Below are 56,499 nucleotides of genomic sequence, written 5' to 3' on the forward strand. Positions count from 1 at the left end.
GGGCCCGGCTCACAAGGCTGGCCCGCAGCAGGCAGATCTTCTCTGGACGGCCAGGGCCGGTGTCACGCTGTGCATCTCTTCCTCCCGGGATTCGTCTCCCCTTGCACAATAGTTATACGAATATTTTAAGATCGTCGACGATTTTTATATGTTCGTAAGTTTATAACGGCACTCTTGGCGACGAACGGCGACCCACGCGGGACCGTCGAAGGTCTGACACTGACTGAAAACAAGGGAAAAAACGTCTCAGACGCCCCGGCCGGGCGGCGCGGACTGCCGGATGTCTGAAGGGCAGAGACGGCGCGGGGTCTGGTCGCGCGCACGGCTACCGAGGCCACGGCGCGCCGGGATCAGGACGTATGCAGGGTACGTGCGCCGACCGGCGTCAGCAGGGGGCGACCCGCGGGCCGCCCCGTGTCGTGTGTCAGGCGAACCGACCGCTGCGTTCGAGCACTTCGATCTCGTAGCCGTCGGGGTCGGTGACAAAGAAGAACCGCGCCACCAGAGCGCCGCCGGGCGCAAAGGCCACCAGCTTGCGGGGGCTGAGCCCCTCGCGCTCGAACCGTGCGTGCTCGGCCTCGAGATCGGCGACCGAGACGGCGAAATGGCCATAGCCGTCGCCGAGGTCATAGGCGGTGTCGCGGCCCTTGTTGACGGTCAGTTCCAGCTCGAAGCCGCTTTCGGCATTCGACAGGTAGACCAGAGTGAAATCGTCGAAATCCAGACGGTCAGCCACCTCAAGACCAAAGGCCTTGCGGTAGAACGCGACCGAGCGCGCCTCGTCGCGCACGCGGATCATGCTGTGGATGGCCTTGGCCATGAAGGTACCTCGCTCTTTGTGGTCGCGCGTCCCTTGCGCCGTCGCGCCGGTGGGGTCAACCACCGGATCGGCGGGAAACCGACAGACATAAAACCTTCAAATGACTTTGCTGCAGCTGCGCCCTATCTCCTCGGGCAAGAGACGTGCGGGCCGGCATCGCGCCCGACAGCAAAGGAGAGATCCGATGAAGATTGCAGTTCTTGGCGGCGACGGGTTTTGCGGCTGGCCGACCGCGCTTCACCTGTCAGACGCCGGCCACGAGGTTCACATCGTCGACAACCTGTCGCGCCGCTGGATCGACACCGAGCTTGGGGTGCAGTCGCTGACCCCGATGGACAGCATTCAGGAACGCTGCCGCATCTGGAAGCAGGAGACCGGCCGCGCGCTGCAGTTCCATCTGCTCGACCTCGCCAAGGAATATGACCGCCTGCGCCAGTGGCTGGCCGAGCACCGTCCCGACGCCATCGTGCATTTCGCCGAGCAGCGTGCAGCGCCCTATTCGATGAAATCCGACCGCCACAAGGTCTATACCGTCAACAACAACGTCAACGCGACGCACAACCTGCTGACCGCTCTGGTGGAAACCGGCATCGACGCGCATCTGGTGCACCTCGGCACCATGGGGGTCTACGGCTATTCCTCGGTCGGCGCGCCGATCCCAGAGGGCTATCTCGACGTCGAGATCGACACGCCCACGGGCAAGAAGGGCCAAGAGATCCTTTATCCCACCCGCCCCGGCTCGGTCTATCACATGACCAAGTCGCTCGATCAGATCCTGTTCCAGTTCTACGCCCAGAACGACGGGCTGCGGATCACCGACCTGCACCAGGGCATCGTCTGGGGCACCCATACCGACCAGACCCGCCGCCACGAACAGCTGATCAACCGGTTCGACTATGACGGCGATTACGGCACCGTGCTCAACCGCTTCCTGATCCAGGCCGCGATCGGCTATCCGCTGACCGTGCACGGCACCGGCGGGCAGACCCGCGCCTTCATCCACCTGCAGGACAGCGTGCGTTGCATCGAGCTGGCGCTCACGGATGCGCCAGAGGCCGGCGCGCGGGTCAAGATCTTCAACCAGATGACCGAGACCCACCGGGTGCGCGACCTGGCCGAGATGGTGGCCGGGCTGACCGGCGGCCGGGTCGCCTATCTGCCCAACCCGCGCAAGGAAGCGCCCGAGAACGACCTGCTGGTGAAAAACGAGCAATTCCTCGCCTTGGGGCTCGAGCCCACCACCCTGGCCGAAGGGCTGCTGGCCGAGGTGGTCGAGGTGGCGCAGAAATACGCCCACCGCATCGACCGCAGCCGGATCCCGGCGGTCAGCGCCTGGACCCGCGATCTCGGCAGCCGGGTCGAGACTGACCCCGAGGCCACCCGCCTGCATTCCGTGTCATGACCGCGCGGGCCTATGTGACGCTGGTCACCAACGCCGATTTCGCGCGCGGGGCGGCGGCGCTGTTGCGCTCGCTGGCGCTGACCGGCACCACCGCCGACCGGGTGGTGATGCACACCGGCGGCGTGCCTCGGTCGGCGCTGGCACCGCTCGAGGCGCGCGGGGCCAAGCTCTGCGAGGTCACCCTGCTGCCCACCTCGGACGGCTTCAACCAGCGTCACGCCCGCGGCGCGCTGCATGCGGCCGCACCCTTCACCAAGGGCGGCAAACCCGCCTTCCACACCCCGCTCGACAATTTCGCCAAGCTGCGGCTTTGGCAGTTGCCCTATGACCGGGTTGTGTTTCTCGACGCCGACACGCTGGTGCTGCGCAATATCGACCGGCTGTTCGACTACCCGGAGTTCTGCGCCGCGCCCAACGTTTACGAGAGCCTCGGCGATTTCCACCGGCTCAATTCCGGCGTCTTCACCGCGCGCCCCAATCCCGCCACCTTCGAGGCAATGCTGGCCCGGCTCGATGCGCCCGAGGCCTTCTGGCGGCGCACCGACCAGACCTTTCTGCAGGATTTCTTTCCCGACTGGCACGGGCTGCCGGTGACGATGAACATGCTGCAATATGTCTGGCTCACCCTGCCGGAGCTCTGGAGCTGGCCGGATATCCACGTGCTGCACTACCAGTATGAAAAACCCTGGCAGGCGCATGCCAAGGCCGACCGGCTGCGGGTGCTGATCGACCTTTGGCAGGCCTATGCCGGTGACTGGCCGGTGCCCGACGCCGCCAGCCTGCCCGCGCCGGCATGAAGATCGCCCTGACCGGATCCACCGGCCGCGTCGGCCGTTTCATCGCGCGGGAGATCATCGCGGCCGGCGACACCCTTCTGCCGCTCTCACGCCCCGGCTACAGGCTGGGTGACCGCCCCGATCTGACCGGCTGTGACGCGCTGGTGCATTGCGCCCTTGCGCATCTGCCCGGCCGTTACCGTGGCGGCGAGGGCGAAGACCCCGAGGGCTTTCGCCGCACCAATTTCGACGGCTCGATCGCGCTCTTCGAGGCTGCCCGGCAGGCCGGCGTCGCCCGGGTGATCTTTCTCAGCAGCCGCGCGGTCTATGGCGATTACCCGCCCGGCACCGCGCTGACCGAGCATCTGCCACCGCGCCCCGACACGCTTTATGGCGCAGTGAAATGGCAGGCGGAACAGGCACTTGCGGCGCTGGCCGCGCCCGGCTTCTGCCCCGCGTCGATCCGCGCCACCGGGATCTACGGGCCGGGATCGGGGCACAAATGGCAGACCCTGTTCGAGGCCTTCTCAAACGGCGCGGCCATTGCCCCGCGCCGCAGCACCGAACTGCACGGCCATGACCTCGCCCGCGCCGTCCGGCTGCTGCTGCAATGCCAAGAGACCGGCGCCTTCAACGCCTCAGACATCCTGCTCGACCGGCACGACCTTCTGGCCCGCGTCGCCCGCCTGACCGGCGTCACCCACCCGCTGCCGGCACGCTCAGCGGCTGCGATCAGCGCCATGACCAGCGACCGGCTGCGGGCGCTGGGCTGGCGGCCCGCGGGGATCGCCGGTCTCGAGGCAACATTGCCGAAGATGCTGGCACAGCGGGCGGACGCGGCGGGCAGATGACCGCCACCGCACCGGAAGTCGCTTGTACTCGGGCACAATCATCCTAAAAGAGTGGCCTTGGATTGCGCAGGGGACTTTACCATGAACATGCTCGCGACCTTCATTAAGCCGATGCACCCGGAAGGCCGCAAGTTCGTTGCGATCTTTGCCGCCATCACCCTCGGCCTGTTTCTGCTCACGCCCATCCTGGGCTGGATCGGCGTCGGCCTGACGGTCTGGTGCTACTACTTCTTCCGCGACCCCGAACGGGTGACGCCGGACCGCCCCGGTCTGGTGGTCAGCCCGGCCGACGGCATCGTCTCGCTGATCGAACCGGCGGTGCCGCCCAAGGAACTGGGGATGAGCGATCAGCCGCTCACCCGGGTCAGCGTCTTCATGAACGTCTTCAACTGCCACGTGAACCGCACCCCGGTCGCCGGCGAGATCACCGCCGTCGCCTATCGCCCCGGCAAGTTCTTCAACGCCTCGCTCGACAAGGCCAGCGAACACAACGAGCGCAACAGCCTCTGCGTCCGCCTGCCCGACGGCCGCGAGATCGCGGTGGTGCAGATCGCCGGGCTGGTGGCGCGACGGATCGTCTGCTTCGTGGCACCCGGCGCGCAGCTGCAGACCGGCGAGCGCTTCGGCCTGATCCGTTTCGGCTCGCGGGTCGATGTCTACCTGCCGCGCGGCGTCTCGCCGCTGGTCGATCTCGGCCAGACCATGGTGGCGGGCGAAACCGTGCTCGCGGTGCTGCCCGAGGTCGATAACGTCGCTCCCGAAGGCGGCCCGCAGGCGCAGCCATGAGCGCCCAGCGGAACAAGCCCGGCGCCGACATGCCGCTGTTGCAATTGTTGCCCAACATGCTGACCATCGCCGGCCTCTGCGCCGGCCTTTCGGCAATAAGGTTCGGGGTGGAGGGCAATTACGTGCTGGCGGTGCAGCTGATCCTGGCGGCGGGGGTGCTCGACGGTCTTGACGGGCGCATCGCGCGGCTCTTGGGCAGTGACAGCAAGATGGGGGCCGAGCTGGATTCGCTGGCCGACGTGGTCAACTTCGGCGTCGCCCCGCCCTTGGTGCTCTATTTCTGGGCGCTGCAGGACACTCGGCTGGGCTGGATCGCGGTGCTGGTCTTCGCGATCTGCTGCGTGCTGCGGCTGGCGCGGTTCAATGTCACCAGCAATGCCGACCGCGAAGCCGGGATCGGCGCGCCGAGCGCCTATTTCACCGGCGTCCCCTCGCCGGCCGCGGCGCTGTTGGTGCTGCTGCCGATGTCGGTTTCCTTTGCCTTTTCCGGGTCGGCGCTGCTGCCCGATATCCTGATTTCCGCCCATATGGTCATCATCGGCCTGCTGATGATCAGCCGCATTCCCACCTGGTCGTTCAAGACCGCCAAGGTGCCGCGCAAGAAGGCCAAGTATTTCCTGCTTGGCGGTGCCATCGCCGGAGCCGCGCTGCTGACCTATGCCTGGGTCATGCTGGTGGTGCTCTGCCTGGCCTATATCGCAACCATCGTCTGGTGCCTGGCCACCCGGCGGCCGCCCAAACGCAGCCCCGTCACCGAACATAAGAGGTAAATTTTGGATATCGAGTCGGTTCAGTCGTCCTACGCCCGCTGGGCACCGGTCTATGACACCACTTTCGGAGCCGTGACCCACGGCGGCAGGCGCCGCGCGGTCGACTACATCAACTCGCTGACCGGCTCGGTGCTCGAGGTTGGCGTCGGCACCGGCCTTTCGCTGCCGGGCTACGCACCGTCACTGGCGGTGACCGGCATCGATTTCAGCGACGACATGCTGTCCAAGGCCCGCGCCCGGGTCGAGCGCATGGGGCTGCGCCACGTCGCGGCACTGCGCCAGATGGACGCCCGCCAGCTCGACTTTCCCGATGACACCTTCGACACAGTGGCCGCGATGCACGTGCTCTCGGTGGTGCCCGAGCCCGAGCGGGTGATGGCCGAGATCGCCCGCGTGCTGAAACCCGGCGGCCGGGTGGTGATCACCAACCATTTCGTCCGCACCCAAGGGGTTCTGGCGCATATCGAGCGGATTGCGGCGCCCTTCGCCAACACCCTCGGCTGGCATTCCGATTTCAGGATCGAGACCGTGCTGCAAGAGCCCAACCTGGCGCTGGAAATGCAGAAACCGATCCCGCCACTGGGAATGATGACCTTTCTGGTGCTGACCAAGACCAAGCCCAGCTGACCCCCCGAAACGAGAGCGACCATGTCAGACCAGCCCCCGCCCGCCTTTACCGGCCCCGACCTCTGCGCGCTGGAGGCGGTGGAGGTGGTCGGGATGCTGCGCAGCGGCGAGGTCTCCTCGCGCGACCTTCTGGACGCGGTGTTTCGCCGGATCGAGACCACGGGACCGGCGATCAACGCCACAGTGACGCTCTGTCCGGAGCGCGCCTATGCGGCGGCCGAGGGGCTCGACCGCGCGAACGCCGCAGAGCCTGGCTGGCTCGGCGGTCTGCCGATCAGCATCAAGGACCTGACCCCGGTCAAGGGCGTGCGCACCACCTTCGGCACCCCGGGCCTGGCGGATTTCGTGCCAGACGAGAGCGACTCGCTGGTCGACCGGATCGAAGCGCGCAGCGGCGTGGTGGTGGGCAAGACCAACACGCCAGAGTTCGGGGCCGGCGGCAATACCTTCAATGCCGTCTTTGGCGCCACCCGCAACCCCTGGGATACGACGCTGAACGCCGGCGGCTCTTCCGGCGGGGCGGCGGCGTCGCTGGCGTCAGGCGAGGTCTGGCTCAGCCACGGCTCGGACCACGGCGGCTCGTTGCGGACGCCGGCGGCCTTTTGCGGCATCGTCGGGCTGCGCCCCAGCCCCGGCCTTTGCGGCGGCAGCCGCGACAACAGCTTCATGATCGAAGGCGTGCAGGGGCCGATGGCGCGCAGCGTGCGCGACTGCGCGTTGTTTCTCGATGCCATGTCGGGCTTCGATCCGCGGTCTCCGATCTCCTGGCCCGCGCCGGCCGCGCCCTATCAATCGGCGGTGGCACAGGCCGACGGACGGCTGCGCATCGCCTTCACCCCCGACCTGAACGGTCTCTCGCCGGTCGACCGCGAGGTCGAGGACCATCTCCGCCACGCCCTGACCCTGCTGGGACGCGGCGGTGCCACGGTCGGGGAGGCCTGCCGTGACCTGCCTGAGCTGGAACGCACCTACCTTGTGTTGCGCGGCCTCAACTGGGCCACGGTGACGCGGCGCATGCCCGAGGAGATCACCCGCCACTTCAAGCCGACGCTGGCCGAGAACGTCGCCTTCGGACGCGCGCTCAGCCTTGACGACCTGGCGCTGGCGAACCTCGACCGCTCGGTGATCTACAACAACATGGTGGCGCAGTTCGACCGGTTCGACGTGCTGGCCTGCCCCACCGTCGGCTGCCTGCCGCATCCGCAATCCGAGGAATGGGTGCGCGAGATCGGCGGACAGCGCCTGAGCCACTACATGGACTGGCTGCGCTTTGCCTTCCTTGCCACCGTCACCGGCCTGCCGGCGATCTCGGTGCCGGTGGGGCTGGGCCCGAGGGGCCTGCCGGTCGGTCTGCAGTTGATCGGCAAGCCGCGCGGCGAGGCGGCGCTGTTGGCCGCGGCGCGGGCGGTGGAGGTTGCGGTCGGCGGGCCGCTCGGTCCGATCGACCCAGTCGTGACGCATTGCTGAGACCCGCCCCGGCCCCCTGCCCGTCCCGCGGGGACCCGGAGATTCGCCGGACCCGCCGGTCCGGCCGCGCGGGCAGCAGGGTCGCACAACTGTCACGCGATCAGCGACGCACCGGACGCCTGTTGATAACTTTATCCAAGTTCATCAATGCTTTACCTGACAAACTCAAACCGGCGCATGAACTTCGCCGGCCCTCCACAGATCGGGTGCGGTGAAAAAAACTGTTGTCGGATGCATAGTTGCGTGTCATGAGTTCAATTGTCGCAAGATCGCGGAAATCGCGCGGTTGTGCGACGAAACACCAAAGACCCACCAAGAGGTCACGAGGGCAGCATGAACACCAAGGCAGATATTGCCAACCCCGGGTCTATCGCGGCGTCGATTGCGTCGAACGCCGTCCGTCTTTCGGACGCGCTGGACTATCATATGCGCAACAGCTTCCAGCCGGAAAGCCGGAAATCGCTGCGCAAGTTCCACCCGGCCGAGGTTTCGGAGCTGACCGGCATCAGCATGTCCAACCTGCGGACCCGGCACCAGGAAGGCGACTTCCCGGAGGTCGAGACCGACAGCCGTGGCCGCAGGCTCTATACCGCGCAGGAGATCGACCAGATCCGCCACGTGATGGCGCGCACCGGCCGCAATGGCGAGGCTTACCTGCCGGGCCGGCGCGAGGGCGACGCGCTTCAGGTCATCTCCATCGTCAACTTCAAGGGTGGCTCGAGCAAGACCACCACCGCCATCCACCTGGCCCAGCGCTATGCGCTGCGTGGCTACCGGGTGCTCGCGATCGACATGGACCCGCAGGCCAGCCTGACCACCATGTTCGGCTATCGCCCCGAGATCGAGTTCGCCGAGAGCGGTACCATCTATGACGCGCTGAAATACGAAGACCCGGTGGCCCTGAGCCAGGTGATCCGCAAGACCTATTTCCACAACCTTGATCTGGCACCCGCCGGGTTGCTGCTCTCGGAGTACGAGACCGAGACGGCCTATGCGCTGCAGCACAAGGTCGACCCGCCCTTTACCCAGCGTCTGGCGATTGCGCTCGACGAGGTCGAGCAGGATTACGACCTGGTGATCATCGATTGCCCGCCGCAGCTGGGGTTCACCACGATGACGGCGCTGCTGGCCTCGACGGGGATGCTGATCACCGTGGTGCCCAGCATGCTTGACGTCGCCTCGATGGCGCAGTTCCTCGAGATGGCCGGCGAGACCGTCCAGACGCTTGAGGATGCCACCGGCCCGATCGACTGGAACTTCCTGAAATTCCTCGTCGCCCGCTACGAGCCCACCGACGTGCCGCAATCGCAGATGGCGGGGTTCCTGCGGTCGATCCTGCTCGATCAGGTGCTGACCACGCCGATGCTGAAATCGACCGCGATTTCCGATGCCGGCATGACCCAGCAGACGATCTACGAGCTCGACCCCTCGCAGGTGGTCAGAAAGACGCTCGACCGCATTCTCGAAAGCGTCAATGGCGTCGCCAACGAGTTCGAAAAGACGATCCAGCAAGCCTGGGGACGGGAGGTTGACTGATGGCACGTAGGAACCTGTTTCAGCCCCCTCCCCCGCCGGACACGCCGGCCGCCGAGCCGAAATCGCGCTTTCCCAACACCGGGGCGATGAGCGGCGTGAAATCGACGCTCAAGGATCTGTCGAGCAATGCCGTCAGGGACATCCCGGTCGAGGCGATCGAGGTCGATGGCCCGAGGGACCGGCTGCAATTCACCGATGCCGATGTGGCCACGCTGGCGCAAAGCATCAAGGCGCACGGTCAGCAGGTGCCGATCATGGTCCGCCCGCTGCCAGAGCGGCCTGGCCAGTACCGTATCGTCTATGGCCGCCGCCGCTTGCTGGCCCTGCGGTCACTGGGGCTGCCGGCCAAGGCGCTGGTGCGCTCGCTGTCTGACGAAGAGGCAATCCTGGCGCAGGGGCAGGAAAATGCCCAGCGGCTCGATCCGAGCTTTATCGAGAAAGCGCTGTTTGCCGCCGAGCTGGTCGCGGCCGGGTACGACCAGCCGGTGATCCTCGATGCGCTGGCCGTCGACAAGCCGATGCTGTCGCGGATGACCAAAGTTGCGCGGACCATCCCGGTGCCGGTGATCGAGGCCATCGGCTCGGCGCATGGCATTGGCCGACGACGCTGGGAAGAGCTGGCCGACAGCGCCCGCAGCCATGACATCGATCTGGCCGCGGTCGTGGACCGGCTCGATCTGGACAAACTGCCGGGGTCCGACGAGCGGTTTGCCGCGCTCAGCGACAGGGTCGCCTCGGACCTCAAGGCCAAGGCCAGTGCGCCGGCCCCCTCCCCTGCCCGTCTGGTCCGGCATGAGGATGGCACCCGGCTGGCCGAGATCAAGGATACCCCGCGCGCACTGACCTTCAAACTGTCGAAGTCGGATGCGCCGGGGTTTGCACAGTGGATGCGTGACAACGCCGAAACTGAGCTGAAGCGCCTGTATGAGGCGTGGCAGTCAGAGACCCCCTCTGGCTGACGATAAAACGAGCAGAGCAACCAGAGCACACAGGAGCACGACAAGCAGCCAAAAAGAAAGAGCCCCCCAAGGTCACCCTCGGAGAGCCCAATCTGTTCTTTGCACCCTCAGATTTACCAGCTTCTCCGCCACAGTCAACAACAACCGATTCGGTTGAACGGTGATTTGCGGCCTTTTCTCTGAAACTCAGTGAAACCGGGGCTTTTCCCGACCGGTTGCCGTGGAAAAATCATGGCATTCATCCAAGCTTCCGCCCCGCACAGGGCGCGGACCGGAAACCTGTTGTCCGCGGACAACGCCCTGCCCGAGCGGCATGTCCTGATCGAGACCCTGCGCACCGCCGCGCCCAGGCTGGGGCTTGGCGCCCCGGTGCTGGCGACGCTCGATGCGATGCTCTCTTGCCTGCCGCCGAAGCGCAACCACCACACCGTCTTTGCCTCGAACGCCACCCTGACCTTTCGCCGCAACGGCATCTCGGATCGGACCATCCGGCGCCACGCGGCCGCGCTGCAAGAGGCCGGTCTGCTGGTGCGCCGCGACAGCCCCAACCGCAAACGCTTTACCCGGCACAATGGTGCCGAAGGCAAGGCACTGCGGTTCGGCTTCGACCTCACCCCGCTCTTCGACCGGCTGCAAGAGATCGCGCGTCATGCCGCCGAGGTGATGCAGGAACGCGAGAGCCTCGCCTATCTGCGCGCCAAGCTGCGGGCGGCGGTGCATACAGCGCTCTCGCAGGACCCCGGGAATGCAGAGGCCGAGACGGCCCGCCGCGCCCTGCGCCGGAAACTCACCCTGGCCGATTGCGAAACGCTGCTCGAGACGCTGGCGCCAGCGGACGTGGTGGCCGAAGCCGAGGACGATGAGAAAGACGTCACGGCGACTGTGACCGCCAGTGACGGCCAAATTGTCCGCCACCATCATAGGTCAAATAAAGAACTTATTGATAAGAAGGCCCCTGCGGCCGGACGCCCCCCCTCACCGACCAAGGCGCCAGAGGCGATCTCGGTGCGCCAACTTCTGGCCGCCTGCCCTGAAGCGGCCCAGTTTGCGCCGAGACAGGTCGAGACCCCCGGAGAGGTGGTCACCCACGCCCGCACCCTCGCGCCGATGATCGGTGTCACGGATGCATGCTACAAGGCCGCGGAGCACCGCCACGGTGTCTTTGGCGCTGCTGTTACCATTTGGGCGATGATGCAGTTCCACGACCGGATCGCCTCTGCCGGGGCCTATTTCCGTACGATTACCACCGGAGCCAAGAGCGGCGATTTTGATCCGGCCAGATTGGTGCGACGGTTGGCGCAGAGCCAGAATGTGCCAGCGTGATACCCAGATTGTCCGCGGACAATGACAGCGCATCGGCGGACGGACAGCAACGAAGCCCTGAGCCTTGTGAAAAAAACCCCGCATCGCGGCACATGGGGCGCACGCACTTTTCCGCACGACCGCGTTGTCCGCGGACAATCGCTTTCTCCGAAGACACCCGGGAACCTTTTCGACACTCCTGCGTTGGCCCGAAAACGCGCCCAATGGCGCAAGAGGCCGAGTGCCTCTCAGGGACAATGATGATCGACGAGGGCACCGCATGCAGGCTCAACACCTCCACTCAAGCGAAACCCGACCCACTCACCTGCAAGGCACTGATCCGTCCACGGCCCGCGATGTTTAAGCGCGCGGCGGTTCTTGCGTCACTAGCACTCGCCGGCTGCGCCGGACGGCAATCGGTGCTCGACCCGGCAGGGCGTGACGCACAGGTGTTGGCCGATCTGTTCTGGGTCATGTTTGCCGGCGCTGTGGTGCTGTGGCTGCTGCTCAACGGGCTGATCTATTACACCACCCGCGTCGCGCCACGCCCGCTCAGTCCACGCGCCGCCGAGGCGCTGATCATCGGCGGTGGCGTCGTCTTTCCGACGATCCTTCTGGCAGCCTTGCTGACCTATGCGCTTTGGGAAATGCCGCAGCAGCGCGCGCCGGGGCAGGGGCTCGAACTGCAGGTCACCGGACACCAGTTCTGGTGGCGGGTGGAATACTGGCCCGATGGCGCCGAGGTGCCGGTGGTCAGCGCCAACGAGATCCGCCTGCCCACCGGCAGCCGCAGCGAGATCGTGCTCAATGCCGAACGGGTGATCCATTCCTTCTGGATCCCGGCGCTGGGTGGCAAGACCGACATGATCCCCGGCCGCGAAACCCGGATGTCGCTGGAGCCTGTGCGCGCCGGAGAATACCGCGGACAATGCACCGAGTTCTGTGGCGAGAGCCATGCCTTCATGTCCTTCGGCGCGGTGACCATGGCGCCAGAGGAGTTCGACGCCTGGCTCGCGGCCGAGGCCGCGCCGGCGCGCGCGCCTGAGACCGAGGGCGAAAAGCGCGGCGCGGCGCTCTTTCTCTCGGAAGGCTGCGGCGGCTGTCACGCGGTTCGCGGCACCGAGGCCTCCGGCACGGTCGGACCGGACCTGACGCATCTGGCCGGGCGCACCACGCTGGCCGCCGGGCTGCTGCCGATGGAGCAGCCGGCGCTGGCGCGCTGGCTGGCCGATCCCGAGCACTTCAAACCCGGCGTCGAGATGCCGGCATATGGGCATCTGCCAGAGGAAGACCTGCAGGCGCTGGCGCAGTATCTGATGGGGCTGACATGAGCGGGCTGGACGAAAAGGGCAGGGTGCTCGACGAGGTGCCGCAGGGCACCTATCCGCCGACCGAGGAGATGCTCGACCGGCCAGTCAACCCAGGGTTGAGTGAACGCCGCGCCAATGAGCTGCGCAAGGCTTGGAAGACGCCCAAGGGCTGGCGCTACTGGTCGGCGGTCAACAACACCGAGGTCGGCGTCTGGTATTCGCTGACCGCGTTCTTATTCATGCTGTGCGCCGGGGTGCTGGCGCTCCTGATGCGCATCCAGCTGGCAGTGCCTGAGAACGATTTCCTCAGCCCGGACCGGTTCAACCAGTTTTTCACCATGCACGGCTCGGCAATGATGTTCCTCTTTGCCGTGCCGATGTTCGAGGCGATCTCGATCATCGTGCTGCCGGCCTTTCTCGGCGCCCGCGACATGCCGTTCCCGCGGCTCTCGGCCTATGGTTACTGGTCCTTCCTGATCGGCGGCATCTTCGTTTTGGGCTCGATCCTGTTCGACGCCTCGCCCAGCTCGGGCTGGTTCATGTATCCGCCGCTGGCGACCGAGCAGGAGGGCATCGGGCCCGACATCTGGCTCTTGGGGCTCAGTTTCATCGAGGTCGCCTCGATCGCGGCGGCGGTCGAGCTGATCGTCGGCACGGTGAAATGCCGGCCCCCCGGCATGCGGATCAACCTGATGCCGCTCTATGCCTGGTACGTGCTGGTGGTGGGCGCGATGATCCTCTTTGCCTTCCCGCCGCTGATCGCCGGCGATTTCCTGTTCGAGCTGCAACGTTCGATGGACTGGCCGTTCTTTGACCCCGATCGCGGCGGCGACCCGTTGCTCTGGCAGCACCTGTTCTGGATTTTCGGACATCCTGAGGTCTATATCGTCTTCCTGCCCTCGATCGCCATCGCCGCCATGGTGATCCCGACCGCCGCCCAACGGCCAATCCTGGGCTATTCCTGGATCGTGCTCTCGGCGGTGGGCGTGGGGTTTCTAAGCTTCGGGCTCTGGGTGCACCACATGTTCACCACCGGGCTGCCGGCGCTGTCGCTGGCGTTCTTCTCGGCCGCCTCCGAGGCGGTGGTGATCCCCACCGGGGTGCAGATCTTCGCCTTTGTCGCCACGCTGATGGCCGGCCGCGTCAAGCTGAGCCAGCCGGTGCTGTGGATTGCCGGCGCGCTGGCGATCTTTACCGCCGGCGGCCTGACCGGGGTGATGGTGGCGATCGCGCCCTTCGACTGGCAGGTGCATGACACCTATTTCATCGTCGCCCACCTGCATTACACCCTGTTCGGCGGCCTGGTCTTTCCGATCATCGGCGGGATCTATTACTTCTATCCCTTCATCACCAAGAAGAAGATGTCGGACCGGCTGAGCAAATGGGCCTTCTGGCTGACCTTCACCGGCTTCAACATCTGCTTTCTGCCGATGCATCTGACCGGGCTGCTGGGGATGCCGCGGCGGGTGGCAAGCTATCCGGCGGATGCCGGCTGGGACTGGCTCAACCTGCTGTCGACCTTCGGCAGTTTCATCATCGCCGCCGGCATCCTGACCTTTGCCTGGGATCTGATCCGCCCCAAGGGCAGCCAGCCGCTGACCGAGCGCAACCCCTGGGGCGGTGGCACGCTGGAATGGGCGCATGACGTGCCGGAAGAGGCCTGGGGCGTGCGCGCGGTGCCCTACATCACCTCGCGCTATCCGCTGTGGGAGCAGCCGAAGTTCCTCGAGCGGCTGGATGACGGGCGGTTCTACATTCCCGACACGCCGGAGGGCAAACGCGAGACCATCGTCACCTCGGCGGTCGATGCCGAGCCACAGGCGGTTGTGCCGATCACCGGGCCGGCCTGGGTCACGCTCTGGGCCGCCGGCTTCACCGGCGGCGCCTTCATCCTGCCGGTGTTCGAAGTTTACTGGCTGGCGGCGTTCTCGGGGGTCTGCGCGATAGGATGCGTGATCTATTGGCTCTGGACCTCGACGGCGCAGGTGCCGAAAGCGCCGATGCGCGATGCCGGCCTTGACCTGAAGCTGCCGGTCTATGTGACCGGACCACGGGCGCCGGGCTGGTGGGGGGTGTTCATCACCATGCTGGGCGATGCCACCGCCTTTGCCAGCCTGGTCTTCGGGGTGTTCTTTTTCTGGACCGCGCGGCCCGATTTTCCGCCACCGGGCGCGGCGCTGCCGAACGGCTGGCTCTCGGGGCTGGCGGGGATCGGGTTCCTCGCGGCCTGGGGCGCGACCCTGGCGGCGCGCGAGGTCAACCGGCGCCGGCGCCAGGGCCTGGCGCGCTGGCTGATCGGCGGCGCGGCACTGGCCACCTGCGGGGCGGTGGCGGCACTGGTGCTGGCGGTGGCGGAGCTTTCGCCAGAGACCCATGCCTTTCCGGCGGTGATGTGGGCGCTGGTGGTCTGGACCGGGGCGCATGGGGCCTTGGGCGTGATCATGCTGCTTTACTGTCTGGCCGGCAGTCTCTTTGGCAAGCTGACGCCGCGCCATGACGCCGATCTGCGCAACACCACGTTGTTTTGGCATTTCATGGTGCTCTCCGGCGGCATAACCGCGCTGCTATTGGGTGCGTTCCCGAGGCTGGTGTCATGAGACAGAAGACCCCCTTTCGCCACAGGTCGATCTGGCACATGGTGCTGGCCCCGGTGGTCTGGTCGTTCTACTTCCTCGCGGTCTATGCGTTCACCGCCGTCGACTGCGCCAAGACCGGCACGCTCGACACCGCGCGGCTGGCGATCCTCGTGCTGACGCCGCTGGCGCTGGCCGGGATCGGCTGGCTGACCTGGCGGGCCTGGCGGCAGTGGGATTACCTCAGCGACTACGACTATGTGCACGACAAGCCCACGGTCGAGCATCGCCGTGAATTCCTCGGCCATGCCGGCTTCCTGCTCGGGCTGGTCTCGGCGGTGGGCACGATCTTTGTCGCCCTGCCGGCGCTCTTCATCCGGAGCTGCCTGTGACCCGGGCCGCCGCCCTCGGCGCGGTGGCGCTTCTCGCCGCGCTCTACCTGCCGGCCTGGCCGGCGCTGATCGGGCCGTTTCCGGCGCATATGCTGCGCCACATGGGACTGGTCGCCGGCGTGGCGCCGCTGGTGGTGCTGGCCTGGCCGGGGCTGGCGCGGCGGGCGGGGCTGCCGGTGGTGCTTGGCGCCGGGCTGGAATTCGTGGTGGTCTGGGCCTGGCACCTGCCGCTGCTGCATATGACCGCCCAGACCGGCGCATTCGGCAAGGCGCTGGAGCAGGCGATGTTCCTCGGCGCCGGCTGGGCGGTCTGGGCCAGCGCGCTGAGCGCGCGCGAGCCGATGGCCGGGGCAGGGGGGTTGTTCCTGACCTCGGTGCACATGACCATGCTGGGCGCGCTGCTGGTTCTGGCGCCCGGCGATCTCTATGCCGAGATCTGCGGCCGGGCGCCTGACCTGAGCGGTCAGCAGCTGGGCGGCCTGCTGATGCTGGCGATCGGCACGCCGGTCTATCTGTTCGGCGGGCTGGCGCTGATGCGGCGGGGATTGCAGGGAGGGCTGACATGAAACTGCGCGATTTCGACATCCGCACCGCTGCTGTCTCCGTGGCAGTGCTGGCGGCCTTGGCGGGGGTCGGGGCGGTCTCGGTGGTGGGCTTGGGGCTCTACAACGTCTCGGCCCGTGACGGCCACTGGCCCGGGGTGAGCTGGGTGTTGCATTCCACCTTTCGCAACGCCGCCAGCCTGCGCGCGCCGCCGCAATCGCAGGTGCCAAAGGACCTCGACACGCCCGACCGCGTGGCGCTGGGGGCGGGGCATTTCACCAGCGGTTGTGCGCCGTGTCACGGCGCGCCGGGGCAGCCGCGCTCGGCAACGGTGCGGCAGATGGTACCGGCACCGCCGCCCCTGACCCATGTGGCCGAGAAATTCGAGGCCACCGAGCTGTTCTGGATTGTCCGCAACGGTATCAAGATGACCGGTATGCCCGCCTGGCCCGGCGATCGGCCCGACGAGGTCTGGTCAATGGTGGCGTTCCTGCGCGCACTGCCCGAGATGACGCCGGAGGCCTATGCGGCGCTGGCTGGAGAGGGCAGCTGCGCCAGCTGTCACGGACCGCGCGGGGTGAGCCGCAACCAGCATGTGCCGCGGCTCGATATCCTGTCAGAGGCCTATATCGCCCGCAGCCTCACCGCCTATCTTGAGGGCACCCGCGACAGCGGCGTCATGGCCGAGGCAGTGAGCGGTCTGGAGGCCTCGGCCGTGCCCGGGCTGGCGGCGGAGTTTGCGCAGGGGAGGCCCGACGGCACGGCAGAGCCGGGCCAAGGGGCTGAGGCCGGGCGCGCGCTGGCGGCTGGCGGGTCGCGCGGGGTGCCGGCGTGTCGCGCCTGTCACGGGCCCTGGCCCGAGCCCCTGAACCCGGCGTTTCCCTCGCTTGCGGGGCAGCAGGCGGCCTATCTGGCGCAGCAGTTGCGGCTCTGGCGCGAGGGCAATCGTGGCGGCGGACCGGCGGCCGAACTGATGTACAAATCGGCCCGGGAGTTGACGGATGCGGAGATCGAAGCCTTGGCCGCCTATTACGCCGGTCTCGCGCCGGCGGAGTTGAACGCGGTGTCTGACTAGGCGGTGGTGGGCAGGATCGGAGGCCGCTGTGCCCTCGTCTTACCAGAGGCATGCCCCCCCGGGAGCGGCGATTTGGCTAGCGTCTGGACGCTAACCAAAGCTTCTACGGGCTTTGCCGGCATGGAGTGGCATCCGCCGCCGAAAGAGCCCCGCGGCTCGGCGACGGCGCGGCTCGTGGCGTCCGCCAGACTACCCGTCGTCCGACCGCCGCATGAACATCACCGTCCCGATCCAGAGCACCACGCCGATGCCGATCAGCGCCGCGGCGATCAGGTATTGCACCGGGTCGCGCCCGGTCCAGGGCCCGACGAAGAAGGCGCAGGAGATCATCCCGACCCACGGCAGGCCCCAGGGGCTGCGGAAATGGTCGCTCTTGGCGTCCTCGTCCTCTTTCCGCCGCAACACCAGCACCGAGAGGTTCACCACGGTGAACACCGCCAGTAGGAGCAGCGCGGTGGTGCCGCCAAGCTCCGGCACCGCGCCGACAAACAGGATCAGCCCGGCCGCCAGCAGGCTGGTGAAGATGATCGCCACGTAGGGCACCTTGCGCTCGGAATGCACCTTGCTGAACAGCTTTGGCAGCACGCCCTCGTTGCCCATGCCGTAGAGCAGGCGGCTGGCCATCAGCATGTTGATGAGCGCCGAGTTGCCCACCGCCAGCATCGTCACCACGCCGAAGACCCCGGCCGGCAACCAGGGCGCGCCGATCTCGACCACCTTGAGCAGCGGGGTGGCGCCTTCGCCCAGTTCCTCGATCGGCACCAGCGCCACGGCAATGATCGACACCAGCACATACAGCACCGCGGCGATCGCGAGGCCTGTAAGCAGCACGAAGGGGAAAGTCTTGCGCGGGTTCTTGGCCTCTTCCGCCATGTTGACGGAGTCCTCAAAACCCACCATCGCAAAGAAGGCCAGCGTGGTGGCGGCGATCACCGGGCCAAACAGACCCTTGTCGCCCTCGCCCGAGGAGAAATCCAAGGCGCGCGAAAAATCCGCCTCCACACCGCTCAGGCCGCCGAAGGCCCAGACGCCGATCAGCACGATGAACAGCAGCCCGGTCAACTCGACACAGGTAAAGACCACGTTGAGCCAGACGCTCTCGCTGACACCGCGCAGGTTGACCAGCGCCATCAGTCCGACAAAGACCAGCCCGACCGCCGTCACCCCCATCCATTCCGGCGACCAGCCGACGGTCTTGAGGAAGTTCTCGCCAAAGGCGGCGCTGGCCGTTGCCGCCGAAGTGATCCCCGAGGACATGACGGCAAAGGCCACCAGGAAGGTGACGAAATGGATGCCGAACGCCTTCTCGGTATAGAGCGCGGCACCGGCGGCGCGGGGGTACTTGGTGACCAGCTCGAGGTAGGAGCAGGCGGTGACCGCAGCCAGCGAGAACGAGATCACGAAGGGCAGCCAGACCACGGTGCCGACCTCGGCCGCGACCTTGCCGGTCAGGGCATAGATGCCGGTGCCCAGCACATCGCCGACCACGAAAAGCAGCAGCAGTGCCGGGCCCATGACCCGCTTGAGCTCGGTCTTGTCCTCGCCCGGATCGGTGCTGTCAGAAACGGTGGTGTCCGTCACATTGGCCATGGTGGCTTCCTTTCTGCCGCGGAACTGCTGGCGCAACTGGATGTGCGTAACGACGCCTTCGGCGCAAAGCCGGACGAGAGCCGGCGCCCTCGCGGGTGCCGTTTCCTGTCTTGGTAAATGCCGGCGCGGTTTGCCGCGCCTCGGGGTTCGGTCTGGGCCGGCACGACTGGCCGGAAGAGGGGCCTTGACCCGGAAAAGCCTTTGCCGGTCAACGCCGCCTGCGCGGGTTTGGTTCCCCTCGCCTTGAGCGCGCCTATGCCGGCGTGTCATCCGTATGCACTCTGCGGCGTCCTGACCCTGGCTGCAGGCTGCCGGGGACGAGGCGAAGGCTATTGCCAATCGCATCAAAATTCCCTTGTTCGTGACGCGAATAAGCCCCACATTCTCCTCATGACAGAGATCTGGTCCTCGCCGGTCTGGCCGCGGTTCGATCACGACCCGCGGCAGACCGAACCCTTGCTGGCCCGCGCCGAGCGGGCGATCGGCGAACTGACCGGTCTGGCCGAGGGGCTGGCGCCGCCGGATCGCTCGGACCTGGCGCTTAGGCGGATCGTGCAGGAGGCGCTGGCCAGTTTCGGGATCGAGGGGGTGCGTCTGCCCGAGGCCGAGATCGAGGCCTCTGTGGTGGCCTCGCTGCGCCATCGCCGTGTCGCCACCCCAGCGCGGCGCTCGGATGCCATCGCGGCGTTGATGGAGGATGCCATGGCCGGGCAGGGCGCGCTCACCGCCGAGCGGCTGTTCGACTGGCACCGGCTGCTGTTTCACGGCATGGAGATCGAGGACCTCGGTCGCTGGCGGCGCTTCGACATCGAGATCGTGCGCTCCGCCGTGGCGGGCGCCGGGGCCGACAACGTGCTGTTTCGCGCCCCGCCGCCCGAGCGTGTGGCCACCGAGATGGCCCGCCTGCTCGACTGGCTCTCGACGGAAGAGAGCCTGCCGGTGCCGGTGCGCGCCGCAATCGCGCATCTGTGGTTCGAGACCATCCACCCGTTTTCCGACGGCAACGGACGCATTGGCCGGGCGCTGGTGGATTTCATCTTTGCCCGCAGCACGCCGCTGCCCTTTCCGCTGTCGCGCCAGATCGAGCGCGACAAGGCCGGCTACTATCAGGCGCTGCAGGACGGGCGCCGCGCCGGCAGCAGCCATGTGGATGCCACCGGTTTCGTCACCTGGTTCCTGCAGACGCTGGAGCGCGGTGCAGGCGAGGCGCGGTCAGAGGCGCTGTTCCTCGTGCGCCGCAACCGCTATCTCGGCCGCCACGACGCGGCGCTGGGGCCGCGCGGGCGCAAGGTGCTCGAGGCACTGTTCGCGCAGGGGCCCGAGCGGGTGGCCGAGGGGCTCTCGGCGCGCAGCTACGCCCGGATCGCCAGGGTCTCGGGTGCCACCGCCACCCGCGACCTGACCGCGCTGGCCCGGGCCGGAGCGCTGCGCAAGAGCGCGGCGGGCGGTCGGTCGACCCGCTATGAAATCGTGATCTGACCGCGAAGGGCGGGCAGGGGCCGGCTCGACATTGCCGGGAAAACCTGATCAATGCAGGCGATCTGCGCCACGATCCCCGGAGGACCCGCCCATGCCCAGTGCCAGAAACGCCGTGCCCGATGCGGCCGGCGCGCGGTTTCTCGATATCGCACTGCGGCGATCGGTGGTGCTGCGCGCCGCGCGGGTGTCGTTGGTGGTGGGGGTCGTCCTCGGGTTGCTCAACCACGGCGATGCACTGCTTGCCGGCACGATGACGATGACCCATTTCGCCAAGATCTGCCTGACCTTTCTGGTGCCCTATTCGGTCTCGACCTATTCCTCGGTGCTGGCAATCCGCGAGCGCTCTGCCGCCTGAGCCGTCGCCGGGCCGGCCCGCGCGTCCCGCGCTACCCGCCGGGCTTGCGGAAAAGCCGGGTTTGTTCGAACAGCCGGTCGAGCCGGTCATAGCGCGCCTTGGTCTCCGGCCAGGCCTCTTCCTGGACGGCGGCGATCAGCGCCTCGAGCAGCATCAGGGTCGAGACGTTGCTGTCCCAGGCCGAGGGGATCTCGACCCAGCAGTTGAAGCTGTGGCTGGCGATCTCGGCCACCGGGCTGGCCCATTGGTCGGTCAGCAACACCACCTCGACGCCCCGCTCGCGCGCCAGTTCCGCCAGCCGCAACAGGCTCGACTCGTAGCGCCGGATGTCGAACATCAACAGCGTGTCGCCGGCCTCCATGTCCAAAAGGTAATGCGGCCATGTGGCGGAGGAGGAGGTCAGGTGAATGACCTTCGGCCGTACCGCCTGCAGATGGGTAAAGGCGTAATCGGCCAGCGCATGGGTGATCCGCCCGCCGACGATGAACAGGGTGCGGTCGGGGCGGGCCAAGAGCTGCGCGGCGGCGTCGAAAGCCTCTGACGGCACGTTGCCGAAGGTGGTCTGGATGTTCTGTGTCACCGCCTTGGCAAAGCGGTTGAGCAGATGCGAGTCCGGGGCCTCGGAGGCCCAATTGGCGCGCCGTTCAGTCGGCCCCGAGACCTTGGCCTGCAACTCGCGCAAGAGCGCCTTATGAAACTGCGGGTAGCCCTTGAAGCCGAGCTTCTGCACCATCCGCGCGATCGTCGGCGTCGAGACCCCGGCTTGCGCCGCGACGATGGTGATCGAGGCCAGTCCGGCGGCCGGGTAGTTCTCGAGCAGGGAATTGGCGAACTTGCGCTCGGATTGCGTCAGCTCGCTGTACTGCTCGCGGATCAACTCCCGGACGGTGGCTGTGGGCTGGCTCACGACGGGCCCCTTCCTTGCATCGCGTTGCGCAGGTCTTTGGCAGGTGCCTGTCAATCAAACAATCTGCCGCGCGGCTTGTGAAGAAATATTGACACATCACTGGCTCATGTGGAAAGTTTTTTTCAGAACAGGGGGACATCGATGTCTGACGGCCGGCAGGACAGCTGTGACGCGACGGTCTGCGTGACCAATGCCGCCGGGGCAGGGGGCGTGGTGCTGCTCTGCGAACATGCGGCCTCGGCGATCCCGGCGCGCTACGGCGACCTCGGGCTGCGGGCTGAGTGGCGCGAGAGTCATGCCGCCTGGGATCCGGGCGCGCTGGCGCTGTCGCATCATCTCTCGCAGGCGCTGGACGCGCCGCTGGTTTCTGGCTGCGTGTCGCGGCTGGTCTATGACATCAACCGCCCGCCAGAGGCCGCCGCCGCCATGCCGGTGCGCTCAGAACTGGTCGAGATCCCCGGCAACGCCAACCTGACCGAGGCGCAGCGCGAAGAGCGGATCGCCAGCGTCTATCGCCCGTTCTGCGAGGCGGTGGCGGCGCTGCTTGACGCCCGCGCCCGCGCCATCGTGACGGTGCACAGTTTCACCCCGGTCTTTTTTGGCAAGGCCCGCCCGACCGAGATCGGCATCCTGCACGACGCCGACGCGCGGCTGGCCGAGGCGATGCTGGCGCATGCGCCCACCCACCGCCGGGTCGACCGCAACATGCCCTATGGCCCCGAGGACGGCGTTACCCACTCGCTGCGGCTGCACGCGCTGCCGCGCAAACTGCCGAACGTCATGCTCGAGGTGCGCAACGACCTGCTGACCACGCCCGAGGACATTGCCACTCTGGCCGAGGAGCTGCTGGCGATGCTGCGCCCGGCGCTGGCGGCGGTGCCTGTGGAGGTGTCGCATGCCTAGGGGGATCACCGCTTTCGTGCATGGCGTCGACGCGATGAACCGCTTTATCGGGCGGATCGCGATGTATCTGATCTTCGTGCTGATCGGGGTGCTGCTCTGGTCGTCGGTCTCGAAAGTGGCGTTCCTGCCGTCGCTCTGGACGCTGGAAACCGCGCAATTCATCATGGTGGGCTATTACATCCTCGGCGGACCTTATTCGATCCAGCTCGGCTCGAACGTGCGGATGGACCTGTTCTACGGCAGCTGGTCTGTGAGGACGAAGGCCTGGGTCGATGCCGTGACCGTGCTGTTCCTGATGTTCTACCTCGGCGTGCTGCTCTATGGCGCATTGGGCTCACTGGCCTATGCGATGGGCTATTTCGGCATGGCGCCGCTGGAGTATTTCGCCGAGTTCATTGCGGCGCTCTTCACCGGCGGCTTTGCGGCGGCGGGCGAGATGCTGGGCTATCTCGAACGCTCCTCGACCGCCTGGCGGCCGTTTCTCTGGCCGGTCAAGCTGCTGCTCGCCGTGGGCATCTTCCTGATGCTTCTGCAGACCCTGGCCGAGTTCTTCCGCGACATCGGCCGCATCCGCGGGGTGGAGATCTGATGTCGCATGAGATGATCGCCATCCTGATGTTCTCCGGCATGATGCTGATGCTGCTGACCGGCCAGCGGGTGTTCGGCGCCATCGGATTTATCGGCGCCGCCGCCGGCCTCATGCTCTGGGGCACCGGCGGGGTGGATGTGCCCTTCGCGGCGGCAATGAAGCTGATGAAATGGTATCCGCTGCTGACCCTGCCGATGTTCATCTTCATGGGCTACGTGCTGTCCGAGTCCAAGATTGCCGACGATCTTTACAAGATGTTCCATGTCTGGATGGGACCTGTGCGCGGCGGGCTGGCCATCGGCACCATCGGGCTGATGGTGCTGATCTCGGCGATGAACGGGCTCAGCGTGGCCGGCATGGCCATCGGCGCGACGATTGCCCTGCCCGAGCTGCTCCGGCGCGGCTATGACAAGATCATGGTGACCGGGGTGGTGCAGGCCGGGTCTTCGCTGGGCATCCTCGTGCCGCCCTCGGTGGTGCTGGTGCTCTATGCGATGATCGCGCGGCAGCCGGTGGGGCAGCTTTGGCTCGCGGGGGTGGTGCCAGGGCTGATGATGGCCACGATGTTCGTCATCTACATCTATGTCCGCTGCCGCATCCAGCCCGAGCTCGGCCCGCCGCTACCCGAAGCCGAGCGCAATGTCAGCCGCGCCGAGAAGCTGCGGCTGCTGCGCGCCGGCATCCTGCCGCTGGTGATCTTCGCGGTGATGATGGTGCCTTTCGTCAAGGGCTGGACCTCGCTGGTGGAAAGCTCGGCGATCGGTGCCATGGCGGCCTTTGTCGCGGCGGTGCTGAAGCGGCGGATGACGCGCGAGGTCTTTGAGACGTCGGTGCGCCAGACGCTGGCGATCTCCTGCATGTTCATGTGGATCATCCTCGCCGCGCTGGGCTTTGGCGCGATCTTCGACGGGCTGGGCGCGGTGCGGGCGATTGAATCGCTGTTCACCGAGCAGCTCGGCCTCTCTCCCTGGATGATCCTGATCCTGATGCAGCTGTCGTTCATCGTCATGGGCACCTTCCTCGATGACACCGCGATGCTGGTGATCGTGGCGCCGCTCTACGTGCCACTGGTCGGCGCGCTGGGGTTCGATCTGATCTGGTACGGGGTGCTTTACACGATCACCACGCAGATTGCCTACATGACACCGCCGTTTGGCTATAACCTGTTTCTCATGCGCGCCATGGCGCCGCCCGAGATCGGATTGCGCGACATCTATCGCTCGATCATCCCCTTCGCCCTGGTGATGGTGCTGGCGCTGTCGCTGGTGATGATCTTCCCGCAGATCGCACTCTGGCTGCCAGACCTCGTGTACGGAAAATGACCTGATGTATCGACAATAACCTCACAGAAGCCCCGGACAGGGGACGGATTTCAACAAGGAGACATGATATGACCACGTCCAGAAGAAAGTTCTTGCAGACTGCCGGTGTCGGTGTTGCCGCCGCCCCCCTGGCCGCGCCCGCGCTGGCGCAATCCACCATCACCTGGCGGATGCAGACCTATGCCGGCGCCGCGCTGGCCGAACATGTGGTGAAACCGGCGATCGACAATTTCAACGCCATCGCCGGCGACCGGATGCAGATCGAGCTCTATTATGCCGATCAGCTGGTGCCCACCGGCGAGCTGTTCCGCGCGATGCAGCGCGGCACCATCGACGCGGTGCAGTCGGATGACGATTCCATGGCCTCGCCCACCGAGGTCACGGTCTTCGGCGGCTACTTCCCCTTCGCCTCGCGCTACTCGCTGGACGTGCCGGTACTGTTCAACCAGTACGGTCTGAACGAGATCTGGGCCGAGGAATACGCCAAGGTCGGGGTCAAGCACATCTCGGCCGGCGCCTGGGACCCCTGCCATTTCGCCACCAAGGACCCGATCAATTCGCTGGCCGACCTGCAGGGCAAGCGGATCTTCACCTTCCCCACCGCCGGCCGCTTCCTGAGCCAGTTCGGCGTGGTGCCGGTGACCCTGCCGTGGGAGGATATCGAGGTCGCGGTGCAGACCGGCGAGCTCGATGGCATCGCCTGGTCGGGCATCACCGAGGATTACACCGTCGGCTGGGCGGATGTGACCAACTACTTCCTGACCAACAATATCTCCGGCGCCTGGATCGGGCATTTCTTTGCCAACATGGGCCGCTACGAGGAACTGCCCGAAGACCTCAAGCTGCTGCTCGCGACCTGCATGGAGCAGTCGCACTACTACCGCCAGTGGTGGTACTGGGGTGGCGAGGCCTCGCTGCGGGTCCATGGCGAAAAGATGCAGCTGACCACCATCCCGGACGCGGAATGGGACCAGGTCGAAGCCGCCGCGCAGACCTTCTGGGAAGAAATCGCAGCGGAGAGCGAGACCAAGGCCAAGGTTGTCGAGATCTTCAAGCGCTACAACGCCGACATGGCCAAGGCCGGCCGGCCCTACCGCTACACCAGCTGAGCCGCGAAGCTGCGACGCAGTCCCGGGCCTGACCCGGGACCTCCACGTCAGCCAAGAGGCCCCGGGTCAAGCCCGGGGCTGCGACACCTTTGATTTGAACCGGATTGCCGATGACCTTCGAAGAGCTGAAATCCAAAGTCGCCGCGGGCGAGATCGACACCGTTCTGTCCTGCATCGTCGACATGCAGGGCCGGTTGATGGGCAAGCGGTTCCATGCTGCGCATTTCATCGACAGCGCCTGGGACGAGACCCATTGCTGCAACTACCTGCTGGCCACCGACCTGAAGATGGCCACCCCCGACGGCTATGCCTCGACCTCCTGGGAACAGGGCTACGGCGATTACGTCATGAAGCCGGACCTCGCCACGCTCCGCCCGATGCCCTGGCTCGAGGGCACGGTGATGGTGCTCTGCGATGTGCTCGACCATCACACCCACGAGGAAGTGCCGCATTCCCCCCGCGCCATGCTGAAGAAACAGGTCGCCCGCGCCGAGGCGCTGGGCTTCACGCCGATGATGGCGACCGAGCTGGAGTTCTTCCTCTTCGAGAAGAGCTTCGACGAGATCCGCAAGTCGGGCTTTCGCGATCTCGCCACGCTCTCGGGCTACAACGAGGATTACAACATCCTGCTGACCTCGCGCGAGGAACACGTGATGCGACCCGTCCGCAATCACCTCTATGCCGCCGGGCTGCCGATCGAGAACTCCAAGGGCGAGGCCGAGACCGGGCAGGAGGAGCTCAACATCAAATACGCGCCCGCCATGGACACGGCGGCGTATCACACCATTGCCAAGCACGCGGTGAAGGAAATCGCCCACAGCCAAGGCCACGCGGTGAGCTTCCTGCCGAAATGGTCGCCGGACAAGGTCGGCTCGTCTTCGCATGTTCACCAGTCGCTGTGGAAGGATGGTAGCCCGGCGTTCTATGACCCCGACGACAAGCTGGGCATGTCGGCCCTGATGAAGCATTACGTTGCCGGGATGCTGAAATACGCCAAGGATTACATGTATTTCCTGGCCCCCTACATCAACAGCTACAAGCGGTTTCAGGCCGGCAGCTTCGCGCCCACACGGATCATCTGGTCGATCGACAACCGCACCGCCGGCTTTCGGCTGTGTGGTGATGGCACCAAGGGCGTGCGGATCGAATGCCGCGTCGGCGGCTCGGACCTCAACCCCTATACCGCCATGGCCGCGATGCTGGCCGCCGGTCTCAAAGGCATTGAGGAGGAGCTGGAACTGCAACCGGCCTTCTCCGGCGACGCCTATGCCACCGATGCCGAACACCTGCCCGTCACCCTGCGCGACGCGCGCGAGGCGCTGCTGGCCTCCGACATGCTGCGCGCGGCCTTTGGCGAGGATGTGGTGACCCATTACGCCCGCGCCGCCGAGGTGGAGATCGAGGATTTCAACCGCGCGGTCACCGACTATGAGATCGCCCGCGGCTTCGAGATGGCCTGACCCGGCCGACAGACAGAGGATACCATGACCCACACACTGAAATGCGTCTCGCCCATCGACGGCACGGTCTATGCCGAACGCCCGGTGCTGAGCCTCGCCGAGGCGCAGGACGCGGCCGCCGAGGGCCGCGCCGCGCAGGCCGCATGGGCCGCGCGCCCGCTCGAAGAACGCTCCCGGCTGGTGATGGCCGGCGTCGCCCGCATTGGCGAGATGAACGACGAGATCGTGCCCGAACTGGCCCGCATGATGGGCCGCCCGGTGCGCTTCGGCGGCGAGTTCGGCGGCTTCAACGAGCGCGCCTCCTATATGGCCGGGATCGCCGAGACCGCGCTGGCGCCCATCGAGGTCGGTGAGGACGCGACCTTCAAACGCTACATCAAGCGGGTGCCGCTGGGCCTCGTGCTGGTGGTGGCACCCTGGAACTACCCCTATATGACGGCGATCAACACCGTCGCCCCGGCGCTGATCGCCGGCAATGCGGTGATGCTGAAACACGCCACACAGACGCTTCTGGTCGGCGAACGCATGGCGCGGGCCTTCCACGAGGCCGGCGTGCCGGAAGAGGTGTTCCAGAACGTCTTCCTCGATCACGACACCACCTCGGCGCTGATCGGGGCCAAGGCCTTCGATTTCGTCAACTTCACCGGCTCTGTCGGCGGCGGCCGCGCGATGGAGCAGGCGGCGGCGGGCACCTTCACCGGCGTCGGGCTGGAACTCGGCGGCAAGGATCCGGGCTACGTGATGGAGGACGCCGACCTCGACGCGGCGGTCGATACGCTGATCGACGGGGCGATGTTCAACTCGGGCCAGTGCTGCTGCGGGATCGAGCGGATCTATGTGCATGAGGCGCTCTACGATGCCTTCGTCGAGAAGGCGGTGGCGATTGTCAAAGCCTACAAGCTGGGCAACCCGCTGGACGAAGAGACCACCATCGGCCCGATGGCGCATGTGCGCTTTGCCAAGGAAGTCCGCGCGCAGATCGCCGAGGCGCTTGAGGCCGGCGCGGTGGCTCATATCGAGACCGCGCCCGAGGATGACGGCGGCGCTTACCTGACGCCGCAGATCCTCACTGACGTGACCCACGACATGCGGGTGATGCGCGACGAGAGCTTTGGCCCGGTCGTGGGCATCATGAAGGTCACGGACGACGAGGAGGCCGTGGCGCTGATGAACGACAGCCCCTTCGGACTGACCGCCTCGCTCTGGACCGCCGATCTCGACCGCGCGCAATCCATCGGCGACCGGATCGAGACCGGCACCGTCTTCATGAACCGGGCCGATTACCTTGACCCCGGCCTGTGCTGGACTGGCTGCAAGCAGACCGGGCGGGGCGGGGGCCTGTCGGTGATCGGCTATCACAACCTGACACGACCGAAATCCTACCATCTGAAGAAGGTGACCAAATGAGCCTGACCGGGAACTGGTCCTATCCCACCGCCATCAAGTTCGGCGCCGGCCGTATCTCTGAGCTGCCCGGCGCCTGTGCGCAGGCCGGCATGACGCGGCCCTTGCTGGTCACCGACCGCGGGCTGGCCGATCTGCCGATCACTGCCGCCACGCTCGACGTGCTGGAACAGGCGGGGCTGGGCCGCGCGGTGTTCTCAGAGGTCGACCCCAACCCCAATGAGACCAACCTCGAAGCCGGGGTGACCGCCTATCGCGACGGCGGCCATGACGGGGTGATCGCCTTTGGCGGCGGCTCGGGGCTAGACCTCGGCAAGATGGTGGCCTTCATGGCCGGGCAGACCCGCCCGGTCTGGGATTTCGAGGATGTCGACGACTGGTGGACCCGCGCCGACGCCGCGGCCATCGCGCCCATCGTCGCGGTGCCCACCACCGCTGGCACCGGCTCGGAAGTGGGGCGCGCCAGCGTGATCACCAATTCCGAGACCCACGCCAAGAAGATCATCTTTCACCCCAAGGTGCTGCCCACCGTGGTGATCTGCGACCCCGAGCTGACCGTCGGCATGCCGGGCTTCATCACCGCCGGCACCGGTCTCGATGCCTTTGCCCATTGCCTCGAGGCCTACTCGAGCCCGCATTACCACCCGATGAGCCAGGGCATCGCGCTCGAAGGGATGCGGCTGGTCAAGGACTACCTGCCGCGCGCCTTCCAGAACGGTCAGGATCTCGAGGCGCGGGCGCAGATGATGTCGGCGGCGATGATGGGGGCGACGGCGTTCCAGAAGGGCCTCGGCGCGATTCATGCCATGAGCCATCCAATCGGCGCGCAGTTCAACACCCACCACGGCACCACCAACGCGGTCTGCATGCCGGCGGTGCTGGCGTTCAATGCCGAGGTGATCCGCGAGCGCTTCGACACCGCTGCCGGCTACCTCGGGATCGACGGCGGCTTTGACGGCTTCTGCGCTTTCGTGCAGGATCTCAACGACAGCCTGAACATCCCGCGCGGGCTCTCCGATCTCGGCGTGACCGAGGCGGCGATCCCCGAGCTGGTCCGGGGCGCGATCCGCGATCCCTCCTGCGGCGGCAACCCGGTCACCCTGACCGAGGAGAACTTGGCCGAGCTGTTCAAGGCGGCGCTATAACGTTTCACCCGGTGGTTGAAAAGCCGGGTGCAAGTCTCTGAAACCTAAATGGTTTCACAGAACTGATACCAAAGAGGCCCATAAGGCCCGCATCCCGCCCCGGAGTGATCCGGGGCCAAACCGACAGAGGACACGACCATGACCAGAACCATCCTTCTGACCTCCACGCTGATCGCCGGGCTGGCAAGCGCCGCCTCGGCCGACACCCTGCGCCTGCTCACCTGGGGCGGCTATGCGCCCGACGACGTGGTGGCGATGTTCGAGGAACAGACCGGCCACACCGTTGAAGTGACCAAGTCCAACAACGAGGAAATGATCGCCAAGCTGCGCGCCACCGGCGGCGGCGGCTTTGACCTTGCCCAGCCGTCGCAAGACCGCATCATGGGCCCGCAGATGGAGTTCGGCATCTACAAGCCGATCGACGTCTCGAAGCTCGACCAGTCGCAATTCATCCCCTCGATGCTGGAAGCGACGATGGGCAACACGACGGTCAACGGCGAAGTCTATGGCGTGCCGCATGTCTGGGGCACCTCGGGCCTCGTGATGAACACCGCCGAGGCCGGTGACGTGGTCAAGGACTACACCGACCTTTGCGCGCCTGAAGTGGCCGGCAAGGTCTCTTACCGGCTCAAGCGTCCGACGCTGATCGGCTTTGCCTTTGCCATGGGCGAGGATCCTTTTGCCGCCTATGACGACGAGGCCAAGTACCGCGAGATCATGGAAAAGGTCGAGGCCAAGCTGGCCGAATGCAAAGCCAACGTGAAGACCTACTGGTCGGGTGGCGACGAGCTGATGAACCTGGTGCGCTCTGGCGAGGTCGTGGCCTCGATGGCCTGGGACACCGGCGGTTGGAAGCTGAACGACGACAATTCCGACATCACCTTCGTGGCGCCCGCCTCCGGCGCTTTGGGCTGGATCGACACCTTCGTGCTGCCCGCCAAGGGGCAGGCCGATGACGTGGCCTACGAGTGGATCAACTTCGTGATGCAGCCCGAGATCGCGGCCAAGATCACCGCGGCGGCGGGCAACTTCACCGCCTCGGCCGGGGCCGACGAGTTCGCCGAGGATGCGCTGAAGGCCAAGTATCAGGCCAGCTTCCCGCAGGAGGCCATTGACAACATCAAGTGGTATCCGCCGGTGCCCGCCGGTCTGGAAGCCATTGAGGGCGAAGTGCTGGACCGGGTTCAGGCCGGCAACTGATCTGACCTCTGTATGCAACAGCGGCGGCATCCGGATCCCGGGTGCCGCCACACGAATGGAATCTGCATGACCCCTGATCTCGAATGCGTCGATCTCGTGAAGGATTTCGGCGAGACCACCGCCGTCGACCATGTCTCCTTTGCCGTGCCCTCGGGCAGTTTCTTCTCGATCCTCGGGCCGTCAGGCTGTGGCAAGACCACGATCATGCGGATGATCGCGGGGTTTCTCGATCCGACCTCCGGCGACATCCGGATCAAGGGACGCTCGGTGCTGGACGTGGCACCGAACAAGCGGCCGGTGAACATGGTATTTCAGCACCTTGCGCTGTTCCCGATGATGACCATCGCCGAGAACATCGGCTACGGGCTGCGCAGGCGACGGATGCCGAAGGACCAGATCGCCCGCAAGGTCGAGGAAGCGCTGGACCGGATCGGCCTGCCCGGGATCGGCGCCCGCAAGGTCGACGAGCTGTCCGGTGGTCAGAAACAGCGGGTGGCGATTGCGCGCTGCATGGTGCTGGAGCCGGACGTGCTCTTGCTGGACGAGCCGCTGGGGGCGCTGGATCTGAAGCTGCGCGAGCACATGAAGGTCGAGTTGAAGGCGCTGCAGGCGGCGTTTGACACCACCTTCGTCTATATCACCCACGACCAGTCCGAGGCGCTGGTCATGTCCGACCAGATCGCGGTGATGAACGCCGGGCGGTTCGAGCAGATGGGGACGGGGCAGGACCTCTATTACCGGCCCGAGACGCCGTTTGTCGCCGGGTTCATCGGCGAGGCCAACCGCTGGAAGGGCCGGATCGAGCGCACCGAGGGTGCGGGTTTGCAGCTGCGCACCGACAGCGGCCTCGCGATCCGCGCGACGGCCACCGGGGCGCTCGCCGCAGGCGACAGGGCCGAGATCTTCGTGCGCCCGGAGTCGATCCGGCTGGCGGCGAGTGCCGAGGCGCTTACGGCCTTTGACAACCATCTGCAGGGCCGGGTGACGAGCCTGCTGTTCAATGGCGCGGCCTCTCGGGTGCTGGTCGAGGACGAGGCAGGCGAAACGCTGGAAGTGACCTTGCCGCAATCGGGCGAGTTCGCGGCGCTGCAACGGGGCGACACCGTGCATATCGGCTGGGGCGCGGCGCAGGCGAGCTGTTTCAGGGGGGACACCTGATGCGGTCGCATGCGCGGATCGGCTTTGTGCTGCTGCTGACGCCGCTGGTGCTCTGGCTCGGGCTGCTGATCGTCATCCCGCATATCGACATGGCTCTGCTCTCGCTGCGCGAACGGATCAGCTTTGGCGTCTACGAGACGAGCCTGCTGCAATACCAAAAGGCGCTGACCGAACCGCTCTACCTGCGGACCTTCTGGCGCACCGCGGTGATGTCGGTGCTGGCCACCGCGATCACGCTGCTAATTGCCTTTCCGGTGGCCTATTACATCGCCAAGATGGCGCGGGGCCGTTTGCAGCAAGTGCTGTTCTTGCTCTGCCTGATCCCGTTCTACGTCTCGGAACTGGTGCGTACTTTCGGCTGGATGATCCTGCTGCGCGAGACCGGGCTGGTCTCGAACCTGTTGCAATGGGTCGGGCTGGCGGACCAGCCGGTCGAGATGCTCTACAATGACGCGGCGATGATGGTGGGGCTGGTCTATACCTCGATGCTGTTCATGGTGGTGCCGCTGGTGACCACGCTGGAAAGCCTCGATGACAGCGTGATCGAGGCGGGCTATGACCTTGGCGGCTCCGGCATTCCGGTGCTGCGCGAGATCATCATTCCGCATGCCATGCCGGGGATCGTCTCGGGCTGTATCGTGGTCTTCATGCTGTCGCTGGGCAACTACCTCACGCCGACGATGCTCGGCGGCAAGGACAGCCTGTGGTTCACCGAGATGATCTACAACCAGTTCATCGTGCGCTCCAACTGGGAGCTGGGCGCCGCCTTTGGCTTCATGCTGCTGATCCTGTCCTCGGTGATCGTCTGGGGCATGCTGCGCCTCACCGGACGCACCCTGCAAGAGACGATGGGGTGAGGCGATGATCCCGACCATTCCCCGCGCGCGTTCGTTCCGGCTGATTTACGGCGGCTATGTGGCGCTGTTCTTCCTCTACCTCGCGTTGCCGCTCACCGTCGTGGCGGTGTTTGCCTTCAACGACAGCCAGTTTCCCTCGCTGCCCTGGGAGGGGTTCACCTGGAACTGGTTCTTCGGCGAGGAGCGCCCGCAGATCGGCGTCTTCCACGAACGCGGCATCCTGCGCGCGGTTGGCACCTCGGCCTTCGTGGCGCTCTGTGTCGCGGCGCTCTCGGTCTGTGTCGGCACCACAAACGCCTTCCTGTTCAACCGCTACGAGTTCCGCGGCAAGGGGCTGCTCTACGTGCTGATGCTGTTGCCGCTGGTGATCCCCGGCATCGTGCTCGGCATCTCGATCCTGGTGTTTTCCTCGACCCTCGCCAACGGCATCTGGGACATGGCAGAGACCGACATCCAGGCGCTCCGACCGGGGCTGCTGCTGGTGATCCTCGGGCAGTTTTCCTTCATCACCACCATCGCGACGCTGGTGATCTCGGCCCGGCTGCAAAAGTTCGACCGCACATTGGAAGAGGCGGCGCTGAACCTCGGCGCGACCCGGCTGGTGGCGGTGCGCACCATCACCATCCCCTTCCTGATGCCGGCGATGATCGGCGCGGTCGTGGTGGCCTTCCTGATGAGCTTCGAGAACTTCAACACCACGCTGATGCTGGTGGGATCGGACGCGCCGTTGACCATCGCCATGTTTGACCGGCTCAAGGAAGGCTCGACGCCGCTGCTCAATGCGGTTTCGCTGCTTCTGATGCTGGGCTCGTCGCTGCTGGCGCTGGTGGTGATCCTGTTCCAGCGCCGCTAGGGCACGCGCCATGCCCCGTGCAAGGCCTTGCAAAAAACTTGCATTGCCGCGCCTTTCGGCTCAGAACAGGGGGCGCGGCATCTTGACCGCGCCCGATCAGCAGGGGAGAGCGGCGATGCGGCAGTCCAAGGTCAGACAGGAAGACATCGCCCGCGCGGTCGGGGTGTCGGTCTCTACCGTCTCGCGCGTGCTGTCCGGCGCGCCGGGGATCAGCCCGGCGACGACGGAAAAGGTGCTGCGCGCGGCGACCGACCTCGGCACGCCGCTGCCGGGACAGCACGGCGCGCCGGACCTGGCCCACAAGATGACGCGCGCGTTGCTGTTTCTCAACGAGATCGACATCAATTCCGGCTCCGGGTCGATCTATCATTTCGTCATGACCGGCATTCAGAAGACCGCCAAGAAGGCCGGGCTCTCGATCGAACTGGCCCTGCTGGGCGAGGATGGCGAAATCCCCGAGCAGATCCTCGGCGGGGCGGAAACCGGGGTGCTCTTTGCCGGTGTCGACCCCGGCCACAGCCTGAGCGAAGGGCTGAAAGCTCAAGGACACCCGACGGTTATCGTCAACGGGCTCGATCCGACGATGCGCCACGATCAGGTGGCGCCGAACAACTATTTCGGCGGCCAACTGGCGGCGCAATACCTGATTGCCAAGGGTCACCGGCGCATTCTTCACCTCGGCACGCGGCGTCGCTGGACGCTCAGTGCGCGCACCGACGGCTTTCGCGCCGGGATCGAGAATGCCACCGTCGAGGGGCTCGATTGCGACTTTGTCGAGCTTGCCAATGTGACCGAAAAGGAGGCCCGGATCACCTTGAAGACCCTGCTGGACGAGGACCGTTTCCACTATTCCGCAGTGTTCTGCTCGGCCGACAACGTCGCGCTGAGCACGATGCAGGAATTGCGGATGCGGGGGATCGACGTGCCGGGGCAGGTATCGCTTCTGGGGTTCAACGGGCTGCCGGTGGCGGAACTGTCGTCGCCGCTGCTCAGCACCCTGTCGGTAAACTGGGAACACCTCGGGTCAGAGGCGATTCGCATGCTCGCCCTGCGCAGCCTCGAACCGCAGCGGCCCACGCAGCAGATTCAGACCCAAGTGCTGCTGCAACAGCGCGAATCCGTGGCTGACTGGAAAAATTGACTTAAGATCAGCATATTACGAGATTATGCAAAAAACTTGCACAGTTACCGCATAACTTGCGCAATGACGCAACCCGTGCAAATATCCTTGCGAAAGTAGACGCCGCAAGGAGACCCCGATGCGCCCAACATCCCTGATTCAGCTGCGGCCGGCGGAGTTTGACATCCATTTCCCGGCCCCGTGTCGCAGCGATGCGATGCAGGCGCTGAACGCGCATACCGAGGTTCTGCACCCGACGCCGGTGACCGACCTGCGCGACCCAGAGGTGGCCGATCTCCTGCCGCAGGTCGATATCCTCGTGACCGGCTGGCGTTCGCAGCCGGTCGACGCCGAGTTGCTGGGCCGGATGCCCCGGCTGAAGCTGGTCGCCCACCTGGCCGGCACGGTGAAGGGCATCCTGTCGCAGGGGGTGGCCGGCACCGGCCTGCGGGTGCTCAGCGCCGCCGAGGCCAATGCCAAGCCGGTGGCCGAATTCACCCTCGCGCATATCCTGCTGCATCTGAAACGGGTGTCGGACTGGCGCGAGATATACCGCGAGAAACGCTCGCGCATCGACTCCCGCAACACCAGCTTTGGCGGCCCACTGGGCAACTCCGGCCGCACCGTCGGCATCATCGGCGCCTCTCGCATCGGTCGTCGGGTGGCCGAGGACCTGCACCGGCACGGCGTCGCGGTGCTGCTGCACGATCCTTTTGTCAGCGCCGAGACCGCCGCCGGATTTGGCGCGCAGAAGGTCGAGATGGATGAGCTGCTGAGCAAAAGCGACGTGGTCAGCCTGCACCAGCCGCTGCTGCCCACCACCGAGCGCAGCTTTGGCGCCGGGCAGTTCGCGCTGATGCGCGACGGCGCGCTGCTGATCAATACCGCCCGCGGCCGGATCATCGACAGCGCGGCGCTCGAGGTGGCGATGGCCGACGGCCGGCTGTCGGCGGTGCTCGACGTGACCGACCCCGAGCCGCTGCCCGACGACTCGCCGCTCTGGGACATGCCGAACGTGACGATTACACCGCATATCGCCGGCTCTTTTGGCTGCGAGGTCTGCGACATGACCCGCCTTGTGCTGGACGATATCGGCCGATTTGCCCGCGGCGAAGAGATGCAGAACGAGGTCGCGCTCGCCGACTGGGAGCGGGTGGCATGATCCGCCCGGGCCTCTGTTCCGTCACCTTCCGGGCGCTGGACCCCGAGGCGCTGATCGAGCTGGCGGCAGACACCGGCGTCGCGGCGATCGAATGGGGCGCCGACAAGCATCTGCCTCCCTGCGATCCAGAGCTGGCCCGCCGGATCAGCGCGCTCTGCGCGGAAAAGGGCGTGCTGTCGGTCTCTTACGGCTCCTACGTGCGGGCCGGCACCGCCGGTTGCCTGCAGGAGTTCGACGCGGTGTTGGCCACTGCCGCGGTGCTTGGCGCCGGCAATATCCGGGTCTGGGCCGGCACGGCAAAACGCGCCGAGGCCGGCGCGGCCGCCTTCGAGGCCGCCGCGGGAGACTTGGCGCAAATGGCCCGCCGCGCGGCCGCCGAGGGGATCACCGTCAGTGTCGAATACCACCGCAACTCGCTGACCGAAGAGGCCGAGGACACCGCCGCGCTGATGCAGGCGGCAGGTGACGACAATCTCTTCAGCTACTGGCAGCCGGTGCCGGGGCGGGGCAGGGCGCGCTGGCTCGAGGAACTGCGGCTGCTGCAGCCCTGGCTGGGCGATCTGCACGTCTTTTACTGGATCATGACCGAGGCCGGTCAGGACCGCAGGCCGCTGGGCGAGGGCGTGGAGGACTGGCGCGCGCTGATCGACGCCTGGACGCCCGCGCCGCATTGGCCGCATCCGCGCACCGGGTTTCTCGAGTTCGTGCGGGACGACGGCGCGGAGCAGTTCCGCGACGACATGCAACACCTGCTGGCGCTCTGCCGTCAGCCGGCTGACGCGACATAAAAGCATCTCAAGGGAGGAGACCTAAATGCTGAGAACGAAATTTACCGGGGTATCGCTGGCGGCGCTGGTGGCGCTGGCCGGGCCGGCCTTTGGCCAGGAGTACAGCCAGGCACCGGACCTGCAGGCCGCGGTCGACGCCGGCAGCCTGCCGCCGGTCGTTGAACGTCTGCCGGAAAACCCGATGGTGGTCACACCAATCGAGTCGGTAGGCAGCTATGGCGGCACCTGGCGCTCGGCGCTCAAGGGCACTTATGACACGGGCTGGATTCGCCGTACGGTCGGCTACCAACCGCTGGTCGCCTATGACTACGAATGGACCGAAGTGGTGCCGAACGTGGCCGAACGCTTCGAGGTCAACGACGAGGCGACCGAGTTCACCTTCTACCTCCGCGAGGGCCACAAATGGTCTGACGGCGAACCTTTCACCGCCGAGGACCTGCTGTTTGCGCTCAACGTGATGAAAAGCCCGGCCTATGCCGGTCGCAAACCCGCCTTCGAATGGGACAAGATGACCGGCGAGGTGATCGACCCGCTGACGTTCAAGGTGACACTGTCGGACCCCAACGGGCTGTTTCTGGAACGTCTCGCCTCGGTCGAGGGGCAGTTCATCGTCAATGCCGCCAAGCATTACTGCGGCAAATACTTCCCCGACGTCGACCCTGCCGCCACAGATAACGCCAAGGCCGAGGGCTTCGACAGCTGGACCCAGGCGATGGAGCAGAGCTGCTTCTTCAACTTTGTCGACGAAGACCGCCCGCTGCTCTTCGCATGGCGCCAGACCACGCCCTATGACGGGCTGAACCAGTTGATCGAGTTCGAACGCAACCCCTATTTCTTCAAGGTCGATACTGAGGGCCAGCAGCTGCCCTATATCGACAAGGTCCAGATGGTCCAGACCGAGAACGTCGAGGACATCGTGCTCAAGGTCGTGAACGGCGAGATTGACTTTTCCAACCGTCACTTCGCCACCGTCACCAACAAGCCGGTGATCTATGACGGGCAGGAAAGCGGCGGCTATACCCTCAAGGCCACCACGGACGCGCGGATGAACCACGCGATTTTCCAGCTCAACCTGACCCATGACGATCCGGAGAAGCGCAAGCTTTACAACGAAAAAGACTTCCGCAAGGCGTTGTCACTGGCGATGGATCGTGAAGAGATCATCGATGTGGTCTTTGCCGGTCAGGGCGAGCCATACCAGGCCGCGCCGCGCCCCTCGTCGCAGTTCTACGACGAGACGCTTGCGAAGCAGTTCACCGAGTACGATCCCGACACGGCAAACGAGCTGCTCGACGGTCTCGGCCTGACCGAGCGCAACAGCGACGGCATCCGCCTGGGCTATGATGGTGAGCCGATCCGCATCCAGCTGTTCTCGCCTTCAGACCAGACCGAGTTCAACGACATCGCGCAGCTTGTCGTGGAGCACTGGAAAGAGATCGGCATCGACCTCGACGCCCGCAACGCCGAGCGGAGCCTGGTTTATGAACGGGTGCAGAACAACACCCATGACATGCATGTCTGGTGGGGCGACGGCGGGATGAATGACGCGATCCTCGATCCGCGGTTCTACTTCCCGTTCAACCTGGAATCCGCCTTCGCGGAGAAGTGGTCGCAGTACTTCCTGAACACCGGCAGCACCCTGGCCGAGGCCCCGCCGGAAGAAGTGCAGAAGCAGATGGATCTCTACATCGACCTGATCGCATCGCCCGACAAGGAAGAGCAGAAGGAGATCTTTGGCGAGATCCTCGATATCGCGGCCGAGCAGTTCTACGTCATCGGCACCGTGCTTCCGGCCGACGGCTACGTGGTCGCCAACGAGAAGCTGGGCAACGTGCCGGAGGGTCAGGTCTACACCTGGGTCTATCCGCAGCCCGGTCCGATGGAAACCTCGCAGCTCTACTACAAGAAGTAAGCCGCCTCCGGGCGCGGGGTGACCCTCGCGCCCGACCATTCACGCGCCGCTTTGGGGAGGACGCGCAATGTTGACCTATTTAACCCGCAGGCTGGTGACGATGATCCTGACGCTTCTGGCGTTGTCGGTCGTCGTCTTCGTGGTGATCCAGCTGCCACCGGGGGATTTCGTCACCTCCTATATCGCCAGCCTCTCGGCGGCCGGCGAGAACGTCGATCAGGACACCATCATTGCGCTGCGCGACCGCTATAAACTGGATTCGCCCGTGCTGGTTCAGTACTGGGCCTGGGTGTCGGAGATCGTGCAAGGCAACTTCGGCTACAGCTTCGAGATGCAGACCCCGGTGTCCGAAATCTTCTCGCAGCGCATCGGCATTTCGCTAGCCGTCGAGTTGACCGCCGTGGTCGTGATGTGGGCGGTGTCAATTCCCATCGGCATCTACTCGGCCGTCAACCAGTATTCGATCGGCGACTACTTCGCCACGATCCTCGGTTTCCTCGGCCTCGCCATCCCCAACTTCCTCTTCGCGCTGGTCTTGATGTACATCTGCTACAACTGGTTCGGCATCACCATCACCGGGCTCTTCTCGCCCGAGTACATGAACGCCCGCTGGTCGCTCGATCGCTTCCTCGACTTCGCCAGCCACGTCTGGGCGCCACTTCTGGTGATCTCGACCGCTGGCGCCGCGCAACTGGTGCGCGTGTTGCGCGCCAACCTGCTCGACGAGCTGAACAAACCCTACGTGCTGACCGCCCGCGCCAAGGGGCTGACCCGGCGGCGGATGATCTGGCGCTATCCGGTGCGCGTGGCGATGAACCCGCTGGTGTCGACCATCGGCTGGGTGCTGCCGACGGTGATCTCGTCCTCCTTCGTGACCGCCATCGTGCTGAACCTGCCGACCCTGTCGCCGATCCTGCTGCGCGCGCTCTTGAGCCAGGACATGTATCTCGCCGGCGCGCTGATCATGTTCATGGGGCTGCTGACGCTGGTCGGCACCCTGATTTCCGATCTTCTGCTGGCCTGGATCGATCCGCGCATCCGGCTCGGCATGGTGGGAGCCAACTGATGACCCTCACAACCCCCGCAAATTCCCCCGACAGCCGCATCGGCGCGGTCCATGACACCCCCGAGGCGCCGGTCGGCGAAGTCGATCCCCGCATCGACACCAGCCACGGCACCGAAAGCCAGTGGCAGCTGATCCGCCGCCGGTTTGCCAAGCACCGGCTCGCCGTCATCAGCCTCTGGGTGCTCGGGCTTTTCGTCTTCGTCGCGATCTTCGCCGGCTTTGTCGCTCCGAATGACCCCGGCGACGTCAAGGCGCGCTACACCTATGCGCCGCCGCAAGCGCTGCATTTCATCGACCGCAGCGACGACGGCTGGTCGATCCGGCCCTACGTCTACGGCTACTCGGTCGAGATCGAGCCAGAGGCGCTGCGCCGCACCTTCGTGATCGACGAGGAAAAGAAGATCTACCTGAGCTTCTTCAAGCGCAGCTGGGAGTACAAGCTCTTCGGGTTGATCCCGACCGACATCCATCTGCTGGGGCCTGAGCGCTCGCGCGATCCCTTCTACCTCTTCGGCGCCGATCGGCTCGGCCGCGACATGTTCTCGCGGCTGGTCTACGGCACGCAGATCTCGCTCTCGGTGGGCCTTGTCGGCGTCGTAATGAGCCTCGTGCTCGGCGTCATCATCGGCGGCGCGGCGGGCTATTTCGGCGGCTGGTTCGACGCGGTGACGCAACGCGCCATCGAGTTCCTGCGGTCCCTGCCCACGATCCCGCTCTGGATGGGGCTGGCCGCTGCGATGCCGTCCGACTGGTCGCCCTTGCAGACCTATTTCGCCATCACCCTGATCCTGTCCTTCCTCGGCTGGACCGAACTGGCACGGGTGGTGCGCGGCCGCTTCCTCGCGCTCAATGGTGAGGATTACGTGGCCGCCGCGCGCTATGACGGCTGCTCGCACCTGCGCGTCATCGTCCGCCACATGGTGCCGGCCTTCACCAGCCACATCATCACCGCCGCCTCGCTGGCCGTGCCGGCAATGATCCTCGCCGAAACCGCGCTGTCCTTTTTGGGCCTCGGCCTGCAGGCGCCGGTGATCTCCTGGGGCGTGCTGCTGCAAGAGGCGCAGAACATCCGCACGCTGGCCACCGCGCCGTGGCTGCTGCTGCCCGGTGCGGCCATCGTGATCGCCGTGCTGGCGATGAACTTCATCGGCGACGGGCTGCGCGACGCCGCAGACCCCTATGCGAAGTGAGGACAGACCCATGAATGACACCATTCTCGAAGTCCGCGGCCTCTCGGTGGCCTTCCCGCATCGCAAGGGCGAAACCACCGCGATCTCCGACGTCAGCTTCGACCTGAAACTGGGCGAGACCACCTGTTTCGTGGGCGAATCCGGCTCTGGCAAGTCGGTGACCGCGCGGGCGGTGCTGAACATCGTCGAACCGGCTGTGATCAAGTCCGGCGCGATCAACCTCGTCGACGTGCAGGCGGGGCAACGGGTGGAGCTGTCGGGCCTCGATCCCGACGGTGCCGAGATCCGCGCCGTCCGCGGCGCCCGCATCGCGATGATCTTTCAGGAGCCGATGTCCTCGCTCAGCCCGGTCCACACCATCGGCCAGCAGATCATCGAGGCGATCCAGCTGCATCAGGACGTGACCCCCGCCGAGGCGCGGACCAAGGCCATCGACGCGCTGCGCGCCGTGCAGATCGCCAACCCAGAAGAGGCGATCGACAAGTACCCCTTCGAGTATTCCGGCGGCATGCGGCAACGCGCGATGATCGCCATGGCGCTGGGCTGCGAGCCGGATATCCTGATCGCGGATGAGCCGACCACGGCACTGGATGTGACCACCCAGGCCGAGATCCTCAAGCTGCTGAAAGGCTTGCAGGAAAGCCGCGACATGGCGGTGATGTTCATCACCCACGACATGGGCGTGGTAGCCGAGATCGCCGATCAGGTGGTCGTCATGCTGCACGGCGCGGTGGTCGAAACCGGCCCGGTGGACCAGGTGTTCCACGCCCCCACGCATGCGTATACGAAAAAACTGTTGAAAGCCTCGATGGGCCTTGACGAGGCGCCGCATGGCCGCGCCCATCCGGCTTCGGAAGAAGTGCTGATCGAGACTCAGGGCCTGTCGCTGGCCTTCCCCAGCAAGAAGAAGCTGCTGAAGAAATTCGCCCCCGGTGTGCAGGCGCTCGACGACGTGTCGATCGAGCTGCGGCGCGGCGAGATCCTCGGCATCGTCGGCGAGTCCGGCTCCGGCAAGACCACGCTGGCGCGGGTGCTGATGGGCCGGTTTCAGCCGCAGCAGGGCCAGGCGGTCTATCACCTGCGCGACGGCGGCGTGAAGGACCTGACCGACAAGGCGAGCTTTCGCGACGGGCAGGTCTACCGCGAGATGCGGATGATCTTTCAGGACCCCTACGGCTCGCTCAATCCCCGAATGACCGTCGAGCAGATCATCGGCGAGCCGCTGCTGGTCGGCGGGCTGCTCAAGGGCGCCGCCCTGCGCAAACGCGTCGGCGAACTGCTGGAACGTGTCGGCCTGCCGGCCTCCGCGATGGAGCGCTATCCGCATGCCTTCTCCGGCGGCCAGCGCCAGCGGATCGGCATCGCGCGGGCCATCGCGCTCGACCCGCGGGTGATCATCGCGGACGAGGCGACCTCGGCGCTCGACGGCTCGATCCGGGCACAGATCCTCGACCTGCTGCTCGATCTCCGCGATGAGCTGGATCTCGCGATCCTGTTCATCGCCCATGACATCGGCGTGGTGCGCTATTTCTGCGACCGCGTCGCGGTGATGCACAAGGGCCGCGTGGTCGAGACCGGCACCGCGGTGCAGATCTGCGACGCGCCGCAACAGCCCTACACCCAGAAACTCATCTCCGCGGTGCCGATCCCCGACCCGCGCAAAAGACACCTGGTGGCCTGATGAAAGACCTTCCGACCCGACCCGCAGTCAATCCCATGGCGGGCAACCCCTTCGCCACCCGCGCCGATGCGCAACAGGCGGCGATCGATCTCACCTCGCCGCTGCTCGAGGCCTTCTCGCCCGGCTGCGCCCGGGTAACCCTCGGCGCGACCGGCGCGCATTTCCATGCCGCCGCGGCCGATCTCGAGGGGCTGGTGCGCCCGTTCTGGGGCCTTGCGCCGCTCCTCGCCGGTGGCGGGCAATTCTATGGCATCGAAAAATTCGTTGAGGGGCTGCAGAACGGCGCCGACCCCGAGCATCCCGAGTACTGGGGCCCGGTCACCGACCGCGACCAGCGGATGGTCGAAAGCGCCGCCATCGGCTATGCGCTGGCGCTGGCGCCAGAGGTGTTCTGGGACGGCATGAGCCAACGCGGCCGCGACTGCCTGCGCGACTGGCTGCTGAACTCGCTGCAGCAGATGCCTGCGCCCAACAACTGGAACTTCTTTCACGTTCTGGTGTCGCTGGGCCTGACCCGTGTCGGTGTCGACCATGACCTCTCGATCATCGAGGCCAACCTCGACCGGCTGGAAAGCTGGGACATGGGCAACGGCTGGTATCGCGACGGCAGCAAGCGGCAGGCTGACCACTACATCCCCTTCGCGATGCATTTCTACGGGCTGATCTATGCGCAATACGGGCCCGAGAGCGACAAGGCCCGTCGGGACCGCTTCCGCGAGCGGGCCCGCACCTTCGCGCCGCAGATCGCCCATTGGTATGCCGCCGATGGCGCAGCACTGCCCTATGGCCGCTCGCTGACCTATCGCTTCGCGCACGCGGGCTTCTGGGGCACGCTGGCCATGGCCGGCGAAGAGGCGCTGCCCTGGGGCGAAATCCGCGGGCTTTGGGCGCGCAACCTGCGCTGGTGGTCAGAACGGCCCTTCACCGACCCGCGCGGGGTGATGACCATCGGCTACGGATATCCGCAGCTGACCATGGCCGAGCGCTACAACTCTCCCGGCTCGCCTTATTGGGCGATGAAGGCCTTCGCGCCGCTGGCGCTGCCCGAGGATCACCCGTTCTGGACCGCCGAGGAAGCCGCGCCGCAGGATCGCCCACAGGTGGTGAGCCTGCCCGAGCCGGGGATGGTGAAGTTCGAGGATCGCGGCGACGTGACGGTTCTGGCCGGTGGTCAGCAATCGCCGACCTTCGGGCGCACGGCCGAGAAATACAACAAGTTCGCCTACTCCACCCGCTACGGATTCAGCGTCGAGACCGAGGGCCGCGCCTTCGAGAACGGCCCGTTCGACAACATGCTGGCGTTTTCCGAGGATGGCGAGCTGGCCGCGGTGCGCTGCCGCGAGACCATGGCGCGGATCGGGCCGGACTGGCTCTATTCCGCCTGGTCGCCGATGCCCGAGGTCGAGGTCGAGACCTGGCTCCTGGCCCGCGCCCCCTGGCACCTGCGCCTGCACCGGATCAACACCGCGCGGCACGTGCAGACCGTCGAGGGCGGCTTTGCGCTGCGCCGCGACGACCCCACCCCCGGCCCGGCGCTGCAGCCCGAGATCACCGCTTCTCTGGCGCGGATGGTGACGGCCGAGGACCTGAGCGTCATTGCCGATGTGGCGGCCCCGCTGCCGGGCGCGAAACCGCGGGTGCCGCGGATGGTGATGCCGGAACCCAACACCAACCTGCTGGTGTCGCGCACCTGGGTGCCGCAACTGACCTGCGCGCTCGAGCCCGGCCTGTGGTCGTTCGGCGCCTGGGTCCATGCCGGCCGTCACGCCGCCGGCGATGCGTTGCCAGAGGTGCCGCAGGCGCTGCCGACGGCCGAGGATCTGGCGGCGATGCGCGAGGGTGGAGAGGTCATCCGGGTCTGGGACCTGCCGCAGGACTGAGGCGGCGGCCGACCGTCACGGAACTGCAACGCAAGCGACACGGAGCTGCAACATCAGCGGCTTAGAGGGATACGGCACACTCACCAAGGAGAGCCGTATGAGCCGTATCCTTCTCGCTGGCCTGCTCGCCAGCACCGCCACCTTCGCCGCTGCCGAGGCCGTGAAATTCGACGCCACGCTCGCAGGCCACGCCGTCCTGCCGGCCGAGACGCTGATCCCGGCGCCGGCCGACGCACCGGCCGCGCTGCAGACCTCTGGCAAGTTCACCGGCGAGGGCAATCGCCGCTCGGCCGCCACCCCCACCGATGGCACAGCACTGCCCTTCAACGGCCAGCCGCTGCAGGGCTTTTCCGGCATCAAGACCGTGGGCGACGGCACCTTCTACGTGCTGACCGACAACGGCTTCGGCTCCAAGGTCAACTCGCCTGACGCGATGCTGTTCTTTTCCGTGGTGCGCCCCGATTTCGCCACCGGCGCGGTCGAGGTCGTCAAGACCACCTTCCTCAGCGATCCCAGCGGCGTCGTGCCCTTCCCGATCACCATGGAAGGCAGCGAGAGCCGCTATCTGACCGGCGCCGATTTCGACATCGAGGGCTTTCAGATGGTCGGCGACGAGATCGTCATCGGCGACGAGTTCGGCCCCTTCGTCATGGTCTTTGACCGCGAGACCGGTGTGATGACCGAGTTCCATGAAACCATGGTTGACGGCGAAATCGTCATGTCCCCCGACAACCCCTTCCTGCGCATCGGCAACCCCGGCACCGATGCACCCGCCCACACCGCCAAGCGCTCGCGCGGCTACGAAGGCTTTGCGGCCTCGGTCGACGGCACGACGCTCTACCCGATGCTCGAAGGTCCGCTCTGGACCGGCGCGGGCTTCGAGACGGTGGAAGACGGCCGCACCGCGCTGCGCATCCTCGAGATGGACGCCGCGAGCCGCGACTGGACCGGTACCTCCTGGTTCTACCCGCTCGAGGGCGACACCCACGCGATCGGCGATTTCAACATGATCGACGAGACCCGCGGTCTGGTGATCGAGCGTGACGGCGGGCAGGGCGACGCGGAACTGGCCTGCAAGGACGGCGCCGAGGACTGCTTCAAGAACCCGGCGCTGTTCAAACGCGTCTACATGATCGATTTCGCCGGCGTCGAGGCCGGTCAGCCGGTCAACAAGGTGGCCTACATCGACCTGCTCGACATGCAGGACCCGGAGGGCCTGGCGCGACAGGGGCAGCGTGAGGACGGCCGCTTCACCTTCCCGTTTGTCACCATCGAGGATGTGGACCGCGTCGACGAGACCCACATCATCGTCGGCAACGACAACAACTTCCCGTTCTCCGTGGGCCGGGCCCTCGGCGCGCGTGACGACAACGAGCTGATCCTGCTCGAGGTCGGCGATTTCCTTCAGGCCCGCGCCGGAAGCTGATACGTCAAGGGGAGGGGCCGCGCGGCCCCTCCCATCCCGGCAGGTCAGCCCTGCCGGACTTTCTGATGTTGCGCGCCCAGACCTTCGATCCCGAGGCGCATCTCGTCGCCCGCCTTGAGGAACTTCGGCGGGCTCATGCCAAGCCCCACGCCCGGAGGCGTGCCGGTCGAGATGATGTCGCCCGGTTGCAGTGACATGTAGCGCGACAGGTAAGACACCACATGGGCGACGCCGAAGACCATGGTTCTGGTCGAGCCGTCCTGCACCCGCTCGCCGTTCAGCTCCAGCCACATCGACAGGTTCGCCGGGTCCTCCACCTCGTCGCGGGTCACCAGCCATGGGCCGGTGGGGCCGAAGGTATCGGCCGACTTGCCCTTGACCCACTGGCCGCCGTGCTCGAGCTGGAAGGCGCGTTCCGAGACGTCGTTGATCACGCAATAGCCGGCCACATGCTCCAGTGCGTCGGCCTCCGAGACGTTCTTGGCCTGCTTGCCGATCACCACGCCCAGCTCGATCTCCCAGTCGCCTTTCTCGGCGCCGGGCGGCAGGATCACGTCGTCGTTCGGGCCGCAGATCGCCGAGGTGGCCTTCATGAAGATCACCGGCTCAGACGGAACCTCCATGCCGCTCTCCTCGGCGTGGTCGGCGTAGTTGAGACCGATGCAGATGAACTTGCCCACCTGACCGACGCAGGCACCGATGCGGGTGCCGTCCTCGACGACGGGCAGGTCGTCCGCGTTCACGCCGCGCAGCTTGTCGAGCCCCTCTGGTGTCAGCGTGTCACCGGCGATGTCATCGACCACGCCAGAGAGGTCGCGGATCGTGCCGTCATCGTGCAGCAGCGCCGGGCGTTCGGCGTGTTCGGGGCCTGTGCGGAGAAGTTTCATGCGGTTTCCTTGCGTCTTTCTTGCGGTTTGGCGGTGCGGCCGAGCAGTCGGTCCAGTTCTTGCAGGGTGATCTCGTCGGGCTGCGCGGTGGGGGGGCGCACATGGGTGGCGGCGAAGAGGCCGGCCTGTTTCAGCAGCGCCTTGTGAACGTGATAGAACATGTCGCCGGACTGGAAGCCCAGGCGGCTGACCGGCAGGATCTCGGTCTCGATGATCCGCGCGGCCGCGTCCTCCTGACCGGCTTCCAAAGCGGTCCAGACGGCCATGAACTCTGCCGCCTGGCTGGCAAAGGGCATGGTGCCGCGCGCGCCGCGCCGGTGTTCCTCGACCAGCGTGCCGCCGCCCGCGCCGCCTAGAACGGCGAGCTTGCCCTCGACGGCCCGCACCATTGCGCCAGCCTGCGCAACCGTCGGGTTGGTCTCGACCTTGATGGTGTCCACCAGCGGCACCGCCTCGGCGATGCGCAGCGCCAGCGCGGGCGAGATCGGCGCTTGCGGGACGTCCTGCAGGATGATCGGCAACCCTGCGGCCTCGGCGATGCGCGACAGGTGCTCGATCACCGGGTCCGGGCCGAGGGCAAAGAAATCCGGCGGCCAGATCATCAGCCGGTCGGCTCCGGCCTCGGCGGCCTCGCTCGCAAGCTGCACGGCAGGGGCGGTGCCGGGGGCAGAGGTGTTCATAACGACCGGCACCCGGCCTTCGACCTGGTCGACCACGGCGCGCAGCATGTGGCGGCGCTCTTCCCGGGTCAGCTTGAAGATTTCGCTGCCGATGGCGATGCCCACGCCGTGTACGCCGGTGGCGAGCGTCGCATCGACCTCGCGACGCAGGCTGGCGTAGTCGATCGTCAGATCGCGGCGGAACGGGGTCAGAAGGATGGGCACGATGCCCGTCAATCCTGTTTGTCTTGGCCCGGTCATGTGTTGGCCTCCATGGTGGTGTCGAGCGCGAAGACCTCGCGCAAGTCGCGGTGAACGGGTTGGTGATCGGCGCCCTCGGTCTCCATCAGCGGCGCCATCTCGCGCCACCAGCGGGCGGTCAGCTCGCTGGGCGGGGCGGTGGTCTGGGTGAAGGGGCGGTCGCGCTCCTGAAAGGCAAAGATCGTCTGGCCGGAGCGGTAGAGAAAGAAGCGCACGATGCCGCTGGCCCGCATCTGCGCGCGCATCTCGGGCCAGATCGCGGCATGGGCGGCCTCATAGGCGGCCTCGGCCCCGTCGCGAAGCTGCATCGTCCAGGCGCGGCGATAAAGCGTCATGCCGCGATCCTGTTGTCGTCGATGTGATCCCAGATGATCTCGTACCCAAGGCCCGGAGCCTGCGGCAGCGCGACATAGCCGTCGCCGTCCATCGGATCGCAGTTGCGTTCCAGGTAGGGGTGCGGCGCGTCATAGTCGACGCCCGGCGCCAGCAGGCCCTTTTCGTACCATTCGGAGGTGTCTTCCGAGGTCGCGCCCATGACCTGAAGGTTGCCCCAGCCCGCCATGTGGATTTCGCAGCGCTGGCCGAAAGCCTCGCAGACCACGGCGGTCTTGCGGCAGCCGGTGACACCGCCGCGGCGGATGTCCATGCGGCTCATGTCCGAGGCGCCTTGCAGGATCCACTCGGCGCGGGTGAAGACGCCCCCGGCGGCGATCTCGGGCGCGAGGATCGGGATCGACAGCTCGCGGCAGAGGCGGCGATAGCTCTCGACCCGGTATTCCGGCATGGGGTGTTCGAACCAGTAGAAATCCAGCTTCTCCAGTTCGCGGCCGACTTTGATCGTTTCCTCGATGGTGTGATAGGTGCCCCAGACATCGTACATCAGCACCATGTCGGGACCCACCGCCTCGCGCACCAGGTTGATGGTCTCGATATCATGCCGGATGTTGGAGGGGCGACCATTGGTGGGCTGGCCGGTCTCGGGATTCCAGAAGTAATGCGGGTGGATCTTGTAGGCCTTGTAACCCTCCGCCTGACAAGCCAGCGCGTGCTCGGCATAGACCTGCGGCTGCCCGATATTGGGATAGGTCGAGGCATAGGCCGGCACCTTGTCGCGCGCCCCGCCCATCAGCTTGTAGACCGGCAGGCCGGCGTGCCGTCCCGCCAGATCCCAAAGTGCGCAGTCGATCACGCTTTGCGCCACCTCGGGGATGTTGCGGACCCACATCCATTTCCAGATCAGCTCGCGGTCCAGCGGATCGGCCCCGAGGATCATGTCGCGCACCTGGCCTTCGATCAGCCGCTGTTCGTCAGGGCTCATGCCGTCCTGATCCCCGTGCTTGCCACCGCCGAGGAAATAGCCGGTGAGGCCTTCGTCGGTGTCGATGCAGGTGATTGTCTGGTGCACCTCGGCCTTGGGTTTCAAGCGCGCATGGCCGATATCCCAGCGGTCCGCATGGGTGCGGAAGCGGATCACCCGAACGTCGGTGATCTTCATTGCCGGGCCTCGGAAAGGCTCAGTTCGCTCTCGCGGTCAAAGGCATGCAGTTTGCCGGGCGTGACGGTGAAATGCACCAGGTCGCCCGGTGCCTGCGTGACACGCTCGCGGGTGGTCATGATGATCGAGGCCTCGCCGGTGCGCAGGGTCAGCTGGGTCTCTGCGCCGGTCGGCTCGATCAATGCAACCTTGGCGGGGATGCCGGTGTCGGACAGGCGGATGTCCTCGGGGCGGAACCCGGCGGTGACGTGCTGGCCGTGGCTGAGCGGGGCAGGGGCCGCGCCCAAGGGTTTGCCGTCCTCGGTCTCCAGTATCGCGCCGTTCGCGCGGGCGGGGATGAAGTTCATCGACGGCGAGCCGATGAAACCCGCGACAAAGACGCTGGCGGGGTTGTCGTAAAGCTCCAGCGGGGTGCCGATCTGCTCGACATGGCCACCGCGCATGACGACGATCCGGTCGGCCATGGTCATGGCTTCGATCTGGTCGTGGGTGACATAGATCGTGGTGGTCTTCAGCCGCTGGTGCAATTCCTTAATCTCGGACCGCATCTGCACCCGCAGCTTGGCGTCCAGATTGGACAGCGGTTCATCGAACAGGAACACCTTGGGGTCACGCACGATGGCCCGGCCCATCGCCACCCGCTGACGCTGACCGCCCGAAAGCTGGCGGGGATAGCGGTCGAGCAGCGGCGTCAGGTCGAGGATCTCGGCGGCGGCATTCACCTTGCGGTCAATCTCGGACTTCGGCTGCTTGGCCAGCCGTAGCGAAAACGCCATGTTCTTGGCGACGCTCATATGCGGGTAGAGCGCGTAGTTCTGGAACACCATGGCAATGTCGCGGTCCTTGGGAACCAGCGTATTGATCACCGTGTCGTCGATGGCGATATCGCCGCCCGAGATGGTTTCCAATCCGGCGATCGAGCGCAGCAAGGTGGACTTGCCACAGCCCGACGGCCCGACCAACACGGTGAACTCACCGTCGCGAATGTCGAGGTCGATGCCGTGCAACACTTCGACGGCGCCATAGGATTTGCGGATGTTTCTGAGTGCGACAGAGCCCATGGGTCTATCCTTCCTTGGTTTGAATGGCGGCGGGGCCGAAGGCCTCCTGCACATGCGCGGGCGGGCGATTGCCCTTTGGATCGCGGGGAACGGCGACACGGCCGGTGGAAAGGTCGGGACGCGGGGCCATCAGCTCGTAAAGCGGCGAGGTTTCGCCCCGGTCGACGCATTCGACCAGCGCGTCGGTTTGACGGGCAGCGGCAAGGGCCAGAGACCAGGGCTGCTCGCAGGTGTTGTGCAGGATCACCGGAACCTGCGCCGCCTCGGCCATGTCGAGGATGCGCAGCGCCTCGGTGATGCCGCCCGCCCAGGCCACGTCCGGTTGCAGCACGCCCACCACGCCCGAGCGCAAGAGGTCGGCGCAGTCGGCGCGGGAAAAGGCGAAGTTGCCGAGCGCGAGGTCGATGGACGGGTCCATCTCGCGGCGGATTTTCTGCAAGCCTTCGATGTCCTGCGGCGGGATCGGATCCTCGATCCACTTGACGCTCAGATCGGCCACGCCTTCGGCAAACCGCAGGGTGTAGTCCGCATCCCACGCCAGAAAGCTGTCGATCATGATCGGCACATCAGGACCCGCGGCCTCGGCAAAGCGCTGCATCAGCGCGATATTGGCCTGCAGCCCCTCGTCGCCCGACTCCGGGCCGTATGGCGCGGCAGCTTTCAGCCCGTGAAACGGCCCACCGGAAAAAGCCTCGGGACGCGGAGTGGTCATGTAGACCGGGAGGCTGTCTACCCCCGCGCCGCCGAGGGTCTCCACCAGCGGCTGGCGGGCCGCCTTGGAGGTCAGGTCCCAGAAAGCGATATCGACACCCGCCACCGCCATCATGGCAAAGCCCGAGCGGTCATTGGGCAAGAGCGATGCCGCCATCTGGTCGTTCAGCAGCGCGAGATCACCGATGTCCTCGCCCACCAGCAGCCGCGAGAGGTGCTGGTTGACGATCATCTCGACGATCTCGCCGCCATTGGTGCAGCCCCAGCCGGTGCTGCCGTCCTCGCCCGTCACCCGGACGAAGACCTTTTTCGTGGGCCACATCCAGCTCGCGCGTTGCTCGGCAAAGCGCGGAAAGCGGGACATGGGAGACGCCACGCGAGAGGTCTGCAGCTTCTGGCTGTTGAAGCCGCAATCCACGGCCCGCGCGGTGAGGGAGGTGATCCTCATCCCTTCACCGCCCCCGCCAGCAGACCGCGGGTGAAGTAGCGCTGGCCGAAGAAGAACACCAACATGATCGGCAAAGCGACGATGGTCGCGGCGGCGCCGACATACTGGAACTCCAGCGTGAAGAGCTCGACAAAGCTTGCCAGACCAATGGTCACGGTCTTGTTCTCATTGGATTCCAGCAGGATCGAGGCGAAGGCGAACTCCGACCAAGCACCGACGAAATGCCACATCGAGGCGGTGATCAGCGCCGGCGTCGCCAGCGGCAGCACCACCATCACCATCGATTGCAGCCGGCTCGCGCCGTCGATCATGGCGCTTTCTTCCAGCTCCTTCGGGATCTCGCGCAACGACGACGCGATGATCCAGGTCGCGAATGGCAGGCCGAAGGCGGAGTAGAGCAGCACGAGACCGATGAGGCTGTCCTGCAGACCGATCATCGACATCAGCCGGTAGGTCGGCAGCAAGAGCGCCGCGCCCTGGAACATCCGCGAGATCAGCAGCCCACCGAGGATCAGGTCACGCCCCGGAAAGTTCAGCCGGGCAAAGGCGTAGCCCGCCAGCGTGCCGAAGACCAGGACGATCACGGTCGAGCTGATGGCGATAAAGAAGCTGTTGCCGATCAGTTGCGGCCAGTCCAACAACTGCCCCTTCTGGTGCGTCGGCGAGAACAGCGCCTTGTAGGCCTCCAGAGTGGGCGATTCCGGCCAGAACGAGATCGGCAATTGCGCCAGCTCGGCCTGTGTCTTGAACGACGCGAGGAACAGCCAGAACACCGGGAACAGCACGTAGAGCGAGATCACCAGGCCGACAAAGCCCAAGAAGATCCAGTAGAGGGTGCGGGGTTGCTCGTTCATTTCTGACCCTCCGATGCCCAGGAGCGGCGGTTGATGTAGAGATAGAGCGCCACGATCGAGGCCAGCATGACAAGGTTGATCACCGACATGGCCGAGGCGACGCCCCAGTTGAAGAACTCGAAGCTCTGTTGATAGATGTAGGTTGCCATGATCTGGCTCGCGTTGGCGGGTCCGCCGCCGGTCATGATCCATGGCAGGGCAAACTCGGCGGTGATCCAGATCATCGAGATCACGGTCACGGCGGTCAGCGAGAACGCGATATTGGGCAGCGTGACGAAACGGAACCGCTCGACGGCATTGGCGCCGTCCATGCGTGCGGCCTCCATCTGGTCATCCGGCACCGCGCGGATCGCGGCACAGAGGATCAGCGCCACCAGCGGCATTTTGCGCCAGATCAGCACCACCACCAGCATCCACATCACCAGATCGGGATCGCCCATGAACGAAATGGTGCCCTCGGTCAGCCCGCTTTGTTGCAGGGTCTGGCCGATGATGCCGACCTGTCCGTGCAGCATCCATTTCCACGCCATGGCCGTCACCACGTCGGGCAGCACCCAGGGCAGCAGGATCAGCGCCCGGAGCCAGCCGGTCATCCGGCTGTCGATGGCAAGGTAGGTGCCGACCGCCAGCCCCACGGTGACACAGAGGAACGTGCCCCCGAGGATCCAGATCGCGGTGTTCTTCAGCACCAGCCCGAAGACCGGATCTGCGGCCAGCGCCTTGAAGTTTCCAAGGGTGCCGAAGCCGCGCTCCATCCCCATCACCACCTGGGTGAGGCTGAGCGTGGCCACGTTGTAAGTGGGCCCGACGACAAACGCCACGACGGCGGCGACAACAGGCAATATCAAGGCATATGCCAGAAAACGATCGCTTCGCAGCATCGTCAGGCCCTCCTTATTCATTCAGTCTTTTCAGTTAGCTACGGCTCAGCCGCGGATCAGGTCGATCTGGCCTTGCGCGGCGGCAGTTGCCTCATCGAGGGCTTCCTGCGGCGTCTTCTGCCCCAGAACCGCCTGCTGGATCGCAGTGCCGAGCGCCGACTCGATGGCCGAGACGCCGATGAACCGCGGCATCGGGGCGCCGCCCTTGAACAGCGTGTCTGCCTCGTAGGCCTTGACCCAGTTCGGCCACGCCTCTTTCAACTCGGCATTGTCCCAAGCGGCCTTGCCGGCGGGGATGCGGGCGATCTCGGGTTGGCCGCCCCAGACCTCGAGCTGCGCGTCCTGCGACCAGAAATCGACATAGGCTGCCGCCGCTTCGGGGTTTTTCGACCGCGAGGAAACCATCAGCATCGCGGTGCCGTCCATGATCGCGCTCACCGGCTCATAGCTGCCCGAGGGCGTCTCGGGCTTGGGCATCGGCACGCCGGTCCAGCGCACGTCCTCGTTCACACCCCAGGGCGTGTTGAGCCACGACAGCCCGATCCACATCGCCGAACGGCCCTGGCCGAAAAGCTGTGCGGTGTCGCGGAAGAAGGTCTCGGTCAGCGAGGTGGCGGCGGGGGTCGAGCCGTCGTTGATCAGATCGACGTAGAACTGCAGCGCATCGACGACGCCGGGGTCGTTCAGCGTGACCTGTCCGGTCTCCTCGTCGAAGATGCGGCCGCCGTTGGCATAGGCGAGGCCTTCAAAGATGTTGATGTCGACCGGCGCGGTGGTGACCGGGAAGGCAATGCCGGGGCGGTCTGGCTTGGTCATCGCCTTGGCGTATTCGCGGACCTCGTCCCAGGTCTCTGGCGGGCGGTCGAACCCGGCCTCTTCCAGCGCGTCGAGGTTGATCGCCAGGAAGCTCGCCATGTCCACATAGGTCGGCAGGGCATAGAGCTTGCCGTCGTGCATGCCCGATTCGTAGACCTCGGGAACGATGCGCTCCTTCCATCCGGCCAGCTTGTCGCCGGCGATGTCATCGAGCGGCTGGATCATGCCGAACCCGGCGAATTCGGGGATGTCCTGGCCGAAAGCGATGATCACGTCGGCGAGGCGGTTGGTCTGGAAGCCTGCGAGGATTTTCTGACGGCGGATCTGGCCGTTGAAATAGGAATACTTCAGGTCGATGTCCGGGTTGGCCTCGGTAAAGGCGTCATTGCGCTGCGCCCAGGTTTCGACCTCTTGCGGCGTGCCGCCGAACTTCCAGACCGAGATCTCGCCGCTGGCGGCAAACGCCGGGCTGCCCGGCAGAAACGTCGCCGCGCCCACGGCGGCAGTGGTGCCCAGGAACCTGCGGCGGCTGATTGAATTCGACATAATATCCTCCCTTTCGTGACCCGCGGTGTGCGGAAGCATGAATGACATACGAACATCATTTCATGTTGACGGACGTTAGGGGCAATGATACTCGTATGTCAACGGAAATTTTGCAGCATTGCTTTCGCCGACGGCCTCGCGCAGGTTCGGCCAGGAACGCAAAGGGCAGGATGCCGAAAGGAGGCCGTGAATGGCGCAGGGTGACAACAGGAAGGTGACGCTCAAGGACGTCTCGAAGGCCTCGGGGCTGTCGCTGATCACCGTGTCGCGCGCGCTGCGCCAGCCCGAGACGGTGCATGCCGACACGCGGGCCAGGATCCAGCGCACCATCGATGAGATCGGCTATATCCCCAACCTCACCGCGCGCTCGCTGGTGTCGCAGCGGTCCGACATGATCGGCGTGGTCGTGCCGATCCTCGCGAGCTCCTTGTTTGCCGATTTCGCCCAAGGGGTCAGCCGGGTGCTGGAACCCGAGAAGCAGCAGATGCTGCTCGCGGTCTCCGACTGGTCGCCGCAAAAGGAAGAGGAGGCGGTGCGCACCTTCATCGCCCGGCAGGCCGACGCGATCATCGTCACCGGCTTTTCCCACAGCGACACGACCCGCAAGCTGCTGGGCAAGTTCTCCGGCCCCGTGGTCGAGGCCTGGAACCTGCGCGACAGCGTGATCGACAGCGCCGTGGGGTTCGACAACTATGCCGCCGCGGTCGAGATGACCCGTTATCTGATTGGCCGCGGCTATCAGGATATCGTCATGGTCGGCGGCGCCTCGCATCACAACGACCAGGCCGAGGACCGGACCCGCGGCTTCGTCGACGCCATGCGCGGCGCGGGACGCAGCGTGACCCAAGACACCATCGTCGAGTTCGACAACCCGGCCACCATCGAGGGCGGCGTGGCGCTGATCCAGCAGCTGCTGGGGCGCAAGCGCAAACCGGATGCGATCTTCTTCCTCGCGGAATTGCCCGCGCACGGCGCGATGCTCTGGTGCATGTCAAACGGCGTCAGCGTACCGGGCGACGTGGCCATAGCGGGCTTCGGCGACCTCAGCCTCTCGGCGCTTCTGCCGGTGCCGATGACCACGGTCCAGATCAAGGGCCGCGACATCGGCGAACGTTCGGCCAGCCTGGTGATGGACCGGCTCGAGGGCCGGGCAGACAGCGCCGCCAGCCATGACATCGGCTATCACCTTCAAATCAGGGAAAGCACATGACTTCATCCAACGGTCCCGTCCGGGCCGCCATCATCGGTGCCGGCCATTTCGCCTATCGCATGCATATCCCCGTCCTGGCGGTGCGCGAGGAAGTGGTGCTTGATTCCGTCTGCCGCCTCGGCCGCGAGGAGCTGGACCTGATTGCCAAGGAATTCGGCTTCGCCTTCGCCACCGAGGACTGGCGCGAGGTGCTCGACCGCGACATCGACATCGCGGTGATCTCCTCGCCGCACAACCTGCATTACGAGCAGGCCAAGGCCTTCCTTGAAAAGGGCTGTCACGTGCTGGTCGAAAAGCCGATGTGCCTCGATCCCGGCGAGGCCTGGGACCTCGTGCAAGTGGCCGAACGCGCGGGGCGCGAGCTGCTGGTGGCCTATGGCTGGAACTACAAGCCCGGCCTCGGCGAGATGCGTGAGATGGTGAGCGAGATCGGTGAGATCGAACACGTCGTCTGCCACATGGCGTCTTTCACCCGCAGCATCTTCTCCGGCGGCACCCTGTCGAACTGGAACCACATCGCCATCCAGCCCGACCGCAGCACATGGGAGGCCCCCGATCAGGGCGGCGGCTATGCGTACGGCCAGCTGTCGCACGCGCTCGGCATCCTCTACTGGCTGACCGACCTGCGCGCTGCCTCGGTCCGCTCGATGCTGTTCGACGCGCCCTCGACCATCGACCTGCACGACGCCGCCGCCGTTCGGTTCCAGAACGGCGCGACCGGTGTCTTCTCGGGCAGTTGCGGGGTTCCCAACGGCCACGGCTTCGAGGTCGATATTCGCGTCTACGGCAGCAAGGGCTCTGTCCTGCTGGATATCGAAACCGAACGGCTGGTGCTCAAGCTCCCCGATGGCGAGACCCGCGAAGCGCAAGTGCCGCAGGGCGCATGGAAATACAGCTGCGAGGGCCCGGCCGACCGGTTGGTCGA

Annotated in this window: 52 protein-coding genes (2 of these 52 only partly in view); 39 read left to right on the forward strand and 13 right to left on the reverse strand. The window is 65.8% G+C overall.

The genetic code is table 11. From position 1 onward, the window contains the following. Positions 1-13 carry the 5' end (the start) of a sulfatase gene (locus VOI27_RS06085; RefSeq protein ID WP_323764422.1) on the reverse strand. The gene continues 1,508 nt to the left of window position 1, outside the view, so 13 of the gene's 1,521 nt are visible here — the first part of the coding sequence; it begins with the start codon at positions 11-13; the stop codon falls past the left edge of the window. A 411-nt stretch (positions 14-424) separates the two neighbouring features. Continuing rightward, positions 425-820 (reverse strand): VOC family protein, encoded by a 396-nt coding sequence (locus VOI27_RS06090; protein ID WP_323764423.1) that lies wholly within the window; start codon positions 818-820, stop codon positions 425-427. 184 nt (positions 821-1,004) lie between these two features. On the opposite strand from VOI27_RS06090, the gene VOI27_RS06095 reads away from it, so the two are divergent. The 15 genes from VOI27_RS06095 (at position 1,005) to VOI27_RS06165 (ending at position 17,189) form a co-directional block, all read left to right on the forward strand. Further along, positions 1,005-2,222, forward strand: coding sequence for an NAD-dependent epimerase/dehydratase family protein (locus VOI27_RS06095; protein WP_323764424.1), 1,218 nt, complete (start codon positions 1,005-1,007; stop codon positions 2,220-2,222). After that, positions 2,219-3,019, forward strand: a complete 801-nt coding sequence (locus tag VOI27_RS06100) for a glycosyltransferase (RefSeq protein ID WP_323764425.1) — start codon at positions 2,219-2,221, stop codon at positions 3,017-3,019. Before VOI27_RS06095 ends, VOI27_RS06100 begins: the two co-directional genes overlap by 4 nt. Further along, complete coding sequence (locus VOI27_RS06105; RefSeq protein WP_323764426.1) at positions 3,016-3,849, forward strand: NAD(P)-dependent oxidoreductase; 834 nt, start codon at positions 3,016-3,018, stop codon at positions 3,847-3,849. The genes VOI27_RS06100 and VOI27_RS06105 overlap by 4 nt, the downstream gene beginning before the upstream one ends. A gap of 81 nt (positions 3,850-3,930) precedes the next feature. Continuing rightward, positions 3,931-4,635: a phosphatidylserine decarboxylase gene (locus VOI27_RS06110; protein ID WP_323764427.1), complete on the forward strand. Its 705-nt coding sequence runs from the start codon at positions 3,931-3,933 to the stop codon at positions 4,633-4,635. Next, on the forward strand, positions 4,632-5,405 hold the full coding sequence (gene pssA, locus VOI27_RS06115; RefSeq protein ID WP_323764428.1) for a CDP-diacylglycerol--serine O-phosphatidyltransferase: 774 nt from the start codon (positions 4,632-4,634) through the stop codon (positions 5,403-5,405). The genes VOI27_RS06110 and pssA overlap by 4 nt, the downstream gene beginning before the upstream one ends. 3 nt (positions 5,406-5,408) lie before the next feature. After that, positions 5,409-6,032 carry a class I SAM-dependent methyltransferase gene (locus VOI27_RS06120; protein WP_323764429.1) on the forward strand — a complete coding sequence of 208 codons (624 nt, stop codon included), beginning with the start codon at positions 5,409-5,411 and terminating at the stop codon, positions 6,030-6,032. Positions 6,033-6,053: 21 nt separating this feature from the next. Next, positions 6,054-7,499, forward strand: a complete 1,446-nt coding sequence (locus VOI27_RS06125) for an amidase (RefSeq protein WP_323764430.1) — start codon at positions 6,054-6,056, stop codon at positions 7,497-7,499. 333 nt (positions 7,500-7,832) lie between these two features. Beyond that, entirely contained in the window at positions 7,833-9,035 is a 1,203-nt protein-coding gene (gene repA, locus VOI27_RS06130; RefSeq protein WP_323764431.1) for a plasmid partitioning protein RepA, read from the forward strand. After that, a complete protein-coding gene (gene repB, locus VOI27_RS06135; protein WP_323764432.1) occupies positions 9,035-9,994 on the forward strand; it encodes a plasmid partitioning protein RepB in 960 nt (319 codons plus the stop codon). Before repA ends, repB begins: the two co-directional genes overlap by 1 nt. 231 nt (positions 9,995-10,225) lie before the next feature. Then, positions 10,226-11,317 carry a plasmid replication protein RepC gene (gene repC / locus VOI27_RS06140; protein ID WP_323764433.1) on the forward strand — a complete coding sequence of 364 codons (1,092 nt, stop codon included), beginning with the start codon at positions 10,226-10,228 and terminating at the stop codon, positions 11,315-11,317. Between the two features lie 335 nt (positions 11,318-11,652). After that, complete coding sequence (locus tag VOI27_RS06145; RefSeq protein ID WP_323764434.1) at positions 11,653-12,627, forward strand: c-type cytochrome; 975 nt, start codon at positions 11,653-11,655, stop codon at positions 12,625-12,627. Further along, positions 12,624-15,203 (forward strand): cytochrome c oxidase subunit I, encoded by a 2,580-nt coding sequence (gene ctaD, locus VOI27_RS06150; RefSeq protein ID WP_323764435.1) that lies wholly within the window; start codon positions 12,624-12,626, stop codon positions 15,201-15,203. The genes VOI27_RS06145 and ctaD overlap by 4 nt, the downstream gene beginning before the upstream one ends. Beyond that, positions 15,200-15,571, forward strand: a complete 372-nt coding sequence (locus VOI27_RS06155) for a hypothetical protein (protein WP_323764436.1) — start codon at positions 15,200-15,202, stop codon at positions 15,569-15,571. The genes ctaD and VOI27_RS06155 overlap by 4 nt, the downstream gene beginning before the upstream one ends. Continuing rightward, complete coding sequence (locus VOI27_RS06160) at positions 15,568-16,137, forward strand: cytochrome c oxidase assembly protein (RefSeq protein WP_323764437.1); 570 nt, start codon at positions 15,568-15,570, stop codon at positions 16,135-16,137. The genes VOI27_RS06155 and VOI27_RS06160 overlap by 4 nt, the downstream gene beginning before the upstream one ends. After that, positions 16,134-17,189 (forward strand): c-type cytochrome, encoded by a 1,056-nt coding sequence (locus VOI27_RS06165; protein ID WP_323764438.1) that lies wholly within the window; start codon positions 16,134-16,136, stop codon positions 17,187-17,189. Before VOI27_RS06160 ends, VOI27_RS06165 begins: the two co-directional genes overlap by 4 nt. Before the next feature lie 189 nt (positions 17,190-17,378). Here VOI27_RS06165 and VOI27_RS06170 read toward each other — a convergent pair whose 3' ends face one another. Further along, positions 17,379-18,779, reverse strand: coding sequence for an APC family permease (locus VOI27_RS06170; RefSeq protein WP_323764439.1), 1,401 nt, complete (start codon positions 18,777-18,779; stop codon positions 17,379-17,381). Positions 18,780-19,169: 390 nt separating this feature from the next. Between VOI27_RS06170 and VOI27_RS06175 the strand changes: the two genes are divergently transcribed. Beyond that, positions 19,170-20,258, forward strand: a complete 1,089-nt coding sequence (locus tag VOI27_RS06175; RefSeq protein WP_323764440.1) for a Fic family protein — start codon at positions 19,170-19,172, stop codon at positions 20,256-20,258. A 91-nt stretch (positions 20,259-20,349) separates the two neighbouring features. After that, positions 20,350-20,613, forward strand: coding sequence for a nitrate/nitrite transporter NrtS (nrtS, locus tag VOI27_RS06180; RefSeq protein ID WP_323764441.1), 264 nt, complete (start codon positions 20,350-20,352; stop codon positions 20,611-20,613). Between the two features lie 31 nt (positions 20,614-20,644). Here the strand turns inward: nrtS and VOI27_RS06185 are convergent, their stop codons facing one another. After that, the gene (locus VOI27_RS06185) at positions 20,645-21,520 is read right to left on the reverse strand and encodes a MurR/RpiR family transcriptional regulator (protein ID WP_323764442.1); all 876 of its coding nucleotides are present in this window, start codon (positions 21,518-21,520) and stop codon (positions 20,645-20,647) included. Between the two features lie 141 nt (positions 21,521-21,661). Between VOI27_RS06185 and VOI27_RS06190 the strand changes: the two genes are divergently transcribed. The 20 genes from VOI27_RS06190 to VOI27_RS06285 all read left to right on the forward strand — a co-directional run bounded on the left by VOI27_RS06190 (position 21,662) and on the right by VOI27_RS06285 (position 45,745). Further along, positions 21,662-22,423, forward strand: a complete 762-nt coding sequence (locus tag VOI27_RS06190) for an N-formylglutamate amidohydrolase (RefSeq protein WP_323764443.1) — start codon at positions 21,662-21,664, stop codon at positions 22,421-22,423. After that, positions 22,416-23,012, forward strand: coding sequence for a TRAP transporter small permease subunit (locus tag VOI27_RS06195; RefSeq protein ID WP_323764444.1), 597 nt, complete (start codon positions 22,416-22,418; stop codon positions 23,010-23,012). Before VOI27_RS06190 ends, VOI27_RS06195 begins: the two co-directional genes overlap by 8 nt. Continuing rightward, positions 23,012-24,334, forward strand: coding sequence for a TRAP transporter large permease (locus VOI27_RS06200; protein ID WP_323764445.1), 1,323 nt, complete (start codon positions 23,012-23,014; stop codon positions 24,332-24,334). Before VOI27_RS06195 ends, VOI27_RS06200 begins: the two co-directional genes overlap by 1 nt. Positions 24,335-24,402: 68 nt before the next feature. Then, positions 24,403-25,443 (forward strand): TRAP transporter substrate-binding protein, encoded by a 1,041-nt coding sequence (locus VOI27_RS06205; RefSeq protein WP_323764446.1) that lies wholly within the window; start codon positions 24,403-24,405, stop codon positions 25,441-25,443. Between the two features lie 110 nt (positions 25,444-25,553). Then, positions 25,554-26,903: a glutamine synthetase family protein gene (locus tag VOI27_RS06210; RefSeq protein WP_323764447.1), complete on the forward strand. Its 1,350-nt coding sequence runs from the start codon at positions 25,554-25,556 to the stop codon at positions 26,901-26,903. 24 nt (positions 26,904-26,927) lie between these two features. Then, a complete protein-coding gene (locus tag VOI27_RS06215) occupies positions 26,928-28,310 on the forward strand; it encodes an aldehyde dehydrogenase family protein (protein ID WP_323764448.1) in 1,383 nt (460 codons plus the stop codon). Next, the gene (locus VOI27_RS06220) at positions 28,307-29,452 is read left to right on the forward strand and encodes an iron-containing alcohol dehydrogenase (RefSeq protein WP_323764449.1); all 1,146 of its coding nucleotides are present in this window, start codon (positions 28,307-28,309) and stop codon (positions 29,450-29,452) included. Before VOI27_RS06215 ends, VOI27_RS06220 begins: the two co-directional genes overlap by 4 nt. Positions 29,453-29,590: 138 nt before the next feature. Then, positions 29,591-30,652 carry an extracellular solute-binding protein gene (locus VOI27_RS06225; RefSeq protein WP_323764450.1) on the forward strand — a complete coding sequence of 354 codons (1,062 nt, stop codon included), beginning with the start codon at positions 29,591-29,593 and terminating at the stop codon, positions 30,650-30,652. A 66-nt stretch (positions 30,653-30,718) separates the two neighbouring features. Further along, entirely contained in the window at positions 30,719-31,810 is a 1,092-nt protein-coding gene (locus VOI27_RS06230; protein WP_323764451.1) for an ABC transporter ATP-binding protein, read from the forward strand. Continuing rightward, complete coding sequence (locus tag VOI27_RS06235; RefSeq protein WP_323764452.1) at positions 31,810-32,667, forward strand: ABC transporter permease; 858 nt, start codon at positions 31,810-31,812, stop codon at positions 32,665-32,667. The genes VOI27_RS06230 and VOI27_RS06235 overlap by 1 nt, the downstream gene beginning before the upstream one ends. Positions 32,668-32,671: 4 nt before the next feature. Beyond that, the gene (locus VOI27_RS06240) at positions 32,672-33,520 is read left to right on the forward strand and encodes an ABC transporter permease (protein WP_323764453.1); all 849 of its coding nucleotides are present in this window, start codon (positions 32,672-32,674) and stop codon (positions 33,518-33,520) included. A 115-nt stretch (positions 33,521-33,635) separates the two neighbouring features. Next, complete coding sequence (locus VOI27_RS06245) at positions 33,636-34,661, forward strand: LacI family DNA-binding transcriptional regulator (RefSeq protein ID WP_323764454.1); 1,026 nt, start codon at positions 33,636-33,638, stop codon at positions 34,659-34,661. Positions 34,662-34,779: 118 nt separating this feature from the next. Further along, positions 34,780-35,802 (forward strand): hydroxyacid dehydrogenase, encoded by a 1,023-nt coding sequence (locus VOI27_RS06250; RefSeq protein ID WP_323764455.1) that lies wholly within the window; start codon positions 34,780-34,782, stop codon positions 35,800-35,802. Then, positions 35,799-36,590 (forward strand): sugar phosphate isomerase/epimerase family protein, encoded by a 792-nt coding sequence (locus VOI27_RS06255; protein ID WP_323764456.1) that lies wholly within the window; start codon positions 35,799-35,801, stop codon positions 36,588-36,590. The genes VOI27_RS06250 and VOI27_RS06255 overlap by 4 nt, the downstream gene beginning before the upstream one ends. A gap of 25 nt (positions 36,591-36,615) precedes the next feature. Then, positions 36,616-38,502: an ABC transporter substrate-binding protein gene (locus tag VOI27_RS06260; RefSeq protein ID WP_323764457.1), complete on the forward strand. Its 1,887-nt coding sequence runs from the start codon at positions 36,616-36,618 to the stop codon at positions 38,500-38,502. A 67-nt stretch (positions 38,503-38,569) separates the two neighbouring features. Next, on the forward strand, positions 38,570-39,568 hold the full coding sequence (locus tag VOI27_RS06265) for an ABC transporter permease (RefSeq protein ID WP_323764458.1): 999 nt from the start codon (positions 38,570-38,572) through the stop codon (positions 39,566-39,568). Beyond that, positions 39,568-40,758, forward strand: a complete 1,191-nt coding sequence (locus VOI27_RS06270) for an ABC transporter permease (protein WP_323764459.1) — start codon at positions 39,568-39,570, stop codon at positions 40,756-40,758. The genes VOI27_RS06265 and VOI27_RS06270 overlap by 1 nt, the downstream gene beginning before the upstream one ends. A 10-nt stretch (positions 40,759-40,768) precedes the next feature. Then, a complete protein-coding gene (locus VOI27_RS06275) occupies positions 40,769-42,439 on the forward strand; it encodes an ABC transporter ATP-binding protein (protein ID WP_323764460.1) in 1,671 nt (556 codons plus the stop codon). Beyond that, positions 42,439-44,319 carry a DUF2264 domain-containing protein gene (locus VOI27_RS06280; RefSeq protein WP_323764461.1) on the forward strand — a complete coding sequence of 627 codons (1,881 nt, stop codon included), beginning with the start codon at positions 42,439-42,441 and terminating at the stop codon, positions 44,317-44,319. The genes VOI27_RS06275 and VOI27_RS06280 overlap by 1 nt, the downstream gene beginning before the upstream one ends. A 97-nt stretch (positions 44,320-44,416) precedes the next feature. Then, a complete protein-coding gene (locus tag VOI27_RS06285) occupies positions 44,417-45,745 on the forward strand; it encodes an esterase-like activity of phytase family protein (protein WP_323764462.1) in 1,329 nt (442 codons plus the stop codon). A 44-nt stretch (positions 45,746-45,789) separates the two neighbouring features. Here VOI27_RS06285 and VOI27_RS06290 read toward each other — a convergent pair whose 3' ends face one another. The 9 genes from VOI27_RS06290 to VOI27_RS06330 are packed head-to-tail and all read right to left on the reverse strand — an operon-like array spanning position 45,790 to position 54,364. Next, positions 45,790-46,632 (reverse strand): fumarylacetoacetate hydrolase family protein, encoded by an 843-nt coding sequence (locus VOI27_RS06290; protein WP_323764463.1) that lies wholly within the window; start codon positions 46,630-46,632, stop codon positions 45,790-45,792. Further along, positions 46,629-47,516: a dihydrodipicolinate synthase family protein gene (locus VOI27_RS06295; protein WP_323764464.1), complete on the reverse strand. Its 888-nt coding sequence runs from the start codon at positions 47,514-47,516 to the stop codon at positions 46,629-46,631. The genes VOI27_RS06290 and VOI27_RS06295 overlap by 4 nt, the downstream gene beginning before the upstream one ends. Before the next feature lie 32 nt (positions 47,517-47,548). After that, the gene (locus tag VOI27_RS06300; protein WP_323764465.1) at positions 47,549-47,887 is read right to left on the reverse strand and encodes an L-rhamnose mutarotase; all 339 of its coding nucleotides are present in this window, start codon (positions 47,885-47,887) and stop codon (positions 47,549-47,551) included. After that, positions 47,884-49,047, reverse strand: a complete 1,164-nt coding sequence (locus VOI27_RS06305) for an enolase C-terminal domain-like protein (protein ID WP_323764466.1) — start codon at positions 49,045-49,047, stop codon at positions 47,884-47,886. The genes VOI27_RS06300 and VOI27_RS06305 overlap by 4 nt, the downstream gene beginning before the upstream one ends. Next, positions 49,044-50,108 (reverse strand): sn-glycerol-3-phosphate ABC transporter ATP-binding protein UgpC, encoded by a 1,065-nt coding sequence (locus tag VOI27_RS06310; protein ID WP_323764467.1) that lies wholly within the window; start codon positions 50,106-50,108, stop codon positions 49,044-49,046. Before VOI27_RS06310 ends, VOI27_RS06305 begins: the two co-directional genes overlap by 4 nt. A 4-nt stretch (positions 50,109-50,112) precedes the next feature. Further along, positions 50,113-51,267 (reverse strand): enolase C-terminal domain-like protein, encoded by a 1,155-nt coding sequence (locus VOI27_RS06315; protein WP_323764468.1) that lies wholly within the window; start codon positions 51,265-51,267, stop codon positions 50,113-50,115. Continuing rightward, on the reverse strand, positions 51,264-52,121 hold the full coding sequence (locus VOI27_RS06320) for a carbohydrate ABC transporter permease (RefSeq protein WP_323764469.1): 858 nt from the start codon (positions 52,119-52,121) through the stop codon (positions 51,264-51,266). Before VOI27_RS06320 ends, VOI27_RS06315 begins: the two co-directional genes overlap by 4 nt. After that, the gene (locus tag VOI27_RS06325; protein ID WP_323764470.1) at positions 52,118-53,002 is read right to left on the reverse strand and encodes a sugar ABC transporter permease; all 885 of its coding nucleotides are present in this window, start codon (positions 53,000-53,002) and stop codon (positions 52,118-52,120) included. The genes VOI27_RS06320 and VOI27_RS06325 overlap by 4 nt, the downstream gene beginning before the upstream one ends. A 45-nt stretch (positions 53,003-53,047) precedes the next feature. Continuing rightward, positions 53,048-54,364, reverse strand: a complete 1,317-nt coding sequence (locus VOI27_RS06330; RefSeq protein ID WP_323764471.1) for an extracellular solute-binding protein — start codon at positions 54,362-54,364, stop codon at positions 53,048-53,050. Between the two features lie 190 nt (positions 54,365-54,554). Here VOI27_RS06330 and VOI27_RS06335 point away from each other — a divergent pair, with 190 nt between their 5' ends. Next, on the forward strand, positions 54,555-55,574 hold the full coding sequence (locus VOI27_RS06335; protein ID WP_323764472.1) for a LacI family DNA-binding transcriptional regulator: 1,020 nt from the start codon (positions 54,555-54,557) through the stop codon (positions 55,572-55,574). After that, positions 55,571-56,499, forward strand: partial view of a Gfo/Idh/MocA family oxidoreductase gene (locus VOI27_RS06340; protein WP_323764473.1) — the 5' portion only. The gene runs 145 nt beyond the window's last position; 929 of the gene's 1,074 nt are visible here — the first part of the coding sequence; its start codon is at positions 55,571-55,573; the stop codon falls past the right edge of the window. The genes VOI27_RS06335 and VOI27_RS06340 overlap by 4 nt, the downstream gene beginning before the upstream one ends.

Source organism: Marinovum sp., assembly GCF_034669705.1.
In the GTDB taxonomy this organism is placed as follows: domain Bacteria; phylum Pseudomonadota; class Alphaproteobacteria; order Rhodobacterales; family Rhodobacteraceae; genus Marinovum.

What these genes read in the sequence shown, in the direction of transcription:
- VOI27_RS06090 (WP_323764423.1), bottom strand. Translation starts at nt 820, where the DNA reads ATGGCCAAGGCCATCCACAGCATGATCCGCGTGCGCGACGAGGCGCGC.
- VOI27_RS06095 (WP_323764424.1), top strand. Translation starts at nt 1,005, where the DNA reads ATGAAGATTGCAGTTCTTGGCGGCGACGGGTTTTGCGGCTGGCCGACC.
- VOI27_RS06100 (WP_323764425.1), top strand. Translation starts at nt 2,219, where the DNA reads ATGACCGCGCGGGCCTATGTGACGCTGGTCACCAACGCCGATTTCGCG.
- VOI27_RS06105 (WP_323764426.1), top strand. Translation starts at nt 3,016, where the DNA reads ATGAAGATCGCCCTGACCGGATCCACCGGCCGCGTCGGCCGTTTCATC.
- VOI27_RS06110 (WP_323764427.1), top strand. Translation starts at nt 3,931, where the DNA reads ATGAACATGCTCGCGACCTTCATTAAGCCGATGCACCCGGAAGGCCGC.
- pssA (WP_323764428.1), top strand. Translation starts at nt 4,632, where the DNA reads ATGAGCGCCCAGCGGAACAAGCCCGGCGCCGACATGCCGCTGTTGCAA.
- VOI27_RS06125 (WP_323764430.1), top strand. Translation starts at nt 6,054, where the DNA reads ATGTCAGACCAGCCCCCGCCCGCCTTTACCGGCCCCGACCTCTGCGCG.
- repA (WP_323764431.1), top strand. Translation starts at nt 7,833, where the DNA reads ATGAACACCAAGGCAGATATTGCCAACCCCGGGTCTATCGCGGCGTCG.
- repB (WP_323764432.1), top strand. Translation starts at nt 9,035, where the DNA reads ATGGCACGTAGGAACCTGTTTCAGCCCCCTCCCCCGCCGGACACGCCG.
- repC (WP_323764433.1), top strand. Translation starts at nt 10,226, where the DNA reads ATGGCATTCATCCAAGCTTCCGCCCCGCACAGGGCGCGGACCGGAAAC.
- VOI27_RS06145 (WP_323764434.1), top strand. Translation starts at nt 11,653, where the DNA reads ATGTTTAAGCGCGCGGCGGTTCTTGCGTCACTAGCACTCGCCGGCTGC.
- ctaD (WP_323764435.1), top strand. Translation starts at nt 12,624, where the DNA reads ATGAGCGGGCTGGACGAAAAGGGCAGGGTGCTCGACGAGGTGCCGCAG.
- VOI27_RS06155 (WP_323764436.1), top strand. Translation starts at nt 15,200, where the DNA reads ATGAGACAGAAGACCCCCTTTCGCCACAGGTCGATCTGGCACATGGTG.
- VOI27_RS06165 (WP_323764438.1), top strand. Translation starts at nt 16,134, where the DNA reads ATGAAACTGCGCGATTTCGACATCCGCACCGCTGCTGTCTCCGTGGCA.
- VOI27_RS06170 (WP_323764439.1), bottom strand. Translation starts at nt 18,779, where the DNA reads ATGGCCAATGTGACGGACACCACCGTTTCTGACAGCACCGATCCGGGC.
- VOI27_RS06175 (WP_323764440.1), top strand. Translation starts at nt 19,170, where the DNA reads ATGACAGAGATCTGGTCCTCGCCGGTCTGGCCGCGGTTCGATCACGAC.
- nrtS (WP_323764441.1), top strand. Translation starts at nt 20,350, where the DNA reads ATGCCCAGTGCCAGAAACGCCGTGCCCGATGCGGCCGGCGCGCGGTTT.
- VOI27_RS06190 (WP_323764443.1), top strand. Translation starts at nt 21,662, where the DNA reads ATGTCTGACGGCCGGCAGGACAGCTGTGACGCGACGGTCTGCGTGACC.
- VOI27_RS06195 (WP_323764444.1), top strand. Translation starts at nt 22,416, where the DNA reads ATGCCTAGGGGGATCACCGCTTTCGTGCATGGCGTCGACGCGATGAAC.
- VOI27_RS06200 (WP_323764445.1), top strand. Translation starts at nt 23,012, where the DNA reads ATGTCGCATGAGATGATCGCCATCCTGATGTTCTCCGGCATGATGCTG.
- VOI27_RS06205 (WP_323764446.1), top strand. Translation starts at nt 24,403, where the DNA reads ATGACCACGTCCAGAAGAAAGTTCTTGCAGACTGCCGGTGTCGGTGTT.
- VOI27_RS06210 (WP_323764447.1), top strand. Translation starts at nt 25,554, where the DNA reads ATGACCTTCGAAGAGCTGAAATCCAAAGTCGCCGCGGGCGAGATCGAC.
- VOI27_RS06215 (WP_323764448.1), top strand. Translation starts at nt 26,928, where the DNA reads ATGACCCACACACTGAAATGCGTCTCGCCCATCGACGGCACGGTCTAT.
- VOI27_RS06220 (WP_323764449.1), top strand. Translation starts at nt 28,307, where the DNA reads ATGAGCCTGACCGGGAACTGGTCCTATCCCACCGCCATCAAGTTCGGC.
- VOI27_RS06225 (WP_323764450.1), top strand. Translation starts at nt 29,591, where the DNA reads ATGACCAGAACCATCCTTCTGACCTCCACGCTGATCGCCGGGCTGGCA.
- VOI27_RS06230 (WP_323764451.1), top strand. Translation starts at nt 30,719, where the DNA reads ATGACCCCTGATCTCGAATGCGTCGATCTCGTGAAGGATTTCGGCGAG.
- VOI27_RS06235 (WP_323764452.1), top strand. Translation starts at nt 31,810, where the DNA reads ATGCGGTCGCATGCGCGGATCGGCTTTGTGCTGCTGCTGACGCCGCTG.
- VOI27_RS06240 (WP_323764453.1), top strand. Translation starts at nt 32,672, where the DNA reads ATGATCCCGACCATTCCCCGCGCGCGTTCGTTCCGGCTGATTTACGGC.
- VOI27_RS06245 (WP_323764454.1), top strand. Translation starts at nt 33,636, where the DNA reads ATGCGGCAGTCCAAGGTCAGACAGGAAGACATCGCCCGCGCGGTCGGG.
- VOI27_RS06250 (WP_323764455.1), top strand. Translation starts at nt 34,780, where the DNA reads ATGCGCCCAACATCCCTGATTCAGCTGCGGCCGGCGGAGTTTGACATC.
- VOI27_RS06255 (WP_323764456.1), top strand. Translation starts at nt 35,799, where the DNA reads ATGATCCGCCCGGGCCTCTGTTCCGTCACCTTCCGGGCGCTGGACCCC.
- VOI27_RS06260 (WP_323764457.1), top strand. Translation starts at nt 36,616, where the DNA reads ATGCTGAGAACGAAATTTACCGGGGTATCGCTGGCGGCGCTGGTGGCG.
- VOI27_RS06265 (WP_323764458.1), top strand. Translation starts at nt 38,570, where the DNA reads ATGTTGACCTATTTAACCCGCAGGCTGGTGACGATGATCCTGACGCTT.
- VOI27_RS06270 (WP_323764459.1), top strand. Translation starts at nt 39,568, where the DNA reads ATGACCCTCACAACCCCCGCAAATTCCCCCGACAGCCGCATCGGCGCG.
- VOI27_RS06275 (WP_323764460.1), top strand. Translation starts at nt 40,769, where the DNA reads ATGAATGACACCATTCTCGAAGTCCGCGGCCTCTCGGTGGCCTTCCCG.
- VOI27_RS06280 (WP_323764461.1), top strand. Translation starts at nt 42,439, where the DNA reads ATGAAAGACCTTCCGACCCGACCCGCAGTCAATCCCATGGCGGGCAAC.
- VOI27_RS06285 (WP_323764462.1), top strand. Translation starts at nt 44,417, where the DNA reads ATGAGCCGTATCCTTCTCGCTGGCCTGCTCGCCAGCACCGCCACCTTC.
- VOI27_RS06290 (WP_323764463.1), bottom strand. Translation starts at nt 46,632, where the DNA reads ATGAAACTTCTCCGCACAGGCCCCGAACACGCCGAACGCCCGGCGCTG.
- VOI27_RS06300 (WP_323764465.1), bottom strand. Translation starts at nt 47,887, where the DNA reads ATGACGCTTTATCGCCGCGCCTGGACGATGCAGCTTCGCGACGGGGCC.
- VOI27_RS06305 (WP_323764466.1), bottom strand. Translation starts at nt 49,047, where the DNA reads ATGAAGATCACCGACGTTCGGGTGATCCGCTTCCGCACCCATGCGGAC.
- VOI27_RS06310 (WP_323764467.1), bottom strand. Translation starts at nt 50,108, where the DNA reads ATGGGCTCTGTCGCACTCAGAAACATCCGCAAATCCTATGGCGCCGTC.
- VOI27_RS06315 (WP_323764468.1), bottom strand. Translation starts at nt 51,267, where the DNA reads ATGAGGATCACCTCCCTCACCGCGCGGGCCGTGGATTGCGGCTTCAAC.
- VOI27_RS06320 (WP_323764469.1), bottom strand. Translation starts at nt 52,121, where the DNA reads ATGAACGAGCAACCCCGCACCCTCTACTGGATCTTCTTGGGCTTTGTC.
- VOI27_RS06325 (WP_323764470.1), bottom strand. Translation starts at nt 53,002, where the DNA reads ATGCTGCGAAGCGATCGTTTTCTGGCATATGCCTTGATATTGCCTGTT.
- VOI27_RS06330 (WP_323764471.1), bottom strand. Translation starts at nt 54,364, where the DNA reads ATGTCGAATTCAATCAGCCGCCGCAGGTTCCTGGGCACCACTGCCGCC.
- VOI27_RS06335 (WP_323764472.1), top strand. Translation starts at nt 54,555, where the DNA reads ATGGCGCAGGGTGACAACAGGAAGGTGACGCTCAAGGACGTCTCGAAG.